This is a genomic window from Chitinophaga polysaccharea (genome assembly GCF_007829335.1).
Taxonomy (GTDB): domain Bacteria; phylum Bacteroidota; class Bacteroidia; order Chitinophagales; family Chitinophagaceae; genus Chitinophaga; species Chitinophaga polysaccharea_B.
Genome location: NZ_VIWO01000001.1, coordinates 230,687 through 288,357, shown reverse-complemented (window position 1 = coordinate 288,357; position 57,671 = coordinate 230,687). Strand labels below are relative to the sequence as shown.

Annotated in this window: 54 protein-coding genes and 2 tRNA genes (2 of these 56 running past the window's edge); 25 read left to right on the top strand and 31 right to left on the bottom strand. The window is 45.9% G+C overall.

Annotated features, from left to right (window positions below):
- From fcl to FHW36_RS01210, 3 genes are all read left to right on the top strand, one after another.
- Positions 1-792 carry the 3' portion of a GDP-L-fucose synthase gene (gene fcl, locus FHW36_RS01220; RefSeq protein WP_145661002.1) on the top strand. The gene continues 144 nt to the left of window position 1, outside the view, so only the last 792 of its 936 coding nucleotides appear in the window; the start codon falls outside the window, past its left edge; the stop codon is at positions 790-792.
- Positions 793-965: 173 nt separating this feature from the next.
- Entirely contained in the window at positions 966-2,552 is a 1,587-nt protein-coding gene (locus FHW36_RS01215; protein WP_145660999.1) for a hypothetical protein, read from the top strand.
- Between the two features lie 223 nt (positions 2,553-2,775).
- Positions 2,776-4,683: an ABC-F family ATP-binding cassette domain-containing protein gene (locus FHW36_RS01210; protein WP_145660996.1), complete on the top strand. Its 1,908-nt coding sequence runs from the start codon at positions 2,776-2,778 to the stop codon at positions 4,681-4,683.
- Positions 4,684-4,744: 61 nt separating this feature from the next.
- Here FHW36_RS01210 and FHW36_RS01205 read toward each other — a convergent pair whose 3' ends face one another.
- From FHW36_RS01205 to FHW36_RS01195, 3 genes are all read right to left on the bottom strand, one after another.
- Positions 4,745-6,148, bottom strand: a complete 1,404-nt coding sequence (locus FHW36_RS01205) for a hypothetical protein (RefSeq protein WP_145660993.1) — start codon at positions 6,146-6,148, stop codon at positions 4,745-4,747.
- A 101-nt stretch (positions 6,149-6,249) separates the two neighbouring features.
- Positions 6,250-6,324: transfer RNA gene (locus FHW36_RS01200), tRNA-Arg, on the bottom strand.
- Positions 6,325-6,371: 47 nt separating this feature from the next.
- A complete protein-coding gene (locus tag FHW36_RS01195; RefSeq protein ID WP_145660990.1) occupies positions 6,372-6,938 on the bottom strand; it encodes a MarC family protein in 567 nt (188 codons plus the stop codon).
- An 87-nt stretch (positions 6,939-7,025) separates the two neighbouring features.
- On the opposite strand from FHW36_RS01195, the gene FHW36_RS01190 reads away from it, so the two are divergent.
- The 4 genes from FHW36_RS01190 to FHW36_RS01175 all read left to right on the top strand — a co-directional run bounded on the left by FHW36_RS01190 (position 7,026) and on the right by FHW36_RS01175 (position 14,016).
- Positions 7,026-7,610: a helix-turn-helix domain-containing protein gene (locus tag FHW36_RS01190; RefSeq protein WP_145660987.1), complete on the top strand. Its 585-nt coding sequence runs from the start codon at positions 7,026-7,028 to the stop codon at positions 7,608-7,610.
- A gap of 103 nt (positions 7,611-7,713) precedes the next feature.
- Positions 7,714-10,923 (top strand): SusC/RagA family TonB-linked outer membrane protein, encoded by a 3,210-nt coding sequence (locus tag FHW36_RS01185; protein ID WP_145660984.1) that lies wholly within the window; start codon positions 7,714-7,716, stop codon positions 10,921-10,923.
- Between the two features lie 28 nt (positions 10,924-10,951).
- On the top strand, positions 10,952-12,538 hold the full coding sequence (locus FHW36_RS01180) for a SusD/RagB family nutrient-binding outer membrane lipoprotein (RefSeq protein WP_145660982.1): 1,587 nt from the start codon (positions 10,952-10,954) through the stop codon (positions 12,536-12,538).
- Between the two features lie 152 nt (positions 12,539-12,690).
- Positions 12,691-14,016, top strand: a complete 1,326-nt coding sequence (locus tag FHW36_RS01175; protein ID WP_145660979.1) for a DUF5690 family protein — start codon at positions 12,691-12,693, stop codon at positions 14,014-14,016.
- 79 nt (positions 14,017-14,095) lie between these two features.
- Here the strand turns inward: FHW36_RS01175 and FHW36_RS01170 are convergent, their stop codons facing one another.
- From FHW36_RS01170 to FHW36_RS01120, 11 genes are all read right to left on the bottom strand, one after another.
- The gene (locus FHW36_RS01170; RefSeq protein ID WP_145660976.1) at positions 14,096-14,311 is read right to left on the bottom strand and encodes a Sec-independent protein translocase subunit TatA/TatB; all 216 of its coding nucleotides are present in this window, start codon (positions 14,309-14,311) and stop codon (positions 14,096-14,098) included.
- A 124-nt stretch (positions 14,312-14,435) separates the two neighbouring features.
- Entirely contained in the window at positions 14,436-14,993 is a 558-nt protein-coding gene (cobC, locus tag FHW36_RS01165; RefSeq protein WP_186452266.1) for an alpha-ribazole phosphatase, read from the bottom strand.
- Positions 14,978-15,754 carry an adenosylcobinamide-GDP ribazoletransferase gene (locus FHW36_RS01160; RefSeq protein ID WP_145660969.1) on the bottom strand — a complete coding sequence of 259 codons (777 nt, stop codon included), beginning with the start codon at positions 15,752-15,754 and terminating at the stop codon, positions 14,978-14,980. The genes cobC and FHW36_RS01160 overlap by 16 nt, the downstream gene beginning before the upstream one ends.
- Positions 15,751-16,794, bottom strand: coding sequence for a nicotinate-nucleotide--dimethylbenzimidazole phosphoribosyltransferase (gene cobT / locus FHW36_RS01155; protein ID WP_145660966.1), 1,044 nt, complete (start codon positions 16,792-16,794; stop codon positions 15,751-15,753). The genes FHW36_RS01160 and cobT overlap by 4 nt, the downstream gene beginning before the upstream one ends.
- A gap of 145 nt (positions 16,795-16,939) precedes the next feature.
- Positions 16,940-18,268, bottom strand: coding sequence for a DUF5074 domain-containing protein (locus FHW36_RS01150; protein WP_145660956.1), 1,329 nt, complete (start codon positions 18,266-18,268; stop codon positions 16,940-16,942).
- Positions 18,269-18,436: 168 nt separating this feature from the next.
- Positions 18,437-19,030 carry a DUF6580 family putative transport protein gene (locus FHW36_RS01145; protein ID WP_145660948.1) on the bottom strand — a complete coding sequence of 198 codons (594 nt, stop codon included), beginning with the start codon at positions 19,028-19,030 and terminating at the stop codon, positions 18,437-18,439.
- A gap of 17 nt (positions 19,031-19,047) precedes the next feature.
- A complete protein-coding gene (locus FHW36_RS01140; protein WP_145660945.1) occupies positions 19,048-20,991 on the bottom strand; it encodes a TonB-dependent receptor plug domain-containing protein in 1,944 nt (647 codons plus the stop codon).
- A 142-nt stretch (positions 20,992-21,133) separates the two neighbouring features.
- A complete protein-coding gene (locus FHW36_RS01135) occupies positions 21,134-21,784 on the bottom strand; it encodes a tetratricopeptide repeat protein (protein ID WP_145660941.1) in 651 nt (216 codons plus the stop codon).
- Positions 21,785-21,850: 66 nt separating this feature from the next.
- The gene (locus FHW36_RS01130) at positions 21,851-22,723 is read right to left on the bottom strand and encodes an EamA family transporter (RefSeq protein WP_145660938.1); all 873 of its coding nucleotides are present in this window, start codon (positions 22,721-22,723) and stop codon (positions 21,851-21,853) included.
- A 70-nt stretch (positions 22,724-22,793) separates the two neighbouring features.
- Complete coding sequence (locus tag FHW36_RS01125) at positions 22,794-24,011, bottom strand: MFS transporter (protein WP_145660935.1); 1,218 nt, start codon at positions 24,009-24,011, stop codon at positions 22,794-22,796.
- 47 nt (positions 24,012-24,058) lie between these two features.
- Positions 24,059-24,733: a FadR/GntR family transcriptional regulator gene (locus FHW36_RS01120; RefSeq protein WP_145660933.1), complete on the bottom strand. Its 675-nt coding sequence runs from the start codon at positions 24,731-24,733 to the stop codon at positions 24,059-24,061.
- Positions 24,734-24,814: 81 nt separating this feature from the next.
- Here FHW36_RS01120 and FHW36_RS01115 point away from each other — a divergent pair, with 81 nt between their 5' ends.
- From FHW36_RS01115 to FHW36_RS01080, 8 genes are all read left to right on the top strand, one after another.
- Positions 24,815-25,522: a sterol desaturase family protein gene (locus FHW36_RS01115; protein WP_246121036.1), complete on the top strand. Its 708-nt coding sequence runs from the start codon at positions 24,815-24,817 to the stop codon at positions 25,520-25,522.
- A gap of 78 nt (positions 25,523-25,600) precedes the next feature.
- Positions 25,601-27,994 (top strand): S9 family peptidase, encoded by a 2,394-nt coding sequence (locus FHW36_RS01110; protein ID WP_145660931.1) that lies wholly within the window; start codon positions 25,601-25,603, stop codon positions 27,992-27,994.
- A gap of 135 nt (positions 27,995-28,129) precedes the next feature.
- Positions 28,130-29,011: a helix-turn-helix transcriptional regulator gene (locus tag FHW36_RS01105; RefSeq protein WP_246121035.1), complete on the top strand. Its 882-nt coding sequence runs from the start codon at positions 28,130-28,132 to the stop codon at positions 29,009-29,011.
- A gap of 15 nt (positions 29,012-29,026) precedes the next feature.
- Positions 29,027-29,488: a DUF983 domain-containing protein gene (locus tag FHW36_RS01100; protein ID WP_145660928.1), complete on the top strand. Its 462-nt coding sequence runs from the start codon at positions 29,027-29,029 to the stop codon at positions 29,486-29,488.
- An 84-nt stretch (positions 29,489-29,572) separates the two neighbouring features.
- Positions 29,573-30,922 carry a TolC family protein gene (locus FHW36_RS01095; RefSeq protein ID WP_145660925.1) on the top strand — a complete coding sequence of 450 codons (1,350 nt, stop codon included), beginning with the start codon at positions 29,573-29,575 and terminating at the stop codon, positions 30,920-30,922.
- 13 nt (positions 30,923-30,935) lie between these two features.
- On the top strand, positions 30,936-32,165 hold the full coding sequence (locus FHW36_RS01090; RefSeq protein ID WP_145660922.1) for an efflux RND transporter periplasmic adaptor subunit: 1,230 nt from the start codon (positions 30,936-30,938) through the stop codon (positions 32,163-32,165).
- Positions 32,162-32,914 (top strand): ABC transporter ATP-binding protein, encoded by a 753-nt coding sequence (locus FHW36_RS01085; RefSeq protein ID WP_145660919.1) that lies wholly within the window; start codon positions 32,162-32,164, stop codon positions 32,912-32,914. The genes FHW36_RS01090 and FHW36_RS01085 overlap by 4 nt, the downstream gene beginning before the upstream one ends.
- Positions 32,915-32,927: 13 nt before the next feature.
- A complete protein-coding gene (locus FHW36_RS01080; protein ID WP_145660916.1) occupies positions 32,928-34,148 on the top strand; it encodes an ABC transporter permease in 1,221 nt (406 codons plus the stop codon).
- Between the two features lie 5 nt (positions 34,149-34,153).
- Here the strand turns inward: FHW36_RS01080 and FHW36_RS01075 are convergent, their stop codons facing one another.
- Positions 34,154-34,480: a hypothetical protein gene (locus FHW36_RS01075; protein WP_145660913.1), complete on the bottom strand. Its 327-nt coding sequence runs from the start codon at positions 34,478-34,480 to the stop codon at positions 34,154-34,156.
- 175 nt (positions 34,481-34,655) lie between these two features.
- Entirely contained in the window at positions 34,656-34,961 is a 306-nt protein-coding gene (locus tag FHW36_RS01070; RefSeq protein ID WP_145660910.1) for a hypothetical protein, read from the bottom strand.
- 194 nt (positions 34,962-35,155) lie between these two features.
- Here FHW36_RS01070 and FHW36_RS01065 point away from each other — a divergent pair, with 194 nt between their 5' ends.
- Positions 35,156-35,752 (top strand): hypothetical protein, encoded by a 597-nt coding sequence (locus FHW36_RS01065; RefSeq protein WP_145660907.1) that lies wholly within the window; start codon positions 35,156-35,158, stop codon positions 35,750-35,752.
- Between the two features lie 59 nt (positions 35,753-35,811).
- On the opposite strand, the gene FHW36_RS01060 is transcribed toward FHW36_RS01065, so the two are convergent.
- The gene (locus tag FHW36_RS01060; protein ID WP_145660904.1) at positions 35,812-36,207 is read right to left on the bottom strand and encodes a nuclear transport factor 2 family protein; all 396 of its coding nucleotides are present in this window, start codon (positions 36,205-36,207) and stop codon (positions 35,812-35,814) included.
- 142 nt (positions 36,208-36,349) lie between these two features.
- Between FHW36_RS01060 and FHW36_RS01055 the strand changes: the two genes are divergently transcribed.
- Positions 36,350-37,345, top strand: coding sequence for an AraC family transcriptional regulator (locus tag FHW36_RS01055; protein ID WP_145660901.1), 996 nt, complete (start codon positions 36,350-36,352; stop codon positions 37,343-37,345).
- Here the strand turns inward: FHW36_RS01055 and FHW36_RS01050 are convergent.
- Positions 37,333-37,920: an SMI1/KNR4 family protein gene (locus FHW36_RS01050; RefSeq protein WP_145660897.1), complete on the bottom strand. Its 588-nt coding sequence runs from the start codon at positions 37,918-37,920 to the stop codon at positions 37,333-37,335. The genes FHW36_RS01055 and FHW36_RS01050 overlap by 13 nt on opposite strands.
- 144 nt (positions 37,921-38,064) lie before the next feature.
- Here FHW36_RS01050 and FHW36_RS01045 point away from each other — a divergent pair, with 144 nt between their 5' ends.
- The gene (locus FHW36_RS01045; RefSeq protein ID WP_142684896.1) at positions 38,065-38,346 is read left to right on the top strand and encodes a hypothetical protein; all 282 of its coding nucleotides are present in this window, start codon (positions 38,065-38,067) and stop codon (positions 38,344-38,346) included.
- A gap of 57 nt (positions 38,347-38,403) precedes the next feature.
- On the opposite strand, the gene FHW36_RS01040 is transcribed toward FHW36_RS01045, so the two are convergent.
- Positions 38,404-39,249: a helix-turn-helix domain-containing protein gene (locus FHW36_RS01040; protein ID WP_145660894.1), complete on the bottom strand. Its 846-nt coding sequence runs from the start codon at positions 39,247-39,249 to the stop codon at positions 38,404-38,406.
- 85 nt (positions 39,250-39,334) lie between these two features.
- Here FHW36_RS01040 and FHW36_RS01035 point away from each other — a divergent pair, with 85 nt between their 5' ends.
- A complete protein-coding gene (locus FHW36_RS01035; RefSeq protein WP_145660891.1) occupies positions 39,335-39,733 on the top strand; it encodes a DoxX family membrane protein in 399 nt (132 codons plus the stop codon).
- Positions 39,733-40,674, top strand: coding sequence for a polysaccharide deacetylase family protein (locus FHW36_RS01030; protein WP_145660888.1), 942 nt, complete (start codon positions 39,733-39,735; stop codon positions 40,672-40,674). Before FHW36_RS01035 ends, FHW36_RS01030 begins: the two co-directional genes overlap by 1 nt.
- Before the next feature lie 108 nt (positions 40,675-40,782).
- Here FHW36_RS01030 and FHW36_RS01025 read toward each other — a convergent pair whose 3' ends face one another.
- Entirely contained in the window at positions 40,783-41,859 is a 1,077-nt protein-coding gene (locus tag FHW36_RS01025; RefSeq protein WP_145660885.1) for a DegT/DnrJ/EryC1/StrS family aminotransferase, read from the bottom strand.
- A 191-nt stretch (positions 41,860-42,050) separates the two neighbouring features.
- Between FHW36_RS01025 and FHW36_RS01020 the strand changes: the two genes are divergently transcribed.
- Entirely contained in the window at positions 42,051-42,695 is a 645-nt protein-coding gene (locus FHW36_RS01020) for an acetyltransferase (protein WP_145660882.1), read from the top strand.
- Here the strand turns inward: FHW36_RS01020 and FHW36_RS01015 are convergent, their stop codons facing one another.
- On the bottom strand, positions 42,696-43,352 hold the full coding sequence (locus tag FHW36_RS01015) for an alpha/beta hydrolase family protein (protein ID WP_145660879.1): 657 nt from the start codon (positions 43,350-43,352) through the stop codon (positions 42,696-42,698).
- Positions 43,353-43,584: 232 nt separating this feature from the next.
- On the opposite strand from FHW36_RS01015, the gene FHW36_RS01010 reads away from it, so the two are divergent.
- A complete protein-coding gene (locus tag FHW36_RS01010; protein WP_145660876.1) occupies positions 43,585-44,328 on the top strand; it encodes a hypothetical protein in 744 nt (247 codons plus the stop codon).
- Between the two features lie 95 nt (positions 44,329-44,423).
- Here FHW36_RS01010 and FHW36_RS01005 read toward each other — a convergent pair.
- The 10 genes from FHW36_RS01005 to FHW36_RS00960 all read right to left on the bottom strand — a co-directional run bounded on the left by FHW36_RS01005 (position 44,424) and on the right by FHW36_RS00960 (position 54,862).
- A tRNA-Arg gene (locus tag FHW36_RS01005) sits at positions 44,424-44,495 on the bottom strand.
- A 57-nt stretch (positions 44,496-44,552) separates the two neighbouring features.
- Entirely contained in the window at positions 44,553-46,367 is a 1,815-nt protein-coding gene (locus FHW36_RS01000; protein WP_145660869.1) for an AMP-dependent synthetase/ligase, read from the bottom strand.
- 33 nt (positions 46,368-46,400) lie between these two features.
- Entirely contained in the window at positions 46,401-46,688 is a 288-nt protein-coding gene (locus tag FHW36_RS00995; protein WP_145660863.1) for a 2TM domain-containing protein, read from the bottom strand.
- 82 nt (positions 46,689-46,770) lie between these two features.
- Positions 46,771-47,436: a YceI family protein gene (locus FHW36_RS00990; protein WP_145660860.1), complete on the bottom strand. Its 666-nt coding sequence runs from the start codon at positions 47,434-47,436 to the stop codon at positions 46,771-46,773.
- A 63-nt stretch (positions 47,437-47,499) separates the two neighbouring features.
- Positions 47,500-49,155, bottom strand: coding sequence for a phenylacetic acid degradation protein PaaN (paaN, locus tag FHW36_RS00985; protein ID WP_145660857.1), 1,656 nt, complete (start codon positions 49,153-49,155; stop codon positions 47,500-47,502).
- 95 nt (positions 49,156-49,250) lie between these two features.
- Complete coding sequence (locus FHW36_RS00980; RefSeq protein ID WP_145660854.1) at positions 49,251-50,327, bottom strand: tetratricopeptide repeat protein; 1,077 nt, start codon at positions 50,325-50,327, stop codon at positions 49,251-49,253.
- Positions 50,328-50,526: 199 nt separating this feature from the next.
- Positions 50,527-51,771 carry a DUF1015 domain-containing protein gene (locus tag FHW36_RS00975; protein ID WP_145660851.1) on the bottom strand — a complete coding sequence of 415 codons (1,245 nt, stop codon included), beginning with the start codon at positions 51,769-51,771 and terminating at the stop codon, positions 50,527-50,529.
- A gap of 137 nt (positions 51,772-51,908) precedes the next feature.
- A complete protein-coding gene (gene serC, locus FHW36_RS00970; RefSeq protein WP_145660848.1) occupies positions 51,909-52,982 on the bottom strand; it encodes a 3-phosphoserine/phosphohydroxythreonine transaminase in 1,074 nt (357 codons plus the stop codon).
- 193 nt (positions 52,983-53,175) lie between these two features.
- Entirely contained in the window at positions 53,176-54,156 is a 981-nt protein-coding gene (locus FHW36_RS00965; RefSeq protein WP_246121034.1) for a zinc dependent phospholipase C family protein, read from the bottom strand.
- A 97-nt stretch (positions 54,157-54,253) separates the two neighbouring features.
- On the bottom strand, positions 54,254-54,862 hold the full coding sequence (locus tag FHW36_RS00960) for a DUF502 domain-containing protein (RefSeq protein WP_145660842.1): 609 nt from the start codon (positions 54,860-54,862) through the stop codon (positions 54,254-54,256).
- 156 nt (positions 54,863-55,018) lie between these two features.
- On the opposite strand from FHW36_RS00960, the gene FHW36_RS00955 reads away from it, so the two are divergent.
- The 3 genes in view from FHW36_RS00955 to FHW36_RS00945 are tightly spaced (at most 35 nt apart) and all read left to right on the top strand, a layout consistent with a single transcriptional unit that may run on beyond the window.
- Positions 55,019-55,630 (top strand): TetR/AcrR family transcriptional regulator, encoded by a 612-nt coding sequence (locus tag FHW36_RS00955; protein WP_145660839.1) that lies wholly within the window; start codon positions 55,019-55,021, stop codon positions 55,628-55,630.
- Positions 55,631-55,634: 4 nt separating this feature from the next.
- Positions 55,635-56,993 carry a TolC family protein gene (locus FHW36_RS00950; protein ID WP_145660834.1) on the top strand — a complete coding sequence of 453 codons (1,359 nt, stop codon included), beginning with the start codon at positions 55,635-55,637 and terminating at the stop codon, positions 56,991-56,993.
- 35 nt (positions 56,994-57,028) lie between these two features.
- Positions 57,029-57,671 carry the 5' portion of an efflux RND transporter periplasmic adaptor subunit gene (locus FHW36_RS00945; protein ID WP_145660831.1) on the top strand. It continues 479 nt past the right edge of the window, so the window shows 643 of its 1,122 coding nt (coding positions 1-643); its start codon is at positions 57,029-57,031; its stop codon lies off the right edge, out of view.

Here is a 57,671-nt window from a genome sequence, read left to right as displayed (position 1 = left end):
GCTGTTTTTTTTGAACAGACTAAGCCGGACTATATTTTCCTCGCAGCTGCAAAAGTGGGGGGAATCATGGCTAATAATACCTATCGGGGGCAATTTATCTATGAGAACCTGATGATCCAGAACAATGTTATTCATCAGGCACACATTAATAATGCAAAGAAGTTGATGTTTCTGGGATCCTCCTGTATTTATCCTAAATTGGCTCCTCAACCACTGAAAGAGGAGTATTTGCTTACCGGACCCCTGGAGCCTACGAATGAACCTTATGCTATTGCTAAGATTGCTGGTATAGAAATGTGTGACGCTTACCGTGCCCAGTATGGATGCAATTTTGTTTCTGTGATGCCCACAAACTTATACGGGCCCAATGATAACTATGACTTGAATAATTCCCACGTTTTGCCTGCGATGTTGCGGAAAATGCATGAAGCGAAGGTTAATAACCAGGCTGAAGTAACGCTATGGGGTACAGGTACGCCTAAACGCGAATTTCTTCATGCCGATGATATGGCAGATGCCTGCTTTTACCTAATGCAGCACTACAATGATAAGGGGCCTGTAAATATTGGTGTTGGCGAGGATATCAGTATTAAAGATTTAGCGCTGTTAATTAAGAAAATAGTTGGATTTGAAGGAGAACTTGTCTTTGATACCAGTAAGCCGGATGGCACGCCAAGAAAACTAATGGATGTAGAAAAACTGCATAGTTACGGTTGGAAAGAGACGATTGGTTTAGAAGAGGGAATTATAAAGGTTTACAAAAATGTCTTAAAAGATAAAATCTTTGGGTAATTTTACCCGAACAATGATCCCGTTTATTTCTATCTTATTCCCTGCTGTCACTGCGATTTAACGGAATTACTATATTTGCATCCTGGCAAGTGGATCATATTGTGTTTTGGAAAGACCTGTTTGGGATGTTTGTGAGACCTGATCCGTATTTTTTAGCAATCAAAAGAGAATTAATGAAGCATCTCATTTGGATGGTAGCAATGTTACTACTATGTAGTGCAGCAAATGCACAAGAAAAGTTACCCGTTATTGTGCCGTATCACAGCCAGAACATCCGGGAACTCTATATGGATAGCAGTAATCACCACACTGCGTTTAAGCCTGCTCTTCATGAAGATACGAGTGTTATGTATACCCATTCGGATACAACAAAGCGGAGCCTATTCCACCGGAAACTCTTCAATGAGCATTTACTGGAGTTTCGCAATAAAGATTATAATGTTTTTATTGATTTTCTCCCTGATTTCCAGATTGGGAAGTCAAGAAATGGTAGCAGAACTACCTGGATAAATACCCGCGGCGCCAGCATACAAGCTAATATTGGTACCAAATTCTATTTTGAATCCTACTTTTATGAGAACCAGGGAAAATTCCCTGAATACCTGGACCTGTATATAAGAAAAAACCAGGTTGTACCTGGGCAGGGTGGAATTAAGGATTATAGCAATGGAAAGGCTTTCGATTATAACTATGCCAGTGCTTTGTTATCCTATACTCCTAACAAGTACCTTAATGTAACTGCCGGATATGGTACTAATTTCATCGGCGATGGGTATCGTTCCCTGATTTTATCTGATATACAGTTTAGCTACCCTTACTTGAAATTAACTGGTAACCTGGGCAATGTGCAATACACTGCTATGTGGGCTCAATTTATGGATAAGCATAGCAGGGATTTTGCCACTGCCTATGAAGATTTGGGATACTATAAAAAATGGGGCGTATTTCATTTCCTTGACTGGAACGTCAACAAAAAGTTGACTATCGGCTTATTTGATGCCGTTATCTGGCCCGACGCCGATTCTTCTGGCCGTAAACGCGGTTTTGACTGGAGTTACATGAACCCGATTATATTTCTGCGGTCGGCAGAGTTTTCTGAAGGTTCGTCAGATAATGCCCTGGTGGGTATGAATGCGAAGTTTAAACTATTCCCGAAAACAACCATCTACGGGCAATTAGTACTGGATGAATTTAAGCTGAAAGAAGTTTTTGGAGGTAAAGGCTGGTGGGCCAATAAGCAAAGCTGGCAACTGGGATTCCGTTCATTTGACATCTTTAAAGTGAAAAACCTGGACCTCCAGGGAGAATATAACGCAGTAAGGCCATATACCTATAGTTACAAAAGCACCATGATTAACTATGAGCACTACAACCAGTCCCTCGCACACCCTCTGGGCGCCAATTTCCAGGAACTGTTGGGCATTGCTACTTATCGTTATAAGAGATGGTATGGCAGAGGGGAGGTGATGTATTCAAAATATGGTGATGATCCGGATTTGAAAACCAATTATGGACACGACATCTCCAAACCCTATACCACCCACCCCAATGAATATGGCAACTGGATAGGACAGGGTGTCAAAACTAATTTGTTATATGCACAGGGTACTATTGCATACGTGGTAAACCCCAAGTATAACCTCCGCCTGGAGGCCTCCCTGGCAGCAAGAAAGCTGAGTAACGATATAGACAAAAGTACAGACCTGATATTTAGTTTTGGCCTACGCAGCACTTTCCGTCAATTCTACTACGACTTTTAATAATTCTTTATGAAAATATGCAAGCCCTTCTGCATTGGCAGAAGGGCTTTTACTTTCTTAATACGCAAGGAGGGGAGGATAATAATGGACAAAGGCCGAAATAATGCCTGGTAATAAGAAATAGTCAGATAATGGGAAACCCTGCTTATCCTATATTGAATATACGAAAAAATCATAACTCTCTCCATCTCCCAGTGTTCCCGATAATTTATAACTTCGCACCATGCATTACGTTTCAGTAGAAGGACTTACCAAATCTTTTGGGACCAAACCATTATTTAAAGACATTTCTTTTCATATTGAAGAAGGGGATAAAATAGCGCTGGTGGCGCTCAACGGCACCGGAAAATCCACATTGCTGCGGATTTTATGTGGAAAGGATGCGCCCGACAGTGGCAAAGTCTGGATCCATAAAGATGTAACGGTGGTAATGCTGGAGCAGCAGTCCGGTTTTGATATGGCCAAATCCGTTATCGAAAACATCTTTAGCCACGATAACCCGGTACTGAATGCCATCAAAGAATACGAATTGCTTACAGAAGAAAGCCATGGCGAGCCTGATCTGGACAAATTGACGACTTCCATTGCTAAAATGGATGAGCTAAACGCCTGGCATTTCGACGCTAAAGTGAAGCAGATATTAGGTAAACTTAATATACACAACCTCGATCAGCCTGTTGGCTCCCTATCTGGGGGGCAACAAAAACGGGTAGCACTCGCTAAAGTCCTCATTGAAATTGGCTTTGAACACAAACATGTGTTGCTGATCATGGACGAGCCTACCAACCACTTGGATGTAAGCATGATTGAATGGCTGGAAAACTACCTGGACCAGGAACGGGTAACCCTATTGCTGGTAACGCACGACCGTTACTTCCTCGACAGCGTATGTAACGAAATTATGGAGTTGGACCAGGAACAATTGTTTATCTATAAAGGAGATTATGAGAATTACCTGGAGAAGAAAGCTGCCCGCGAAGAGAGCGAAAAAGCAAGCGTAGACAAGGCACGAAACCTCTACCGCAAAGAGTTGGAATGGATGCGGAAACAGCCCAAAGCCCGTACCACCAAATCCAAAGCCCGACAGGATAATTTTTACGAAGTAAAGGAAAAAGCCAGCCAACGGGTAGCCGATCAGCAACTGGAACTCAATGTTAAAATGACCCGCCTGGGTGGGAAAATCCTGGAGTTAAAGAAAGTATATAAGTCATATGGTGATCTGAAAATCCTCAAAGGAATGGATTATACTTTCAAAAGGGGCGAGCGGGTAGGTATTGTAGGTAAAAACGGCGTAGGGAAGTCTACTTTCCTGAATATGCTGCTGGGAACAGAACAGCCCGACTCCGGAAAAATCAATGTAGGCGAAACCATTGTATTTGGTAACTATTCACAGTCAGGTCTGGTGGTGAAAGAAGATATGCGGGTAATAGAGTTCGTAAAGAATATCGCAGAAAACTTTCCCCTGGCCGACGGCACCAAAGTAAGCGCGGCGCAATTCCTCGAATTATTCCTGTTTCCTGCAGAAAAGCAATATACCTATATCTCTAAGTTGAGCGGTGGTGAGAAAAGAAGGCTACACCTGCTGTCTATCTTATTCCGTAATCCCAACTTCCTGGTATTGGATGAACCTACCAATGATCTGGACTTGCCTACCCTAAGCATCCTGGAGAGCTTCCTGCAGGACTTCCAGGGATGTGTGATCATTGTGAGTCACGACCGTTATTTCATGGACAAACTGGTAGATCACCTGCTTGTTTTTGAGGGGGATGGTGAAATCCGTGATTTCCCGGGCAACTATACCCAGTACCGTGAGTGGCAGAAAGAAGAAGATAAAAAGAAAGTAACTACGCCCAAAAAGGAACCCGTGCCGGAGCCAACGGTAACGGCTACACTACCTCCTCCCGATAATAAAGGCCGTAAAATGTCTTTTAAAGAAAAACGGGAACTGGAATTACTGGAGAAGGAAATAGAACAGCTGGAAACAGAAAAGAAAACAATTGAAGCTGCATTATCCAGTGGAGAATTGAGCTTCGATAAAATGGAGCCTATGACTCACCGCATCGGGGAAATCATTCAATTGCTGGATGACAAAGGGATGCGTTGGCTGGAGCTAAGTGAAATGAGCGCATAAAATATTTGTTAATAACAATAAAGCCCAACCCCGGCCCGGCCGGGGTTGGGCTTTATTGTTATTAATGCTGCTTGCTTTCCTGCTGCTTTTTCCACTCTTCCAATGCCGCTATTTTTTTGTTTTGCTCAATCAGGTAAAGTGTTAGCTCTTCCACTTTTTCTAACAACTTTTTATTCATTTCCCCTACGTCAATACCTTCTTTTTCCACTTCTGCTGCGGATGGAATACCTTCGAGGTGCTGATGAGTAGTCACATATTTTTCGACAGCTGCCAATGACGGAAGGGAATAGTCTTTATGGAAGACATAATCGGCCCAGCCGGTTTGGGTTACTTTAACGCGTTGGGCCGTGATGGTGCCTTTCACGGAAAGTTCGGATTGAGGGGTTGCAGTGCCAATGCCTACACCAAGATTATTGATATAGATAGTAGTTTGATTTGAGCTGGTAGTCCCGCCGGAGAAGGCTAAGGGAATATATCGGGTAGCGCCGGGAGTCCTATCGTAGCCAATAAGCACTGCGGTCCCATTAGATATCCCTATCTCCGCAGCTGGACCAGTTCCATTGGCATTATACCATCCCTTAAAACGGCCTTGGCCTTCCCAGTCGGTGGCGCCAAAGCCGTCGATTCTTCCTATTTGATTATTGCCTGCATAAAATTTAAAACCATTGGCGACGTTTTTGACATTCACGCTAAACCACATATGTTGTGGTTCAATGCCAATAGCATAATCTCCTGAAGCACTGCCCAGTGCCGGATGCAATGTGACCCTGGTGCCAACACTCCTGGTAGTAAAAGTGGGAGCACCAAGCCCAACAGGATCGAAGGTGATATTATTGGAGGTCGCATTATTCAGCCTCAAACCATAACCCATTGTAACAAGTCCATTGGCATCTATGCGCATCCTTTCTGGCTGAGCGGTACCACCACCGCCTAATCCCGTATGGAAGCTCATTTCGCCGGGCGTAGTGCTATAGGAACCGCCTCGTAATCCTATTTCTGCTCCACGATAGCTGTTAACGCCATTGGCCCCGCCATAAATGCTTAAAGCGCCAGCTGAATTATTGGAATTAATGGCAGTAGCAGCCAACGAAGTGCCAATGCTCACAATGCCAGACGCTCTTGAAATGGAGAATGGGTTGTTTAAAAAAGTACCGTTATCGCTATAGTTCCAAATTCTGAAATCACTACCTGTGTTGCTTCCCGTTTCAAGGCCCTGCAATACAAAACTCCATCTTAAATTGGCGCCGGCAGGAGTTGACGTACCTCCAAAGAAATCATGATGTCTGGTCCCGCCGGTACTGGTGCCCTGGAAAGTTTGCATAAAGCCAGAAGTGAATTTTCCGCTGATCCATGCGTTCGCACTTTGCGGAGCCAGTAATTGATTTTTAATGTAAACGGTATCCTGTGCGGATAATGTAAATGGGATAACACCTGAGATTAACAGGTACAGCATCTTTTTTTTCATAGATAAAAGAATAGAGGTTTTATGGAAAATTTATTCAGTTAACAAAACACGACAGTAATATAAAAAAAATATCTGCAAATAATCTATTTGCAGATATTGGGTGGTAGCCTCGTCAAGAATCGAACTTGAATCTGGAGCTTCGGAAACTCTTATACTATCCATTGTACTACGAGGCCGGAAAGAACGCAAAACTACATTTTCTGCTGTACAATCCCAAATCAGGTTAAAGATTAATATTACTTTTAAAGATTTTAACCGCTATGGCCAGCAGGATTACCCCGAAAAATTTACGTAATACCATTAGTCCCGCCTTGCCCAGCATGCGTTCTATGTAATTCAGGCAGCGTAATACGATGTATACAATGACCAGGTTTAGGCAGATACCTGCCAGGATATTATACTGTCCGAAGTCGGCTTTTAGCGACATAATGGTAGTGAGGGTACCCGAACCGGCTATCAGTGGGAAGGCAATGGGTACTACGCTGCCCGCCTTGGCGTCGGGGTCTGTCTTGAAAAGTTCGAGGCCCAGGATCATTTCCAGTCCTATTACAAAAATAACGATAGAACCCGCTACGGCAAAAGAATGTACATCAACGCTCAGCAATTTCAGGAAGGGCTCGCCCACCAGCAGGAACAGTATCATCAGGAAACCCGAAGCCAGCGTAGCTTTACCGGCGTCTATATGCCCCAGCTTTTCCTTTAGGGATACCAATACCGGGATAGATCCTACGATGTCGATAACTGCGAATAACGTAAAGGTAATAGCCAAAATTTGGTCGATACTGAACATGTGTGCTATTTTGTGTAAATATAGTTAGAATGGCCTGGGTTTTATCCTAGCCGCATTCTGCTTATATTTGTTGAACACTGCTATTTTATGACGGAGGATATTATTATTCAGATCAGTAATAAGATCAAGGAAAAGAGAAAGAGCAAAGGAATCACCATCCAGGAGTTGGCCGATAGGGCAGCTGTGAGCAAAGGACTGATTTCCCAGATTGAAAATAACAGAACTGTGCCGTCCCTGCTCGTACTGATCAATATTATCCGGGCGCTGCGCCTGGATATGAACGAGTTCTTCAATGAAATAGACCAGCATACGCAAAGCGCCAAAGTAATTATCAAGCAAAAAGCCGCTTACCAGGAGTTTGAAAAGGAGCCGGCCAAAGGATTTGTATATAAACGGGTGCTGACTAAAAACGTAAAAAATTTTCCGGTAGACATCGTGCTGCTGGAATTAAAGAAGGGGGCCCATCGTACTCAAACCGTGAAAACAGACGCCTATGAATATAAATATATCATTAAAGGCACGGTAGAATATCTCATCGATAATGAAAAATATATCCTCGAAGAAGGCGATTCCCTCTTCTTCGATGGCCGCCTGGGACATAAACCCCGCAATATAGGCGACGATAATGCCCAGATCCTCGTGGTATATTTCTTCCTGGATTCAGAGAAATAGAATATACAAATACTTAACATTAAATTTAGTATAACTTAACAGTCTGGTCATATTGGACCCCAACCTTTGCATGTAAATAAAATTTTACCCAAACCTACTTTACATGCAATCAAATCTACGTCGTGCGCTCAAAAGGCAGCTACACGCCCTGCTATTGCTGCTGCTTATCAGCTCATCAGTCTTTGCACAACAAGCCATTACCGGAAAGGTTATTTCAGGCGACGACCGCCAGCCTGTTATCGGTGCTACGGTGAAAGTGTTAGGCGCCAACCGCGGAGCGGTAACAGATGCCAACGGTAACTTCGCCCTTTCTGCCCCGGGCAATGGGGTACTCGAAATCACTTTTATCGGCTTCCTCCCTCAGCAATTTCCGCTCAAAGGAGCCACCGACATTACTATTACCCTGCAACCCGACAAAAAAGCATTGGATGAAGTAGTAGTTACAGCCCTGGGTATACGAAAAGAAGTAAAACGGGTAGGTTATGCCGTTCAGGAAGTAAAAGGCGCCGACATGGTAAAAGCCCGTGAACCCAATCCTGTTAACGGATTAGTCGGAAAAGTAGCCGGTCTTACCGTAGGTGCTTCCGCTGAACTATTAGCCGCCCCACAGGTATTATTAAGAGGTAATAACATCGGACTCTATGTAGTAGATGGCGTACCTATTAACTCCGATACCTGGAACATTTCCCCCGATGATATTGAAAGCTATACGGTACTGAAAGGCGTTACTGCCTCCGCTTTGTATGGCTCCCGCGGCCTGAATGGCGCTATCATGATCACCACTAAAAAAGGAACCAAAGACAAACGCGGCCTGTCTATTGACTTTAACTCCAGCACCATGTTCGAAAAAGGATTCAATGCCATCCCCAAAGTACAGGATGAGTACGGCCCCGGCGACCATGGTAAATACGCATTTGTAGACGGTAAAGGAAACGGAACCAACGATGGCGACTACGATGTATGGGGACCAAAGTTTGAAGGGCAATTAATCCCCCAATACGATAGTCCCGTGGACCCTGCTACCGGTAAACGCACCGGTACGCCATGGATAGCACGCGGTAAAAACAACCTGCAGCGCTTCCTGCAAACAGGCATGCTTAGCACCAACAACATCGCCGTTTCTTCTCACACGGAGAAAGCCGATTTGCGCTTCTCCCTGTCACACTCCTACCAGAAAGGAATTGTGCCCAACACCTCTTTAAACATTACCAACTTCAATATCTCCGCGGGTTATAATTTCAGCTCCCGCCTGCGCCTCGATGCCTACATGAATTACAACCGCCAGTACACCAACAACTTCCCGGATGTGACGTATGGCCCCAACAGTATCATTTATAATACCCTGATCTGGGCCGGCGCCGACTGGAGCATGGATGATATGCGTAACTACTGGCAACCAGGTAAAGAAGGTATCCAGTCGATATACGCAGAATACCAGCGCTATCACAACCCATGGTTTATGACCTACGAATGGTTGCGCGGACATTACAAAACAGATGTTAACGGTTATGCCAAACTGAATTATAAGTTCAGTGATAAACTGGAGCTGCTGGCCCGCACACAGGTGACCACCTACGACCTGATGAGAAATGAAAAGGTGCCTTTTTCTGCGCACCCTTATGGCATGGAAGAAGGTAAAGGTAACTACCGGGAAGACAAACGCTCGTTGTTTGAAAACAACACCGACTTACTGTTGTCTTATACCAATGTATTCCCCCGTAAAATAGGTATTCATGCGTCTGTTGGCGCCAACGCCCGTTCATACCGGTATAATTCCAGCTTTGTAACCACTAACTACCTGAATGCCCCCGGATGGTATGGCTTTGCCAATAGCCGTGATCCGCTGTTTGCTACCAACTATTCGGCCCAGATGCTGGTATTGAGCGCGTATGGTTATGTAGATATTGACCTGGGTAAGTATGCAACCATCTCGCTCACCGATCGTTTCGACAAAAACTCCAGTTTGCCTCCCCACAATAACGTATATTCCTATCCTTCAGTAGCTATCAGTACCGTAGTATCTGATTATGTACAACTGCCAGAGATAGTATCCTTCCTGAAACTGAGAGGATCTTACGCCAATGTAAAAGGTGGATTTACCCAGGCTACTATAGGCGCTACGCCGCTGGCCAGCTATCCGCTGGGATATGGTGCGGAGTATCAGTCTTCCTATGATGGTCCGATTTTCAACACTAAATTTTACAACGTTCTCCCGGTATACCAGAATCAGGCAGGCGCTTATGTTTCCCAAACAATTGCTAATCCTGACCTGAACCCATTTGCTACCAAGGTTTTTGAAACCGGATTAGATATCCGCTTCCTCAAAAACCGTATAGGCATAGACGCTACTTACTTTACCAGCAAGAACGGTCCACAGATCTATGACGTGATTATCCCAAGTTCTACCGGGTTTGCGAAAAACCGTATCAATGGTGTGAACACCCGCAAGGTAGGATATGAGTTTACCCTGAATGGTAGCCCACTCAGGAATCCCAATGGCCTGAACTGGAATATCACCGCCAACTGGTCTACTTTCCAGGAAAAGTATATCAGTATTTATGATGGTGAAACTAAGCTGGATGCTTATACCGGCGTGGGCGACAGGGTGGATAAAATCTACGGTAGCAAGTTTGTAAGAAACCAGAGCGGACAAATTATCAATGGAGATGATGGACGTCCGGTAGTGAATTCTACTCCGCAATTCCTGGGATATGCCAATCCAGATTGGGTTTGGGGTGTGAACAACAGTTTCAGTTACAAAGGTGTAAGTCTGAGCTTCCAGTTCGATGGACGCGTAGGTGGTAGCATGATTGATTATATTCAACAGCAAACTTTCCGCGGTGGCCGTAATATTCTTACCACACAAGGGGCCATGGGAGATGCTCGTTACCAGGATTATAAAGGCGTGAAATCATACCTGGGCGATGGCGTGGTAGTGAGCAATGGTATACCTATCCAGTATGATAACAACGGAAATGTAACCAACTACGACAAGTTGCAGTATGCTCCGAATACTACCAAAGCATTCCTGCAGGATTATATCAGCGTGTACTATAAAACCAATGAAGCCAACCTGATCAGCAAAACTTTTGCTAAACTGAGAGAAGTAACGATCGGTTATGCTTTACCTGCCAATATGCTGAAAGGAACGTTTATCCGGGGAGCAAATATCTCCTTCGTAGGTAGAAATCTCCTGTACTTTGCTAAGAACAAGGATGTGGATATCGACCAGTATCCTGGTACACAGGGTATATCTACCCTGCAATCGCCTACGACTAAACGTTATGGCTTCAACGTAAATCTTACATTCTGATCACGCTCATTTATTAAACAAGCTTTGTATGAAATCATTTAAAATATTAGCCTTCGTTGCGATCACTGGTGCTGTGATGAGCGGTTGTAATAAGCAATTTGAAGACTATGCTATCAATACGAATAAACCTTCTCAAACTCCGCCCAGCCTGGTGTTAGGTGGCGTATTGTCGGATATGAACTCCGATAAACCCTGGAGTAACGTAATGCGCTGGAACCAATTTGATTGCTGCAACTATAACTATTATGGCGATCAACGCTATGACTGGGGTGGCGCTGATTTTAACAGCTATTATTCCATGAGTAACGTGCAGCAGATGGAAAGTGAAGCGTTGCGTTTAGGCGGCCAGGCTGTAAATCCGTATACCGCGCTGGGTAAGTTCTTCCGTGCCTGGTTCTTTTACCGCTTAACTAACCTGGTGGGTGATCTGCCAATGAAAGCTGCCTTACAGGGTAAAACAAACCTGACCCCGGTATATGATAACCAGAAAGCAGTTTTTGTACAGATCCTGCAATGGCTGGAAGATGCCAATACGCAATTGGCACAACAGATTGCTAACCCTGATAAAAGCGCTACGGCAGAAGGACAATTGCTGAAAGGCGATTTCTATTATGGAAATGATATGAGCAGATGGCAACGCGCAGTAAACACCTTGCGTTTGCGGGTATTGATTGCCCTGAGCCGAAAAACAGCAGATACAGACCTGAAGGTAGCCCAGCAGTTTAAGGATATCGTTAGTAATCCTACTAAATATCCTGTAATAGAGTCAATGGACCAGAATCTGCAGTTCATTTATAACAATATCAACAAGTATCCATCTAACCCGGATAACCTGGGTTTTGATGCTACCCGTTATAATATGTCGGCCACCTACCTCAATACCCTGGTGAGTTTGAGTGACCCACGTGCGTATATCACTGCCGAGCCGGCTACCAAGCAGCTGAATAAGCTGGGTAAATTACCAACAGATATTACCGCCTATGTGGGTGCTGATCCGGGTATCAGCCAATCGAGCATGTCCTCCAACATGTCTAATGTGGATACGGCAGAATATTCTGTGCGCAGCCGTAGCCGGTATTACAGCAACTACGCCGCGGAGCCGGGTGTACTCCTGGGTTTCCCGGAATTGTGTTTTAACATGGCAGAGGCGATTAATCGTGGATGGATTAGTGGTAATGCCGAAACATGGTATAAAAAAGGTATCAAGGCTTCCCTGGGTTTCTATGGTATTCCTGCCGAAGCACCGGGCGCTGTAGTAAAAACGTATGGTGGTAAGCGTTATGAAATTCCGTTTGATTTCGAAAATGTGTACTATAAGCAGGCTGCTGTGATGTACAAGGGAGATAATGCCCAGGGGCTCACACAGATCCTGACGCAGAAGTACCTGGCGTTCTTCGAAAATTCCGGATGGGAAGCTTATAATAACTGGAGAAGAACCGGGGTACCCGCCTTTACAGTAGGTACGGGTACTGGCAATAGCGGTGTCATTCCCAAGCGCTTTAAATATCCTGATGCAGAACGTTCCTCTAATACAATTAACTGGACCGCCGCGCTGCAAAGCCAGTTTGGCGGTACTACCGATGATATCAACGGCAGTATGTGGCTGCTGAAATAACAAAATGGTTGTTTCAAATAGAAGAATGGCTATGGATATTCCATAGCCTTCTTCATGTAATTGATGTTTAATAATACTTAACATTAAGTTCAGTGTTTGTTAACATTCCGTTTACATTGGACCTGCACCTTTGTCCCAAACCATTTGTTACGATGCTGAATATTACCTGGTTGCGGAAGCGGTTGCAAAATGCCCATCATCTTACGTTTTCATTATATGCTGCCCTGGTGGCTTTTGGCACCTACTCCTGTATGTATGCCTTCAGGAAACCCTTTACATCCGGGATTTTCGAGGGGGCCACTTTCCTGGGGATCGACTATAAGATATGGCTGGTGATCACGCAAACAATTGGTTATGCCTGCAGCAAGTTTTATGGTATCCGTTTCATTGCAGAAATGAAAGGTAACAGGCGTGCGCAGAGCATTTTATTACTAATTGCTATCTCCTGGCTGGCATTACTAGGCTTCGCCCTGGTGCCTGCTCCTTATAACATTGTATTTTTATTCATCAATGGGTTTCCCCTGGGAATGATCTGGGGTCTGGTATTCAGTTACCTGGAAGGGCGGCGCAGCACGGAGTTTATGGGGGCTGTATTGTCTATCAGCTTTATTTTTTCTTCTGGTTTTGTGAAGTCGGTGGGGAAGATGACCGTGGTAGACTGGCATGTAACGGAATATTGGATGCCTTTTGTGACCGGATTGATATTCGTCGTGCCGATCGTAATTTTCGTGGTGTTGTTGGAACAAATTCCACCGCCATCCGCAGAAGACGAACGCCTCAGAACCAGGCGGGCGCCTATGAATAAACAGGAGCGTAAAAGCTTTCTGCAGGCCTTTTTACCCGGATTGGTATTGCTGATTGCGTCTTATGTGTTATTGACAGTATTAAGAGATATGCGTGATAATTTTGCTGCTGACATATGGAAGGACCTGGGTTATGGCTCCGAGGCCGGAATATTTACCCAAACAGAAATTCCCATTTCTATTGCTATTATCCTGATTATGAGCTTGCTGGTATTTGTCAGAAATAATTTCCATGCTTTTATGCTGAATCATATTATTGTAATCAGTGGCTTTCTTATTGCGTTGGTTAGTACCCTGATGTTCCGCCAGCATCGCCTGGATCCGGTTTGGTGGATGACCCTGACCGGGCTGGGACTTTATATGGGATATATTCCCTTCAACTGTATTTTCTTCGAGCGGCTGATAGCAGTGTTCAGGTATGTAAGCAACGTGGGGTTTATTATTTATGTAGCCGATTCTTTTGGTTACCTGGGAAGCGTAACCGTGATGTTATTTAAAAATTTCAGTGGCGTATCCCTGTCCTGGAGCCAGTTTTTCATAGATGCGGTGATTAGTGTATCCGTTACCGGTATTGTAATGATGATAGTAGCCGCCTGGTATTTTAAAAAAAGATATGAATCAGTGAACAATAGAAGCACTCCGGGATTTAGTGAAGAAGTACGGATGGCGGCCTAAAAAAGGAGAAATTAAAAAAGGCAAATCGCTCATACGATATGAACGGTTTGCCTTTTATGTCTTTATAACAGGAATCTAATTAGCTTTTTGCATCAGCATCAGCGCTGCTTCCTTTCTTTGTTGGCTCATCTTTGGCATCTTTAAATTCACGTATGCCGCTACCCAAACCACGCATCAGCTCAGGTATCTTCTTACCACCAAACAATAACAGTACTACTAATGCTATCAGCAGCAATTCTTTGATACCTATTTCCTGCAAAAACAAAAGCGGGATATTCAGAAAAGATGTTGTCATTATAACAGTTTTAAATTGTGTTCTTAAGGTATATGCAAACATAAAGTTAGCACGAAATACCAGTTTTTTTGTTTTTTAGGGAGATATTTAAAAATTTTAACATAATTGATTTGTTGGCAATTACTTATAAATTAGAAAATATCACTTTTATCTCTTCATTTTTTACCTGTAAGTAAGAAATATGGCCATAATCCACCAAAATATCGAACGCATCCACGAGGGCAGTATCGGTCACATGCGCCAGTATACAGCGGATCACCCCGCCATGGGTCACCAAAACAGCGTCTTTTCCTTTGGCCATTATTTCTTCCAATAGCTGTATACTACGAACATATAATTCTTCATAACTTTCTCCTCCCGGAATATGCTCAAAGACTACATTATCCGCCCATTTGCGCAAAGCAGTGCGGCTGATATTATCCCAGGGCAGCATTTCCCAGTCACCAAAATTCATCTCTTTCAGCCGGTCGTCTTTCGTATAGGTATCGCCAAATAAGGTGGCTGCCAGCTTTTCGCAACGCTGCAATGGGCTGGTATATACTTCCAGAGGTTTAGCAGGGAGTAAAGGCTTTATCCTGGCCACTTCTGTATCAAAACTTGCAGCTACATCCACATCAGATGCACCATAGCAAACACCACTTTCAATTGCCGGCGTGGTATGCCGGACTAAATATATTTCCATGTGAGAATACAAAAGCATAAATAAATGACCACTTCCGATACCTGTTGTACTGCTCCGAGGCAGTCGCCTGTATAGCCGCCAATCCATTTTTTCATGAGCCGTACTAGGTACCAGCGCGCCAGTAACAAGGCCGGTATCGTGAGTAGCAAGGTATAATTCTGCAGGTATAAGATGATGGCCGCAAAAGGTACACATCCCCATATACCTGCTGTGAGGAGCCCTGTTAAGCTAATCCCCTTGGCAATGGGTTTGGCCTTACTATCCTCATTTTCACGAACATATTGGTGGGTATATATCACCGTTACTGCCATAAATCGGCTCAATGGCTGTGCCGCTAATATAGTCAGCATCACGCCGAATATCGGTAGTTCCCGCAAACACAGGAATTTGAGAGCCATCAGCAACAGGAGCCCCAGCATACCATAGGTGCCAATGCGACTGTCTTTCATGATGTCGAGTATCTTTTCTTTGGTCCAGCCACCGCCAAAGCCATCGCACATATCGGCAAAGCCGTCTTCATGAAAGGCGCCGGTAGCCCAGATACCCGTAATGAGTGCCAGCAGGATGCTGACCATAGGAGGAGCAATATTAGATAATACATATAGTACGCCTATCATACAGCCCGCCACTATCCAGCCTACAAGCGGCAGATAGCGGGTAGCCTGATTGAGCATATCCGGGTGATAAGGTGTATTAACGGGAACGGGTAAACGAGTATAAAACATAATAGCGGTAAGCAAGAGCTGCCACTGTTTTTTCATATCGTACGATTTGATACCTGTGCACTATTAAAGCTGGCCATGTCCCGGAGAAATGCCACGGCACTCTGAATAAGCGGTATGGCCAATGCAGCGCCGGTACCTTCTCCTAAACGCATATCCATTTGCAACAGGGGAGCTACCTCCAGGTGTTTTAACATAGCTTTATGTCCATTTTCCTCCGAGCAATGTGCAAACACACAGTAGTCTTTCACGGCAGGTTGCATGTTGACCGCTGCCAGCAGGGCGGCGGTAACAATAAAGCCATCTATCACCACCATCATTTGCAGGGCAGCTGCCTGTTGGATAGCGCCGCAAATCATGGCAATTTCAAATCCGCCAAAGGTAGCCAGCGCCTGTTCCGGCGATGCCGGCCTGGCATGTTTGGCCATTACCTGTTGTAATATAGCCCGTTTTTGCGCCAGCTGTTGCGCATTACTGCCGGTGCCTGTGCCGGTACATTCTGCCACCGGTATGCCCGTAAAATGACTCATCAAAAGCGCGGCGGCGGAGGTATTGCCAATACCCATTTCTCCAAAACCGATGGTATTGCATCCCTGTTGATGTAATAGGGTCACTTCTTCTGCGCCGGCCTGCATAGCCAGTTTGCACTGGTCTAACGACATAGCGGGCATATGTAGGAAATTCTGGGTACCCATGCCCATTTTACGGTCTTTCAACAGGGGATGAGCGGCAAAAACATGGTTTACGCCCGCATCTACCACCCTGAGTTGCAACTGATACTGCCGGCAAAATACATTGATCGCAGCACCACCCTGTAAAAAGTTGTAGACCATCTGCGCGGTAACGGCCTGTGGAAACGGATTTACCTGCCCATCGGCTGCAATGCCGTGATCGCCGGCAAACACAATAATGGAGGGCTGTTGAATAACGGGAGTGAGTGTGTTTTGTATAAGCCCGGCCTGTAAAGCAATTCCTTCCAGTTTACCCAGCGATCCGGGGGGCTTGGTCTTCTGGTCTATCTTATCCTGTAATGCGGCTTTCAATTCCTGTGATACAGGTGTTATCCGGATATTGCTCATACGACGAATTTATAATGTTGCTTGTTTGATAATAACGGGTATGCCCGATACCATCAATACTACGTTGTCGGCTATACGGGCGATGTATTGGTTTGTCCTGTATTAAACAAAGCTCCCGGTATCGATAATACCGGGAGCTACATACTTAGTTAAATACAGGGATAGCCGGGAAGAAGTAGCCGGTATAAGACACCGTCTTCTTTAAAGCGCCGCTGCCCGCATCGTAGATATACAACGCGTTATTGGCATAGTTCTGGCCATAGCCGGATTTAACATCGGTCACTACCACGGTATTATTACCTGGATTATATCTTACTGCGGCGCCATACAGCTCGCGGCCGGCAGGAATAGTAATAAATGGTGCCTGCAGCGAGTTAGGATTGCCCGTTGCATATTTGTAGATTTCTCTGCCACCAGCGCCCCACATGTTGGTTTTACCGATAAACAGTGCATTTTCTGTGGTGGAAGCACTTAGCATACCTGCATTCCAGGCGCCCCAGGAACCATATACATCAAATGGAACGCTAACGGTATCCACTGCCAGGGTTTGCGGGTTAATACCAAAGAGCGATTTGCCTTTAGCTGCCCAGATCCTGCCATCGGGAGTTTGTGCAAAACCAACATCTGCTGCTCCCAGATTCTTCGCTACGCTGAAATCACTGCTGTTTAAAACTACGATACCATCGGTTTGCGACATTACCAACACATAAGCGCCGGATTTGATGATACCACCTATTTGCCCGGTTACGCTGCTTAATTTGCTATCTAATGCGAGCGACTGCAGGTTAACAGGATAAACACCATCGGAAGTGCCTACCAGGCCCTGACCAGGTGTAATGCCACAGAAAGAGTTCCCGGTAGCTGGTAACTGATCTATACGGCCCGTTTCTTTCATAGTAGACGCATCTGCTACTACAAAGGCGCCCGATTTGGAAACCAGGTACAACCTATTATTGAACATTGCACCAAAATCGGTAGTAGTACCCAGGGTTTTGCCGGGGTTGTTGCGCTGAAATACATATTGGTAAACAGAATCTTCCCCGTTACGGTAAAAGTTGACATCACCGGGTTCATGTCCAAACCAGCCTTCATTTACCAGGAAAAAACCATTATCGAATTTACCCATTACCTTAATCTGGTAGTAATAGGCAGAGATAGCATTACCAGCAATAATTTTATAGGAGATCGTATAATCACCTCTTTCAGTGGGCTTAAACGTATACAAGGAGTCTGAGCTCACCTGTACGCCGTTTACCAGCCATTGAAAAGTGGGATTTTTTACATCTGCCAATTGGGGACTTAATAACCGGGTATCGCCTACATAAATGGTGTCTTTACCGTTTTTTAAACCGGGACTTACAATCTGTGGTACCACTACATCGGCATCATTGGTTTTGCTACAGGATGCCAGACCTGCTATGGCGAATGCTGCTACAGTAAGAGAAAGTTGAAATTTGCGTGTAATGCTGCGCATGTTGAGTATTTATTTACGTCTTGTTTTCGTACTAATGTTACCATGAATAGTGCCGGAACAGAATGCTGATGCAGGAGAGGTGCCCCCTATAATAATTTAGAGATTTAGAGCCCGGCAAATGTACGCATTTGCCCGATCTCTAAATCTCTAAAAACAAATGTATCACGATTACTGAGCGAAACGCATGCGGCGTTTTACCAGTTCAAAGCTGCCAAAGAAGATAGTGCAGTAGATAAGGTTACCTACCAGTGCATATTTCATGTAAGGAATAGCCTGGATATAGCAACTGCTGATACCTGCCAAGTCTTTGGTGTAAGGCTGTCCGGTCAGCAAATTGGTAGAACCGCTGATCCATACGCCGAAATTAGACACCAGGAAGTGAATAAAGGCAGCACCTACAGCACTGATTAATATATTACCTACACTCGCTTTTTTAATGACCAGCTGACCCAATAATACGATCAGTATAAAGCTGGCATAGTTCCAGATCCAGCCCTTGTAGAGTAAGCCTTCTGCATATTGTCTGTGGAAGAACTGCATCAGTACAATATCACTGATAAATAAGGCTAGTAAAGGAAAAGCATAAGATTTCCACTTTTGTGAAAATGAAGCACCGCCAAATAAGGCCATTGCGCCAACGGGAGAAAACATGGCTATTGGTGACATGGCGGTATCAGCTCCCAACACGATGCGAAGGATACCTGCTGCCAGTATGAAGAGCAGCAATACACTAAATCGCGGATTAAGATTCTTTAATGACATTATGCTGGTTTTAATGTTTACAAATTAAAGGAAATACCGGTATTAAAGTTAAACCGGCGCGAATTATAACCGGAAATATCAAAATATTTATAATCTGTAATATTCCTAAACCCGGCGAAAATCTTAAGCAAGTTACCAAATTTATATTCACCATATAAATCCAGGGTATAATAATCCCCTAAAGGTTTGGTTTGCTCAAAGCGCTGACCTGCATATTTACCCGTTACCGATACAAACAGGGCATTGTTAACCTGGTAGCCTAAGCTGGCATTCACCAGGTGCTTGGGGACCCGGTACAGGTTATAGTAGGAGGTATCTTTGTTATTTTGCTGCACGGTTACCTTGCCGTCTACATATGTATAGTTGGCAGTAAGTACCAATCCCTTTGTGATAGTCCAGTTGCCTTCAAATTCTACTCCGTAGGCCTTTTGTTTGTTGGCATTCTGGTATTGGCTGAAATAGGTAACCGGGTCAAAGTAAAATATAACCAGGTCACGGGTGTTCCGACTGAAACCAGTGGCCCGGAAGCCTACCCGGCTATGGGCCAGGTCAGCCTGGTAACCTGCTTCATAGCTGATTGTATTTTCAGGTTTCAGTGCTTTGTTGCCATAACCTGCCGCATACAGCTGATATAAGGTGGGAACGTTGTACGCAGAAGATATATTAACAAATACTTTATGGTGTTGCCCGATCAGGTAAGACGGGTTAAAGGTAAAAGTGCCGTTGTTGCCATAAAGACTGTGGTGGTTAAGACGTCCGCCCAATTCCAGGTTAAAGCCGCTCAGGTTATGGAACAGGAGGGCTGCATACACACTGGTTTGATTGGTACGAGAGCTATCGGGCGACAACTCGGTATCCTGGAATACAGGGCTGTAAGTACTCAGCAGGTGATCGAACTGGCGGGTATCTGAAAAGGTAAATGCGGCGCCGCCCACCAGTTTGATCTGACGGGTAAGGTCCCAGTTTACATAGGATTCTACCTGGGCAGTTTTGGCTACAAATATGGAGCTGTCAAATTTTGCATAGGCAGCTGGGGACACGGAATTGGAATCATTCAGGATATCGCGGCGGGTATGCTGATAGCTGGCGAGTACATGCCAGGATCCATTTTTAAACTTATACTCGCTGCTAATGCCCTGCAGTAAGTATTTGGAAGTACCGGTATAATCTTTATCATCAACAAAGCCTCCTTCATCCAGGTCGTGCCGGTTGTTGGTCCAGTTGGTGATATACTGAAACTGCCAGCGCTTTCCGGCGGTCATGCCCAGCTTGGCAAACAGGGTATTTTGCTGGAAGCCGTCATTATCAAACCCTGCGTGATGGGTGGAATCGTAGGCATCAGAAAAGCCCCTGGCCTTTTCATGTTTATAACTTACCAGGTAAGAGAAGCGTTCGATATTGCCATGCACATTTACACTCCCCTGGAAATCGCGGTAGCTACCATAGCTAACATTAGCGCCTACCCCCAGTTTTTTATCGCCGGTTTTGCGGGTAATAATATTGATAACGCCCGCCACAGCATTGGAACCATAGAGGGTAGACTGGCTACCACGGAGTATTTCAATTCTTTCTACCTGGTCGGGTGTAATGAAATTAAGATCGAAGGTATTGTTGATCTGGGAGGCATCGTTTACCGGTAACCCGTCTACCAGGATCAGGGTATTGCCATTGGAAGCGCCCCGCATATATACATTAGGGGTAGTGCCCCGGTTATTTTCTGCCCCGTTGATAACCAGTCCGGGTTGTTGATTGAGGATGCTGGCAATGGTTTTACCACTGTTTTGCTCCAGGTAGTCGTGGGAAAGGATGGTGACTACCTTGCCGGTTTCCCCGGCTTTTTGCGGCCCTTTAGATGCTGTAACGGTAACTTCATTAAGTTGGCTGGTGCGACTGCTGTCTTGTGCCGCAGCTGCCGTACAACCTAATATTAAAAAGATAAAAGGGTAGCGTTTTAATTGCATCTCGAACTAGATTTTTGGTTAGTTAGTAGCTATTTTTTTATTAGAGGCGTGAAACGATTGAAGCGGAGAGTAAGCGAATTTCTGACGTTCGCTTTTCTTCTCCGCTTCAATTCATGTAGGTTGTTGCTTGTAGGCTGTCAACTCACCCGGGCATCCGGGAAATATATTTGTCCATTTCTTTAATCTGGTTCACGATCTGCGCTGTAGTAGGCTTCTGGGCTTTGGCTCTGCGGAAATATTCCTTGGCAGATTTAAAGTCCCGGCGGGTCATGGCAATAGATGCCAGTGTTAAGAGAGCCGCAGCAGTATTTTCTTTATCAGGCAGTCCCTTACGCATAGCGATTTTCAGGTTCTGATCGGCTGTTTTCAAATCATTCTTCTGGTAAGCAATGGTACCCAGCTGAAAATACTGCATACCTTCATACTCCTTCATAGGACTGCCAGAATTGATACTCTGACGGATAGTAGATTCAGCCTTATCAAGGTCATTGGAATACATCGCCATATTACTTTGCATGAAATAATATACAGAGCGGATGGGTTTGTATAGCAGTTTTGGAAACTTTACCTGGTTCATCAGGGCGGTAGCTCTTTCGATATCTCCTGCTTCAACCGCTTCCTGTACTAATCTCATGGGACCGAACATCACGTGTGTCACCAGGCATATCAGCGCCAGCACCAGCACAATGGTGGCTTCCCACCAGCCGATAGTCAACCCCAGGGCAATACCACCGGCTAATAATACGATTCCGATCGGAAGGCGATATAGAATAAAAAAATTAAATGCTTTCATGAAAAAACAGTTCGTAAATCACTATTGAGGGTGCAAAGATAAATAAAAAAAACACCTCATGGGTTTTCATTTCCGGCGTTTCAAATTTGCCATTACAATAGCACTTAATATGATCACTACGCCCAGTATTTGCAGCCCCGACACCGATTCATGCAGGAAAATGGTGGCAGCCAGCATTGCTACCGGCAATTCGGCTGCACTGAGAATAGCGCCCAGTGATACCCCTGTCTGGGGCATGCCTTTGGAAAACAGGAAGGGCGGCAGCACCGTACCAAAAGCCGCCAGGGGAAGGCCCCATACCCATAAGCCCGAGCCTATGAAGCGCCCGTTGACCAGGTAAACCGGCGGGAATAGCAAGGTAATAACGACAAACGCCCCGGTAACAATCCAGGCGCTCTTCAACACCGGCCCCAGTGAGGCAGCTACTCTTCCGCTTACCACAATAAACACGGTATAACAGAGCGCGGCCAGCATGCCAAAGCCAATACCTTTCCAGTTGAGCGGCGTTTCGTTATTGTTGAAAATGCCACCAGCCAATAAAGTGCCGCCCAGGATACAACCCACCGCCAGCCATTGCACCCCGGTTGGACGCTTTTTGTAAATAATCCACTCCGCCAGCATGCTCATCCAGGTAAACTGCATCAATAGTATAATAGCTACACTGGCAGGAATATATTGTACGCTCTGGTAATAAGTAACGCTCACTAAACCGGTAGAACTGCCCAATATAAAGCAAGTGCGGGCATCTTTGTTGGTAAGACCATAGGTAGCACGACCGGAAAATAAATGGATAATCCATAAAGCAATCATCCCAAAACCTGCCTGTACACTGCACAATTCTCCTAACGTATATCCCTGGTGGTAGCCCGACTTTACAATTGTTGATAATATTCCAAAACTACAGGCGCCCAACAACACCAGCAGAATGCCTTTCCACATAATAGCTTTTTTAGGGTGCGAATGTAGGGGAATTTGTTTTACCCGGTTTTGCGCCGGGTAAAACAAACAGTTACTTCTTTTTCTCGAGGTTAGGCAGCAGCCCGGTGAGGAGTCCTATTAACGGAAGGTAAGCACATACCTGGTAAACATAGGCGATATTGGTAGCATCGGCAAGACGACCCAGCAGCGCAGATCCCACGCCGGCCATGCCAAAAGCAAGGCCGAAAAACAATCCTGCAATCATGCCCACCTTGCCAGGCACCAGCTCCTGGGCATAAACCAGGATGGCAGAAAAGGCGGAGGAGAGAATAACGCCAATGAATACACTGAGTACGGCGGTCCACATCAGGGAGGCATGCGGCAATAACAGCGAAAACGGCGCCACACCAAGGATAGAGATCCAGATCACATATTTACGGCCAATACGATCACCTACCGGTCCACCGATGAAAGTACCGGCAGCCACGGCAAACAGGAAGATAAACAGGTATACCTGTGCACTCTGTACGGAGATATGGAAACGATCTATCAGGTAAAAAGTATAGTAGCTGGTCATACTGGCCATGTAGAAATATTTTGAAAAGATCAATACCAGCAGGATCCCCAGCGAGAAGATGACCCGTGTATTGGACAAGCGGGGCTGGTCCAGTTGCAGGACCGCTTTTTTAGGTTTAATACGGTGGGTGTTACCTAGGTACCACTTACTGATGTTGAGCATCACTACAATGGCCAGCAGGGCGGCCAGCGAAAACCAGATAACATGAAACTGTCCGAAGGGAACAATGATCATAGCGGCCAGCAAAGGTCCCAATGAGCTGCCGGCATTGCCGCCTACCTGGAACAACGACTGCGCCATACCATGCTTGCCGCCAGATGCCATATGCGCCAGCCTCGATGCTTCCGGGTGAAATACAGCAGAGCCAACACCCACCAGGCCCACGGATACCAATACCATGGGAAAGTTATGCGCCAGGGATAAACTGATAAGCCCTATCAGGGTAAAACCCATCCCGATGGCCAGTGAATAAGGCTGTGGCTTTTTATCGGTGTACAGGCCCACCAGCGGTTGCAGCAAAGAGGCCGACATCTGGAAAGTAAGGGTAATGAGCCCCACCTGTGTGAAGTTTAATTTGAGAGAATCCTTGAGTACCGGGTATATCGCAGGAATGAGCGACTGCATGGTGTCGTTCAGGAAGTGGGTAAAACTCAGGGCCAATAGGATAGAAAATACAGTTTGCTGCGCTACCTGCTGGGCGGCCTTCGACTGTTCTTGTAACGTTGTTTCCATTTTTCTTCTTTTAAGATCAGATCATCTGATGTTTATGGGTAAAAAAATTACTTGGGCTGGTCACTTATTTTTGTCGCCCAAACCAGCGCCTTCTTGGGATCCTTGTCCACAATACTTTGCAGCAAGGCGTCATGATAATGCTGCGTATTGATAAAGCTATCGGTATTCTGATAGCGCAGCAGGAAAGATTTTTTCAGATGTTCCGCCACTATTTTATAGAGGTCACGCATAATTTCATTCTTGCCTGCTTCCGCAATGGCCATATGAAAATTAATATCCGCCTGTATACAAGGTTCCAGCTGATTTGCCGATGCATATTCAAACCGCTTCTTCAAAAAGCTTTTCATCTTTTCCACATCCTTGTTATTACGGTGCATAGCCGCTTTCTCCGCAATCTTTACCTCCAGTAAAAAACGTACTTCTACCAGGTCGTCAAAATCAGCCCGCTGCAACCGCTGCGATAGCGGCTCCCCGGTACCTGACAACGATAATACAAAGGTGCCAAGGCCCTGTTGTACCCGCACCAATCCCCTGTGGGACAGTATCTTTACCGCTTCCCGGATACTGGAACGCCCTACCGAAAACTGTGTCATCAACTCCGGCTCTGTAGGTAGTTGTTGTCCTACCTGGTACTTGCCCGAAGCAATCAATTCCTGCAGCCTGTCTGCCACCTCCTCAGCTAAGCTGAGTCGTTTTAAGGGAGAAGTATGTATATTCGTCATATCATCTGATGACCGTAAAGGTAATATCCTTTTCCAATATTTTTTTGTTTTCAATATTTTTTTCTGAAGATTGTTGACCGAATGATGGACTTATTTCTTCAAAACATACAATCCTGGCCTCTTTGGGTGCTGTGCATTTTTTTCCTGGTGGAAAATGCTGCCATCATGCTGGGGGTACTGGCGCTGGGAAACCGCCTGCAACATAAGCCGGCGGCGGTAATGTTTTCCTATAGTCTTCATCAATGGCGCATGGCCTGGACTACCACGTTGTTGAATACACTGGTTACTTATACCGGGTATTGGATGTGGACAAAGCGGTATATCAGTCTTTCTACCGATCTTTCTGTACAGGTGTTGATAGACGCGCTGTTTCTCTTCCTGGCAATGGATTTCCTGATGTATGTGTTCCATTACGGGATCCACAAAACATGGTTATATAAAGTGCTGCATCGCTTGCATCATGAAGCCGTCGATCCTGAGCCGATCGATCTTTTTGTACTTCATCCGCTGGAAACGCTGAGCTTTGGCGCGTTGTGGCTGTTTTTATTATTACTGTTTGACGTGAATATTTATGGCGTGATCATCTACCTGGTTATCAATGTTATATTTGGTATGGCCGGACACCTCGGTATGGAGCCGGTGCCTGAAAATATACGTCAGTGGCGGGTATTGAAGTACCTGGGTACTTCTACTTTTCATCATACCCATCACCGGGATGAGCAATGCAACTTCGGTTTTTATACCAATATCTGGGATCGCCTCTTTCACACATTCCGCGAAAACCGTTGATAACACTCATCAATTGTATTTTGTGCTGTCTCTCATAAAGTTTATTTTGCCTGATTGCGAACTAATATCAACTGCTTTATGAGAAAATTAATCTTATCATTATCCTTATTCCTCACTTTTCGTGCCTATGCCCAGGATGCACTGAAATACCAAACTCCTCCTGCGAGTATTATGGAATTGGCCATGGCCACGCCTTCACCATTAACAGATTTTAATAGTAAAGGGGAGATCATGCTGGTAATGGACCGCACCAGTTACCCAACCATCGAAGAATTGTCACAGCCGGAATACCGCCTGGCAGGGATGCGTATCAACCCGGCCAATTTTGGTCCCAGCCGCGCCAGCTATGTAACAGGCATCCGTATCAAATCTATCCGCGATAACCGCGAATACGCAGTGACGGGACTGCCTGCCAAGGCGCGCATCAGCCATATCACCTGGTCGCCCTCGCAGAAAAGTATTGCTTTCACCATTACAGATAATCGCCAAATTACGTTGTGGAAGGCCAACATAGCCTCTGGAGCCGCTACCCGGCTCAGTGCCCGGGCACTTAATGATATTGCCGGTCCTGTATTTAGCTGGATAGATGATAACCGCATACTGGCATTGGCAGTACCTGCGGCCATCGGCAATGCACCGGTAAAACCAGTAGCGCCGGAAGGCCCCACCGTACAGCAAACCAGTGGAAAGGCCGCACCAGCAGCTACTTACCAGGATATGCTGAAAAATCCATACGACGAACAGCTGTTCGATTATTATTTTCAGTCCGAACCACTCATTATCAGCAGTACCGGCGAACAAACGATCGGCAAACCTGCTATTTATGTGAATGCCGCACCGTCGCCGGATAACCAGTACCTGCTGGTGGAAACGCTGCATCGCCCTTATTCCTACCTGGTAGGTGCTTCCCGCTTTCCGACAGAAGTAGCCATCTGGAAATTAAATGGAGAAGAAGTGAAAAAACTGGCCATCAACCCGCTGGATGAAGTAAGACCCAAAGGGTTTGATGCTACCAGCAACTATCCCCGTCAGTTCTCCTGGCGCAATGATGCACCGGCTACGATTACATGGGTACAGGCACTGGATGGTGGCGATCCAAAAAAAGAGGTGCCCTTCCGCGATGTGGTAAATATGCTGGCAGCGCCTTTCACAGCTGCACCAACGGAGCTGGTAAAAACCGTGAATCGCTTTGCCGGTATCAGCTGGGCAGATAACCAGCTGGCACTCGTAACAGATGCCAACAGTACCCAACAGCATACCCGCGTAAGCCGTATTGATCCCTCTCATCCCGAAAAAGCGCCGATGACCATCATCGATCGCTCTGAAAACGACCGTTATAACGATCCCGGTGATGCGGTAATGGTAAGGAACCAGTTCAATAAATCTGTACTGTATGTATCTCCTTCCCATGAATTGCTGATGACCGCCCCCGGCGCCTCTCCGGAAGGAGACCGCCCGTTCCTGGCCACCTTCAATCTCGATAACAGCAAACAACGTATCCTCTGGCGTTCTACCGCACCTTACTATGAGCAGGTAGCAAAAGTTACAGACCCGGCTAAGCTTGTGGTAGTAACCGCCCGGGAGTCAGTTACTTCTCCTGTAAACTATTACCTGCAGGACCTGAAAAAGAAAACAGCCGTGGCATTAACAGACTTTCCTCATCCCCAGCCACAGCTGAAGGGCGTACAAAAACAGTTACTGAAATACAAGCGTAAAGATGGGGTAGACCTCACTGCCATGCTGTACCTGCCGGAAGGCTACGATCCTGCAAAAGATGGCCGGTTACCGGTATTCATGTGGGCTTATCCACGGGAATATAAATCTGCCAGCGATGCCGCACAGGTGCGTGGCTCTGCGTACAGATTTACCCGTGTTACCTCCGGCTCCGCTATTTTCTGGGTTACCCGTGGTTTTGCCGTAATGGATGCTACGGAAATGCCGATTGTGGGCGAAGGCGATAAGGAACCCAACGACACGTTTATAGAGCAATTGGTGATGAATGCAGAAGCGGCCGTCAATAAAATTACCGAAATGGGTATAGGCGATAAAAACCGTATCGCCGTAGGCGGGCACTCTTATGGCGCTTTTATGACGTCTAACCTGCTGGCACATACGAATTTATTTAAGGCCGGTATTGCCCGCAGCGGCGCCTATAACCGTACACTTACGCCTTTCGGCTTCCAGAATGAACAACGTACTTATTGGCAAACGCCGGACGTATATTATAAAATGTCGCCGTTTTCTTATGCTGATAAGATTAAAACACCGCTCCTGATGATTCATGGAGAGGCCGATAACAACTCCGGTACTTTCCCGATTCAGAGCGAGAGATTGTATAATGCCATAAAAGGTAACGGTGGCACCGCCCGTCTGGTGTTTCTGCCCCAGGAGAGCCATGGCTATGCTGCCAAAGAAAGTGTGTTGCACATGCTGTGGGAAATGGATGAATGGCTGATGAAATATGTAAAATAGTAACTATGAGGCAGGGTTTGCGGGAAGGACGCCCGCAAACCCTGCCTCCTCCAAAAAAATGTCAATAAGTAAAAAGTACCATTAAAGCCCCTAATACCACAACCCGCTTTCTTCCTTCCTTAGTACCTTTGCAACATGATGTCGAAGGCACATATTCCCACATACGATATTTGTTCTCTGTCAATGGGAGTGCAAGTCACCGAAGACTTACTGGTTGCCCGTTTCCCGGATTACCTGGAGGCACATCAACATATTCATTTCCCACACCGGCACTCTTTTTACCATCTGGCACTTTTTACTGCTGGTGAAGGAACACATACCATCGACTTTGAAACATTTCCTGTAAAACCAGGACAGTTTTACTTCATGGTGCCCGGCCAGGTACATAGCTGGTTTTTTTCCGGGAAGATAAATGGATATGTCATGAACGTATCCGCCGGTTTCTTCAATGCTTTTTTGCAGGACCCGGCATATGTGGAACGGTTCCCGTTTTTCAGTGGGGTAAGCGCCGAAGGGGTAGTACAGCTACCCAAAGCTGCTATTCCGGTGGCCACAGAACTCCTGGAAGCAATGCTGCAGGAAATGAAGCACCCCCAGGGATATAGCCAGGACATGCTCCGCCTGCTGGTACTGGAGCTATTTATCCAGGTAACCCGCAATACCGGGCAGGCGCCATCCGGACAGGAACCGCCGCACAATTACGTATTGCTGCGCAATTTCCGCAAACTGGTAGACCAGCATTACATGCAGTTGCGGTTACCGAAAGACTACGCAGCCCTGTTGTACGTAACACCGAACTACCTGAATGCCTTTTGCCGGCATATGCTGGGGAAATCGGCCGGGGAAATTATCCGCGACCGGGTATTGCTGGAGGCTAAAAGATTACTGATCAATGCAGATATGAGCATTGCCACCATTGCCTGGCAGCTCAACTTTGCCGACAACTCTTACTTCACCAAATTTTTTAAAAAATATGCAGGAGTAACACCGGAAGAATTCCGAAAGAACATCTCCTGATAAAATCTTCAAAATATGTGTGCAGATAAAAACCATGAAAAGCCCAACTTGCTGAAAAGCCTGTTGGGGAATAAGTGTGCCCGTTGCAGACGTGGATCTATTTATACCACCAAAAATCCCTACGATCTGAAAAACTGCTTGAAAATGCCGGATAGGTGTCCCGTATGCGGTCAACAAGTAGAAGTTGAAGTAGGCTTTTACTACGGTACCGGCTATGTGAGTTACGCCCTGTCTATCGCCGTATGCGTAGCCAGCCTCATTGCGTGGTGGTTGTTTATCGGCTTTTCCATCTATGATAACCGCATTTTCTGGTGGCTGGGTGTAAACGCGGTGTTGTTGCTGATCCTGCAGCCGATGCTTATGCGCTGGTCCCGCACCATATGGATGGCTTTCTTTGTGTATTACGACAATGACTGGCATAAAGGCCCACCGGAAGGTACTGGTCGTGCTAATGCCACCTTTAAAGGAGCGATGTAAATTTTTTGGGGAATATTGATAACAAAATGCGGATTCAGGGGTTATTACTTCTGGGTCCGTATTTTTTTATCAATATCGTTATGCATGAGTAAACAATTGGTGATTGTTTTACATGGCCTGATATTTCTTCTCTTCCTGCCGTTCTTGCTGAAGGCGCAGGACACCGCCACAGCAGGGTTGCCTGCCCAATGGACCCTGCAGCAATGCTTCGACTACGCCATGAAAAACAACATCCAGTTAAACAGCTTGCGTCTGAGCCGTTTAAGTGCTGAACAGGATTTGCTTTTGTCACGGGCAGCCAAACTACCGAACCTCAATGGAACGGCCACACAAAATATCAATGGCGGAAAATCTGTGGGCGCCGGCGGGGGTACAGGCACTTATGAAATTACACCGTCCGGCACCTACGGCGTTAATTCCAACGTAACCCTTTACCAGGGAGGGTACCTCAACTACGATATCAAACAAAAATCGTTGCAAACACAGGTAGCAGGCCTGAATGTGGCCACCCAGATGAATGACATCACCGTGCTGATTACCCAGGCTTACCTTAATATCCTGCTGGCGGGAGAAAATATCGTTTATGTAAAAGATGTGGTGGCTACCTCTGAAGCCCAGGTAAAACAAGGGCAACAACAATACGATGTAGGCACTATTGCATTGATAGGACTGGTACAACTACAGGCACAATTATCCAACGACCGGTACCTGCTTACTACCGCACAAAACCAGTACAGGCAAAATAAACTGGTACTCAAGCAACTGCTGCAATTGCCCAGTAGTTACGATTTTGAAATAGTCAGTCCCGATACCCTCATGAGCAGCACTCACCTATACGCTTTACAGGAAGTACAGGATTCCGCGTTGGCTAACCGGCCGGAAGTGAAGAGCAGTGAATTAGGGGTAGCGGTATCATCATTTAACCTGGCTAAAGCTAAAACAGGCTACCTGCCTACGCTTACGGCTGGTGGTGGCCTGGGATCTTCTTACAACGGCGGATCGGGCAACTCCAGCTATTTTAAACAGTTGGACAATAACTTTTACCAGCAGATAGGGCTCACATTGTCCCTGCCTATCTTCACCCGTCGCGTGGTGAAAACCAACGTAGAAAAAGCAAAGCTAGAAGTGGATCAATCGAAGCTTACATTAAAGGATACACGAACAAATCTTTCCCAAACAATAGAACAGGCGTATATCAACGTGTTGAATGCGCAAGCCCAGTATGATGCTGCAGTAGAACAACTTAAATATTCACAGGAAGGATACCGTATCGCTACAGAGCAGTTGAAAGTAGGAGCTGCCAATATCGTTGTGTTTCTGCAACAAAAAAATTTATACATACAGGCATTGCAGTCGTATATACAGGCTAAATACAATGCGGCATTGAATATCAGGATCTATGATTTTTACAGGGGTACACCGGTAAAACTATAAACGCAATTGAGGTATGAGAAAATATAAAAGAATCATCATCACCTTAGCAATTATATTATTGTTAGTGGCTATCTGGTATTTCTTTATCAGGAAAAAACCAGTGCCCATATCCTTTGATACCACCCACCCTGCTTATGGACATATTGCTACCAGCGTTACTGCTACCGGCAGGATACAGCCGGTAGATACTGTGGCCGTAGGTACACAGGTTTCCGGTACCCTCAAATATCTGTACGTCGACTTTAACAGCCAGGTAAAGAAGGGACAGCTATTGGGGGAGCTGGATAAGGACTTATTCCAGGCGCAGGTAGATCAGCTGAGAGCGAACCTGCAGGTATCCCAGGCAAATTATAGTTATCAACAGAATAATTTCCAGCGCCAGGAGCTGTTGTATAAAACCGGCGCTATCAGTAAAGCAGACTACGATGTAGCCAGGAATACCCTGGAGCAGGGGAAGGCCAATGTGGCCAGTGTAACGGCACAATTGCAGTCGGCTTTAAAAAACTTCTCCTTTACAGAAATTCATTCCCCGATAAATGGGGTGATCTTAAACAGGAATGTAAGCGTAGGACAAACGGTAGCAGCGAGCTTTAATACACCTACTTTATTTGTAATTGCTAAGGATATTACCAAAATGCAGGTAGAAGCCAGCGTAGACGAGGCCGATATTGGTAATGTGGCAGATTCGCAGCGGGTAAGTTTTACCGTAGATGCTTACCTGGAAGATGTATTTGCCGGCCAGGTGCAGGAAATCAGGCTGCAACCTTCCGTATCTTCCAATGTGGTGACTTATAACACGATCATCAATGCACCCAACGACAATATGAAGCTAAAACCTGGTATGACAGCCAATGTTACGATTTATACAGCAGAAAAAGACTCCGCGTTGTTGTTGCCGGTAAAGGCGCTGAAATTTAAACCAGATAGCGTACAGTTAAAGGATTACATTATTCAAAGCGCGGTATATAAGAGCCCTGCCCAGCGAAAAGATACTACTGGCAAAACCTTCAAAAGCACTGCCCGCATAGGGTCTTCTAACTACATATGGTTGTTGCGTGGTGATACATTGGTGCAAAAGCATATCAGAACAGGATTGAATGATAATACACACATTGAAGTGTTGTCGGGATTAAAGGAAAGCGATATTGTTGTTCTCGGTGTTAATGCTGGCGGTGTAGTAGCAGCGAAGGGAGGTACCAGCAGTCCTTTTTTACCAAAAATGGGGGGAGGGCGTAGACGATGAGCGGCAGCAAGATATTGGAATTACAGCAGATCAGGCGTGAGTTTGTGATGGGCACGGAGATAGTCCGTGCTTTGAAGGGCGTGTCTTTTGATGTGTTTTCGGGGGAGTTTGTAACGATTATGGGAAGCAGTGGATCGGGGAAAACCACCCTGTTGAATATCCTGGGCTGCCTGGATAAACCCACTGGCGGCGATTACCTGCTGGACGGGGTTAATGTAAGCCAGTTATCGCGCAACGAGCTGGCGCGGTTACGGAATCATAAAATAGGCTTCGTATTCCAGGCCTATAACCTGTTGCCCCGTACATCAGCCCTGGAAAATGTGGAACTGCCCTTGTTCTATAACCCGGAGCTTACTACCCGGGAACGCCGTGAGCGGGCCATGGGCGCCCTTGCTTCTGTAAAGCTGGTAGACCGGGAAGATCATACTCCCAGCCAGCTTTCCGGTGGGCAGCAACAAAGGGTAGCCATAGCGAGGGCCCTGGTGAATCAGCCGGTGATGATACTGGCCGATGAAGCCACCGGTAACCTCGATACCCGTACCTCCTACGAGATCATGGCATTGATGCAGGAATTAAATCAACAGGAGGGGAAAACGATCATATTTGTGACACATGAGCCGGATATAGCGGCATTTAGCAGCAGGACCGTGACACTGAGGGACGGTAAGGTAGTGAAGGATAGTAAGAATGAAAATGTGCGCTCGGCAAAAGAAGCGCTGGCAGCATTGCCTCCTGCGGATGACTATTAATTAATTGGTACACATGAGTACAATCAATCTCATTCTTATAGCATTAAGGGCCTTGCAGCGGAACAAGCTTCGCGCATTCCTGACCATGCTGGGCATCATTATAGGGGTGGCCGCGGTAATTGCCATGGTGGCCATAGGAGAGGGGTCTAAAGAAAGCATACAATCACAGCTTAGCAGCATGGGGTCCAATATGATTACTGTATTACCAGCCAGTAATGTGGCGGGTGGCGTAAGGATAGGAGGCTCCAGTTACCAGTCGCTAACCCTGCCGGATGTGCTGGCCATACAGCGGGGAGCCGAACATGTGAGCGCGGTATCGCCGGTATCTTCTACCAAAGGACAAGCGATTTTTGGCGCATTGAACTGGCCTACTACGCTGCAGGGGGTGGCGCCTTCTTACTTTGATATCCGTAAGTTAACGATCAACGATGGCATCGCCTTTTCTGATGCTGATGTAGCTACGGCGGCCAAGGTATGTGTGCTGGGACAGACAGTGATTTCTAACCTGTTTCCCAGTGGGGAAAGCCCCGTGGGGAAGGTTATACGCCTGAATTCCATTCCACTGCAGGTAATTGGCACCCTGGCGCCCAAAGGGCAAAGTTCTTTCGGGCAAGACCAGGATGACATTATCCTTACGCCCTATACTACTGTGCAAAAGCGTATCCTGGCTACTATTTATTTTCAGAGCATTTATGCATCGGCGGTGAGTGAAACGACATCGGCCCAGGCCACCGACGAAATAATAGATATCCTGCGGGGAACACACCGTTTGCGGCCTGCGGATGAAAATGATTTCCAGGTAAGAACGATGGAGGAACTGATCAAAACACTGAGTTCGACCAGCAGTCTGCTAACCATCCTTCTCACCGCTATTGCCGGCATATCGCTGGTAATAGGCGGTATTGGCATCATGAACATTATGTATGTATCGGTAACAGAGCGTACCCGGGAGATAGGACTGCGTATGTCGATAGGCGCCCGGGAGCTGGATATCCTGTTGCAGTTCCTGGTAGAAGCCATTATCATTAGCGTTACCGGTGGATTAATAGGTGTGGTATTGGGGATTACTTCTGCCAAAGTGATTTCCCTCACGCTGGGTTGGCCTACGGTAGTATCGCAGTCGTCTATTGTGCTGTCGTTTATAGTATGCGCCTTTACAGGGGTATTCTTTGGATATTACCCGGCGCAGGCCGCGTCGCGGTTAGATCCCATTGAAGCGTTGCGGTATGAATAACCGTATCAGGCGTTACAATCGCACAGCGTGGCAATCCCTGTAGCGATCCATTGTTGAAAAGCGCTTCCTTTTTCAAACGGTTCCAGGTTAAGGGCGGCGCCGGTAATATCTTGCAGTGAAACGCCATCGGCATGCATTTCTACCATTTGCCGGGTAGTAATTTCCTGCAGGCGGGTAGCCTTCCCGATTATCTTCCTGAACTCAAATACAACGCTATCAGATGTGTCATTGGCATGGATCACTGTGACAATAAATTCATAGTTGCCAAATGATTGCAGCCGGGCAATGGCGTGTGCATTGATCCTGTAACAGCTGCCTGGTTTTAATTGCATAAAAAGGGATTTACGGCACTATGAATTTACGGAACAATTGGCAGCTGGCGAATATAAAACTGCCATATGTTAAATGCTTTCGGCGCTTGTAACGGCAATGGGCAAACGCCAGGCTGTTGGGAGATAAAAAAGCCGGACGGTTTCCCTGGTCCGGCTCGTATTATAGGTTTAGTAATTAGTCTTTTTTCTTGTTATGTATCTGCGATTTTTTCAGATATACCTTTTTGCCTTTGTCGTCTACGATGTATTTCCTGTCTTTTTTATCGATGTATACCGTTTCACCATTGGGTCCTTCCTTGCCTTTGTAAATTTTGTCTGTAACTGCTGAGGTTCCTTTTACAGCGATAGAAGCGGTTTTGTTCCCTACTTTCTCAGCCGTTTTTTTGATGCCCTGGGCGGCTGCGGGATGGCTGGTGAAGGAAAGAGCGGCTGCTGCAATGGCTGCAAACAGGTAGGCGGTAATATGCTTTGGAGTTTTCATGTTATGAGTACTATTAATGTTAAAAAAATGTTTCCTTGATAGATATATTTTCAACAATAATGCCATATTGTTTGTTCATTGAAATACATCCTTTTATGGGTGAGTAGCTGATTTGTTGAAATAGTATACTGGGGATTTTCCCCGTATCTGATCGCTTTATTCTTCGTATATTCATTTGCGATATTGTTATGCCCGTGAAATCATCGAAAAAAGGTCTGTATCTATCTGTTCCTACACCTTGCGAGGAGAATTGGAATGACATGCCCCTGTCTTCAGTAGGACGTTGCTGTGGCAGCTGTCAGAAAACCGTAGTCGATTTCTCCTTATTATCAGATGCTGAAATTTTTGCTGTTATTACTAACAGTAAAGGAACTGTTTGTGGCCATTTTGAACCATCTCAGCTGGAAAGAGCGATAATGCCGGGCGTGTCTGCCCGTCATTATTTCGTGCCCGCTATGCTCCTGAGCGCCGGGCTTACCCTTGGTATTGTCACTACAGGGCATGCCGAATCCAGAGAGCTGGAAAGGGTAGAAGTGGGGATTGCGCCCATTGCCGAAGACTCTGCCTCACCCGATGCGAAAATAAAGCAGTTGCCAGAGGTAGTCGTCACATCATATGTTACCAGGAAAACATATAGGGTTACCGGTACTGTTTGTGTAACGGAAAGCACGGCCAGGCAGGAGAACGAGCCGATGTATTATTCCGGAAGAACTATATCGCCGCGTGGCGATGAGCAGCAGATGCCTGCCCAGGAGGAAAAAAGGAAAAAACGCTTCCTGTTTTTCAAATAAAAACACCTTCCAGGCTGCCCGTAGCCCGGAAGGTGTTACCCATGCTGTTTTCTGATAGTTTAATTACCCCAGAAGAAATCTTCCTGCTGGATATCAGCCGCAAATATTTTAGCCGCTACAATCTGGCCGTCTTTTACCGTATATACGTCCACGTTATCGGTATGTAATGTGGCGCCCGGCCGGCTGGCTTTCCAGGTAAGCACCACAGAAGCCTGATCGCCATTAACGGCAATTGTTTTTACATCGGCCAGCGACATGGTATTTTCTGATACGCTAAACATACCGCCTACCATTTCAAATACGGCGCCGCTGGATTGCTTAGTACCGGAAAAACGGTTGCTGCCTGGCTGCTCCCAGCTGATATCAGGATGTAGTAACGCACCTAATTTTTCAAAATTCAACTGCTGTACTGCCTGCACAAATTCGGTAACTACCTGTAATGTTTGCTTTTCCATTTTTATAGTTTTTAGTTGTTGATAAATTGATAATGCAAAACTACTTTCCGGAGCAGGCGTATCACTTACCTTTATACGACAATTGCTTACCATTTAACGACAACCTGATTTTTGTAAGTAGTTAGAAGAATACCTTTACAGCATGAAACAGCTAGTATTAAGTATGATTGCTTATGCCGTACAGCGGGACGCAGACATGGTGCAGCTATGCAAACTGTCGGGCATTGATGTAGCCGCTCTGAAAAAGCAGCACGCAGCGCCAGTATCTGCGCAGCAGCTGCAGGACTTATGGCTGAATGCCAGCCGGCTTACCAACGATCCCTTGTTTGGGCTGCACTTTGGAGAATCCCTGCAGCCTGCGGCATTGGGTATAGTAGGACAAATCATCCAGAGCAGCGCCACGGTGGGGGAAGCCATCACGCATGCAGCAGCCCTTACGCACCTCGTAACGGACCTCGTGCGTATGGAGATAAGCCGTAGTAGTAAAGCATTTGCGGTAAAGCTGATACCTGCGCAGGATCATGGCGCCACGCCGCCTTTTGCTTTCCGGCAGTTGATTGACTTGCTGATGGTGATGGTTATCCATGAACTGGATGGGCTATTGCTGGAAAAAATTACTCCCGAAGCAGTGCGCCTGGCCTACACAGTACCTGACCCCGCTGAATATGAACGGGTATTCAGGTGTAAGCCCATAAAACGCAACGGGGAATACGCGCTGGTGTTTGATATCAAGTATTGGGAGGAACCGCTTTTAACGGCTAATTATGAGCTGCAGGAGCTCTTGCTGAGGAAAGTAAGCAGTATGCCACAACCGGTGCCTGATTCCCAAAATCTGCAAACAAGGATTTATAATTACCTGATAGCTAACTCTTACCTGGGTGTTTCTTCGCTGGACGATATTGCGGCCAACTTCAATGTAAGTCCGCGTAGCCTGCAGCGTAAGCTGAAAGAGGAAGGGGTAAAATACCAGGATATTGCGGATGCGGTAAGGCGTTCACTGGCAGTTTATTATATTTCTTCTGGTAATTATCCGCTGAAAGATATTTCCTGGATGCTTGGTTATAATGAGTTGAGCGCGTTTACAAGGGCTTTTAAGCGGTGGACGGGCAGTACGCCGGTTAATTATCAGTCGTTGTAGTTCAGGAAGGTGTCTTTATGTACAATTCCCCATTTTTTAACGAAAATATACTCTCCTTTTTCCAGTGCGGTGAGATAGTCCCCCAGCCAGGCCTCAAAGGAAGGCGCTAAAATGGCGCGGTGGCTGTCGTCGTGCCAGAGGGTGATGATCTGGCCATGTTTACCGCCGGGCGCCGGGTCCAGGTCAATGCAGAGGTGATTGCCGAAGCCGTCGCTGGTAAAGGGGATCCAAAGAGGATTCCACCAGTCGTTTTTTATACCGGTATCCGGCGTAGATTGAATAGGCTCGTCACGCCAGGTGAAAGTGCCGGCATCCAGCTGATCTTTCCAATGATACCATTGTGCGGTAATGTCTTCTATACTGAGCAACTGATCGGCATCTACCAATCCAGCCCTGGCCTTCTGCTGGCCATCATGAATAGCATAAAAGGTTTTGAAAGCGGGTGGTAATGCCGTTCCAATAAGTTTTTCAAGCGACTCCACCGACTCAAAAGAAGCGCCGGAACGAAGGAGATTGAGCAGTCTGGGGGCATGCTGAGTCATCCAGTTCTCCCATCTGATCCAATATTGCTGCATACGGTATGGGTTTTAACGACTATAAAGATGTGAAATTTTATCAATAATTTTATTCATTCTCACTGTATGTTTTTTATTAGGTAATTATCAATAATTTTGTATTTCTTGTAAAGCGTACAACATCATTAAAAAAATAACTCCTTTATGGCACAGTTACCTAAATTTCTGATTGCAGATGATCCTGTAACAGATCCGGAAAATGAATATATTTTTCATACCGAAAAACCCCGCTTCTTCGCCAAACGTGTAGAAGAAGACGAAGAAACTGCCTACATTGATATCATTCACGAAATCGACAATGTAGAAGAGTTCTACAAAAACGCGCCGGAAAAGAAACAGGAACTGCTGGAGCAGCTGGAAGACTGGTACTACTCCTACATGGAGTGGCTGGAAGATGATGGCGAAGAAGAAGAGGACGAAGAATAGTAACAATGAACGGTAAAAAGCGACACCATCCAAGGAGGTGTCGCTTTTTATATGCACTTAATTCGCCTGTGCAGCCAGCTCTTTCCTAAAGGCAGAGGGGTTGATCCCCTTATATTTTTTAAACATCCTGTTGAGGTGACTCTCGTCTGTAAAGCCCAGCTCATCTGCAATTTCACCTACCCGCATACTGCTGTACTGCAGCCTTGTTTCCACCAGCTTTAGCTTATACTGCATAATATATTGTTGTAAAGTATCGCCATTATTGCGTTTGAAATATTCGCTTAGATAGGTGGGCGAGATATTGAAATGTGCCGCAATCTGGTCGGCCCTTAGCTTTTCCGGCGCATAAATGTGTTCATGTATGTAATGCAGGATATTGAGCGACGCCTCATTCCGGGCCGGATGTTTAGGCTGTTCGGGCATTTGCAGCAATATATTCCGGGCTATCACCATAATGATAGTATTCACAATTTGCTGCGCCATTTCCCGGTGATAGGCCTGTTGATTCACTAATTCACGTATCAGCGCCTCAATCAGTGCTTTTACCAGCGGTTTATCATTTCTGTTCTTCAGTATACAACCTGGCAGGTGGTTGTGATTCTGGAAAATAAACTCCAGCTGCTGGATCCAATCTTTATGCTGATTTTGCAGGTAGATGTTGTTGAAGCGGATAAAGAAGAATTTAGTGCTTTCCTGCACTTCAAAAGAGTGGCAGTCCTGTGGGAATACCAGGAACAGTTTTCCCGGGCTGTAAGGTAGCTGGTTTTTGTTGACGCATTGTATACCACTGCCTTCTACGATATATACCAGTTCGAAAAAATTATGTTTGTGAGGATCTATCGGACACTCCGTGCACTCCCGGTATTCTATTTCGAAAGGTTGATATAAGTTCTCTTGTAGCATACTTGCAAAAGTACAGAATGATCCTAAAAATGTACAAATTATTTCCCGGGGAGCTAGCTGATCTTTGTGGTATAAACGCACACTAATGGAAAATAACGCTATCGTATTCTTTTTGCTCCGCCTGGCGGTTGCCGCCAGTATGTTCGGACACGGTTTGGTAAGGTTACCTAAATTAAATGGCTTCAGCGCCTGGATGGTAAAAAGTTTTGAGAAATCCATGTTGCCTGAGATAATGGTGGTACCCTTCAGTTATACATTGCCCATCGCTGAATTTGTGATAGGCTTGCTGCTCATCCTGGGCCTGTTTACCCGCGTTTCACTGATTGGTGGAGGCCTGGTAATGGTGCTGCTGATATTTGGCACCGCTATGATAGAAAACTGGGAGGCCCTGCCTTCTCAGCTTATTCACGCCGCGTTCTTCGGCATATTGCTGGCTTTCATCCAGTACAACACCATCGCAGTTGATCATCTCATTAAAAAATAATGGCTACAAGAAAAGAGTTCCTGAAAACAGCCGGCCTGGTTGGATTGGCCGGCATGGTAAATCCAGTTAGTATGGTGGCTGCAACGACAGCGCCCCAGCGCCAGCAACGCTCCGGCTGGGCCGACGGCTCCCGCCTGGTAATATCCGTATCCATGCAGTTTGAAGCAGGCGGACAGCCAGAACATCCGGAAAGCCCGTTTCCGCAGAATATGCTGAAAGGCTATAAGGACTGGCCCGCTAATACCTGGTACGAATACGGTTACAAAGAAGGTATTCCCCGTATGCTGGACAACTGGGACAAGCACGGTATTAAAGTGACTTCTCACATGGTGGGCAGCGCGGTGGAAAAGAATCCGGCGCTTGCCAGAGAAATTGTGCAGCGTGGACATGAGGCCGCGGCACATGGCCGCGATTGGTCATCGCAGTATATGTTGTCTTATGAAGAAGAAAAACGATTTATTAAGGACGGAGTAGAGGCAGTGAAGAAAGCCACCGGTGCTACGCCCGTGGGCTACAATGCCAACTGGTTGCGGCGCGGCGATAATACGCTCACCATTCTGCAGGAGTTGGGATTTTTGTATCACATAGATGATCTCAGTCGTGATGAACCATTTATAACGAAAGTGAATAACATCGATTTTGCCGTAGTGCCCTATACGTTGCGCTGTAATGATATTCAACTGATCACCGGGCAATGGTTTTCGACCGACCAGTTTTTGCAGCAGGTAAAAATGGAATTTGATCAGTTGTATGAAGAAGCTGCTCATCGCCGCCGCATGATGTCTATCAGTTTTCATGATCGTATAGGTGGATCGCCACAGATGGTAAAGGCCACCAGTGAGTTGTTTACCTATATGCAACAACATGCCGGCGTAAGTTTTAAACGGAAAGATGAAATTGCTAAAATGGCCCTGGCAGATAAACATACCATCAGAGAATAGCGGCGCCCGCGTAACCAGGTAGGTCAGTATAGGCCACCTGGTTATTTGTTAATGGTGGCTACGGCGTTATAAAAGAAGATCAAAGTGCCAGCCACTTTGATCTTCTTTTTATATGTTTTTCAGAACCACTTTCAGGATCAGGTCCTGGTCTTCCTTTCGCAGGGTGTGATACAGTGGTAAGCATAATACTCTTTGTGCAATCGACTCGGAGTTTGGACAACTATTGTTATCTACATAATTAATCGTGTTAAGCGATGGAAAGAAATATCTTCTTGGCTGTATGTACTGCAAATTGAGCGCTGCCATCACTTTCAGCAATACGGCTTCACTTTCAAATACCACCGGGAAATAGGCGCAGTTGAAATCGCATCCTTTGGTGATGGTTAACAATTGCACTTTATTTGATTCCTGCAAGGCCGCCTGGTATCGATGCCATTGGGCTTTACGTGTTTTGAAGATTTCATTCATATGCTCCAGGCAGCATAGCCCCATAGCGGCATGGAATTCAGAATTTTTAGCGTTAATGCCGATACCGTCAAAAGTAACAGGAGAGGTATGGCCAAAGTTGCGTAGCAACGCCATGCGGTCAATCAGTTCAGGTTGCGTAGTAAATACCGCACCTCCTTCCACCGTATGAAAGATTTTGGTGGCGTGAAAACTGCAGGTACTGATATCGCCGTATTCAAAAACAGAACTGCCATTGTAAAGACTTCCAAAGCAGTGAGCGGCATCATAAATAACTTTCAGCTGATGTTTTTTTGCGATGGCTTGTATCTGGTCTATGTTGCAGGCATTACCAAAAACATGGGTGGCCAGGATAGCCGTTGTTTTTTCGGTAATAGCAGCTTCTATCTTGTCTGGATCAATATTGAAAGTAAGCGGATCGATATCTACAAACACCGGTTTACAATTCTCCCAAACAATAGTGCTGGTAGTAGCCACATAGGAGAAAGGCGTTGTAATCACTTCCCCACTTAAATCGAGCGCTTTAATGGCTATTTGAATGGCAATGGTGCCGTTGGAAAGGAACAGCAGGTTAGATGCATGCAGGTACCTTTTAAGGCTGCTCTCCAGCTCATTTACCAAAGGCCCGTGGTTAGTGAGCCACTGCCGGTCCCATATATCGTTGAGATACTTATTGTATTCTTCTCTCGGCGGAAGAAAGGGTTTAGTTACTGGTATCATCTGGCTTATATTACAAATCCTCCGAATTTATAATTATCGGGAGGAGTGAAGGTACAAAGATTGTATATAAAATACGGGTAGTGGAAGATATTTATATATAAATTATTGATTTAATGGATGTAGTTACTGTTCTGCAATTTTCATACATTTAAATCCTAAATATCTTCAGTTATCTTACCAACAGGAAAAGTATGACGGGCAACAACAAGAAAATATGCATTGTGGGTGCAGGCGGATTTGGCAGGGAAGTACTTTGTTATATCATGGATACCATGGATAAAAAACAGGCGATTGCCGATAGGGCCTGTTTCATGGTAGACGATGAATACTATATCGAAACAACCGTAATGGGCGTAACCGTCATCCCGTTTTCTGCTTTTGATGCTTCACTGTATGATGTGGTGATCGCCATCGCTGATCCCGCGGTAAGAAAAGGAATCGTGGACAAACTACCAGTTGATACTACATATGCCACCATCATACATCCTGCTGCCTATATTTCCCAGCAGGTAGAAATTGGAGAAGGCAGCATCATCACTCCTGGCGCCATCGTTAGCCTGAATGCGAAAATTGGGAAACACGCGCAGCTGAATCATCATACCACCCTGGGCCACGACTGTGTAGTGGGCGATTTTTTTACCACCGCGCCCGGCGTAAATATCAGCGGCAACTGCCATGTTGGGAATGGAGTGTATGTGGGTACCAATGCCGCCGTACGACAAAAAGTCAAGATTACAGATAATGTAACCATCGGTATGGGAGGCATCGTGGTAAAAGATATTTTGGAAGAAGGCGTATATACAGGGGTACCAGTGCGGAAGTTGGTGAAACGGTAGTTACTTCAGCACTTTCTCTACCCATTGCTTAGTCTCACTTACCAACAACGACATCACATCTTTCTTCCCTGCCTTAAAAGAATGGTCAGCTCCTTCCAGCTTCACCAGCGTAGCTTTCCGCAAAGACTGGCATACCGTTTCAATCAGTTCCCAGGTAGCCAGTGTATCCTTGCTGCCCTGTAAAAAAAGCATTGGTATTTTGAGTGCTTTCAGATGCTCAGCACGTTCAGTACCAGGCTTGCCAGATGGATGAAGCGGAAAGCCATAGAAAACAATACCCTTAGCAACGCTTTCCGGATGCATGGCAAGATACTGGGAGCTCATTCTTCCCCCGAAAGATTTACCGGCAGCAAACAGGGGTAGCTTGGGATGTAATTCCTGTGCCTTTGTAATCGCCGCCGCTATTGTTTCATGAGCTACCGCCGGAGCATCAGGCCGGCCTTTTTTATTTTCAGCAAAGGGGAAATTAAACCGTAAAGTAGCAATGCCTGCCTGGGCAAGCGCATCGGCCAATGTTTCCATAAATGAATGGTCCATTCCTGCTCCTGCTCCATGTGCCAAAGTGAAAATGCAGGTGGGTTTATCTGGTGCGATGTATTTGGCTGAAACCGCACCTATGGAAGGAGAGACGATTAGTGTGAAGGATTGTATTTTCATGATGAGTGCAAAATTAAATCATGTTCACGATATACTTTCCATGTTCAGTTATGTGAGTGTTAAACGACTTAAACTTTGTAGAAAAAGCCTATTATTGTACCCGAAAGGTAACTAATGTAACCCGTATATAATCTATAGCATTTAACCTGTTACATCATTGTTGGCACCCTCGACTTATAGTGCTGATCTAAATTATTAACCAATACAGGAGTTTTACGTCCTTGGATGTTTTATGATAACATCAGCCGCTTCGGCGCAATCTATTTTCATAAAGGGCATTGGTGCCGCCAGCATTGGTTCAACAACGCTGCAAGTGACGCTGGCAGTAAAGGAGGACATACCTGTAAAGAAGGGATTATTTAAACGCGCATCAATTTTTTCTTTTTTCTTTTTCTTCTCATTATTATTGTTGATCTCTTGTAATGATTATATAAAACCCACACCTGAAAGATATAAGTACATCAACCAGCATTTTTCCGTCAAGGACTATACGGAAGATAGCATTGCTGTAATGAACACATTAAATAAAGCCTTGGAACAGAATATAGGTCCATTTAGCGCAAAAAAGGCGTATAATACCAAGGCTACATCTATTTACTTAGATACTATGTTATATGGTCCCGATAAGGAAGGCATTGTTGTTTTTATTATCACGGAAACGGATAGAGAGAAAGTCGAACACTATGGTAACGACACGTTGAAGTATCTCTATGGCGCCAACTATTTATTTGGTTTGAAAGATAAGGTATCTAAACAGACACGGTTATTTGATTATGGCGCAGTACGTTTTGTTAACTTTCATAGTTATAAAACAGCCAAAGAGGTGCTCTTTGAATATTGTTTTGGCAGACGAGCTACTGATAAACCATGGAACGATCATGAACCAATGTATAATATGGATGATGTAAGATTTTGGAGTGGAGATCAGTTTAATGCAATCAGATTTGATACATCTTTCATCCATTTGGAGGAATAATGATTATTTGGGGACGCATTATTATTTCATGATCACCTTGTAAAGAAAACGCCCAATCTCAGCATTACTGAAACTGGGCGTTTAAATATTCTTCGTAGCCTCAACAGGGATCGAACCTGTATCTAAAGTTTAGGAAACTTCTATTCTATCCATTGAACTATGAGGCCATTGTGTTATCCCGATTCCGGGATCGGGTGGCAAAAGTAAGGGTTTTAAATGAAAATTTAAAGACTTTCTATATCTACTTTTCCATTGGCAGGAGCGTAAATACTGTCAATTTCTGCTTTGTACTTCTCCAGGATTACTTTTCGTTTGGCCTTCAGGGTGGGGGTTAGTTCGCCGCCATCCACGGTCCATTCTTTGGGAAGCAGTACAAATTTCTTTATCTGCTCAATGTGGTTGAAGAATTGATTGTACTTCTCTACGGCCTGTTTGAAAAGATCCTGTACATCCGGGTGTTTCAACAGCTCTTCGTTGGAATTCGCCGTAATGCCGCGTTTTTGGGCCCAGTTCTTCAAATTGGAGAACGAAGGAACGATCAGGGCAGCGGTAAATTTACGGTCTTCACCTACTACCATGATTTGTTCTATGTAGGGCGACTCCTTAAACTTATTTTCAATGGGCTGAGGCGCTACGAACTTGCCACCGGAGGTTTTGAACAGTTCTTTTTTGCGATCGGTGATCTTCAGGAACTTATTATCAATGAGTACGCCTATGTCGCCGGTGTGGAACCAGCCGTCTTTGATGGCATCGGCGGTAAGATCGGGGCGTTTGTAGTAGCCAATGGTGATATTAGGCCCTTTACATAGGATTTCCCCATCTTCCGCCAGTTTTACTTCTATGCCGCTGATAATGGGGCCTACGGTGCCAAACATACGGTCTTCCACGGTAATGCGGTTAACGCTGATGACCGGCGACGTTTCGGTAAGGCCATATCCTTCCATAATGGGGATACCGCCGGCAGTAAAGATTTTGAGTAACCGCACCTGGCAGGCGGCTGCGCCGCTCACAATAGCCTGGATATTGCCTCCCAAAGCAGCTCTCCATTTACTGAAAATCAGTTTGTTAGCTAGTTTGAGCTGCAGGTTGTACCAGGCGCCCTGGTCTTTATTGATTTCGTATCGTTTGCCTAAGTCTACTGCCCAGAAAAACAGCACCCGCTTAATACCTTTAAGTTCCAGGCCGGTGGCCATAATCCGCTCATATACTTTTTCCAGTAGCCGTGGTACGGTAGTAAAAATGGTCGGTTTTACTTCCTTCAGGTTGTCCCCAATGGTATCCATACTTTCAGCGTAGTAAATAGGTACGCCGGTGGTGAGATACAGGTAGGTCACCATCCTTTCGAAGATATGGTTCAGGGGAAGGAAGCTCAGGGCTTTGGCGTCTTTGTTTACCGGCAGATAGGGCTTACAGGCCAGCACATTGCTCATGATGTTGTGATGGCTCAGCATCACACCTTTGGGCGTGCCGGTGGTGCCGGAGGTATAAATGATGGTGACCAGTTCTTCGGACGAAATATTTTTCTTTTCTTCCTCTATCTGTGCAAAATCCGCTTCATCGGCCATGTCCAGTATTTCTGTCCAGTGGCGGGCGCCTTCTACTTTGTTGAAGGTGAAAATTTCCCGGATGGTGGGAAACTGATCACGCAGTGCGGTTACTTTGTCGAGCAGGTCTTTGTCACTCACAAAGAGAATACGTGCTTCTGCGTCATTGAGTACATAAGCCAGTTCGTGTTCACTGATAGTAGGATAGATGGGGGTGAGCACCGCGCCCAGCTGTTGTACAGCGAGGTCGGTGAGCAGCCATTCCGGCCGGTTAGGTGAAATAATGGCTATTTTATCTTTTTCTTCATTATGTTTAATACCTGCTCTGATGCCTAATTTGAGCAGGCCTGAACTAAACCGGAGAGTAATGTCCGCTACTTCCTTTGTGCTGTATTTTCTCCATTCTCCGTTTTCTTTACCGGCCAACATATCTGCTTTGGGATAGTTGGTGAGTTGGTAAGCAATTACGTCAAATAGTCGCTGCGGTTGATCCATATAGCTGTCGAATTTCGTTTTAGTTCAATGATATCAGGGTCGCGTATGTTGTTGTTCTTTCAGCTTTTCATATTCTTTCAGCGCGTCGCCATAAGGGTCTTTATGGTAGGCATTGAAATATTGAAAAGCGAGTGCGCTGCCCCATCCCAGCGACGTCCATACTGGCCAGGGGGTACCATGCAATTTATTACTGTCTGTCAGAAACCAAACGGCCCATAATCCCAGGTTAATAACAAGGTAGATAATGAGATGAGATTTAAACCTGGCCCTGGCTTTCGCTATGCGCCATAGTCGTTCATCTCGTTCTTGGGAAGTTTCCATCGCGGTCAGTTTTAGGTAGTAGTGGTGATACTAAATTTAAAATATTTTATTGGCTTCGCGCAGAAAAAAACGAAAAGCGAACTTAACGGGTGGCACTAATATCGAAGGAAATATTTACCTGTGAGTTGATCAGTTTGTCCTGCAGCGATTTGTCGGCCCGGTAACTGATTCCCCACTGGGTGCGGTCTATATTGAAGTTAGCCACTGCCCTGATTCGGTGCTTACTAAAGCTGATGATGGCCGGGAAGGAAATATTTTTGGTGGCATCCTTCAATGTCAGGTTGCCATTGATAGTGTGAGTGGCATTTTTTAACGTAGGTAGATCGCCTACTGCTGGTTGAAAAGGCGTTACACGGGTAATTTCAAAAGTGGCACGGGGATATTTTTTAACATCAAAAAACATTTGCCCTTTCAGTTCATTTTCCAGTTTGTGTTGCATGGCGGTATCCGGGGCCAGGTCAACATCTTGCAGGGAATTCATATTGATGATAAACTGTCCACCGGTAATAGTGGAGTCTTGTGCATAGAGTGCACCACCTGCCAGTTTCAGGATACCATGGTGTTTGCCGGTAGGTTTGGTACCTACCCACTCCACCCGGCTGGCGGCCGTGTCGGGCAGATAAGCATTACCTGTTCCGGGTTGCACGGTCTGTGCTTCGGTAATCGTAGCTTTGTCAGCTTTGGGCGCCTGCTCACATGCTATGGTATAGCAGGTGGCAACGAAAATGACAGATAGCAGTTTTCTCATAAATACATATAGGCTTTAAACAACAAGCGCCCCTTGATGCCGGGACGCTTGCCAATATTTTTGTTATTCAGCCAGTTCCCGGTTGCCTACCCACACAAATCGCTTCACAATAAATTCCTGGTTGGTAAAACTGGCGTTCCCCGCCGGATTACCACCGGTAACATGGAAGTCGGAAAATGCAGCATGCTGATTCACCCAAATGAACCCGGTAAGGTTAAAGGATACAGGGGTGAATACGCTGTTCATTTCTTCTTCTATTTTGTCTTTGGTCTGCTTGTCGGTAGAATAGGCGGCACAGGTGATAGCGCCATATTTAACGGCCATTTGTTTGGCCAGTTGAACGCTATGGTCGGTATCCCTGGTTTTAATGATCAGGATAACGGGGCCGAACAGCTCTTTTTCATAAATAGCTGTATCGGCGCTGCTTACTTCCAATATGGTAGGGGAGCATATCCTCGCCTTGTTAAATTCTTCGTTGGTTACCGGACCGCCTTCCAGTATTACTTTACCGCCCAGGTGCCGGGCCTCCTTGGCCCTGGTCAGGGTTTGGTCGTTTTGTATGGCGCCCAGGGTGCCTGCTCCCATTTTTGGATGATTCACCAGGCCTACTACCGCGTCTTTGAGCTGTTGTACTACTTCGTTGAAAGGTACGTGCCCGTTGGCAGTATTGATCCCGTTTTCAGGAATAAAGAAGTTCTGTGGCGCTGTACACATCTGCCCGGAATACAGGCTAACGGAAAAAGCCAGGTTCTCAATCACGGGCCCCAGTTCTTTTACGCTATCCAATATAACGGAATTAACGCCCGCTTTCTCCGTAAATACCGTCTTTCCTGGAAGGGATTCTATATAATTGCCAAAGGCGCTACCGCCGGTGTAGTCAATGAGTTTTACATCGGGGTGTTCGCATAGCTCCTTGGTAATCAGGTGATCTGAGCTATCGGCTGCCAGTTGGCAGATATGAGGATCATAGCCATTGTCCCGCAATGCCTGTTGTATGGCGCTAACGGCGATAGCTATAGGAAGAACAGCTTTCGGATGCGGTTTTATAATGACCGGGTTGCCGGCAATCAGGTCGGCATATACACCAGGCAGGGTATTCCATACCGGGAAGGTAGAACAGCCAATCACTACGCCGATACCTTTGGGAATAGGCTTAAACGTTTTATACAGCCGGATGCTGATTTTGCCCATTGGCTTTTCCCATTCCAGGTGAGGAGGGTAGCGTTGTAACTCGTGGTAACCGGTGGCAATGGCTTCGAGGGCACGATCGTTGGCATGTGGACCAGAGGCCTGGAAACTCATCATAAAGCTTTGCCCGGTGGTATGCATGGTGGCATTGGCGATATCGAAGAAATAATCTTTGATACGTTCCAATGTCTCGGTCAGGGCGCCTGCTCTTTCTGCTACCGGCAGCTTGCCCCAGCTTTTTCCTGCCTCGGCGGCTTTGCTAAGTAAATCGCTGACCGCAAAAATGGGATAGCTCACGCCTAAAACTTCCTGGGTGTAAGGAGATACCTCTTCTCCGCTCCAGCCTGTTTCTCCGGTTTGCAATAACTGTTTGAAGGGTTTGCCCAGCAGTTGCTGGTAACTTTGAACACCCTTTGCATGGGCTTCTTCACCGTAAGCTTTGGGATGCTCCGGGTATTGCGAGTAAAAAGTTCTTTCGTGGTTCGCCTTTACCGCGTTGTTGATGGTGTTTTGGTGTTTGGTAACGAGCATATTCAGATTTTGAGATTTACAATTTACGGATTTAGTCATTCAGTTGCTACAGCAACTAAACGACTATACGGGTAAATCCAAAAAATATCCAAATACTAGTACCCCGAATTAATCAGCGTAAACTTCCCATCGTTGTAATACTCATCCGGTCTTGGCTTTAATGGGTAGCTGCGTTGAAATTGCAGGAAGGCATCGTAATCCTGTTTGTGTAATCCTACCCAGGCTTTATAGTTGGCCTGGTTGGAAGCAGGACCAAATAACCATTGGTTATAAGATTCAAACATACCTTCCTGCAACAGGTTACGCTGAAAGTCGAAGAGCGCATACGGATACTTCATACCATAAAAATTAAACCAGTCCAGCAGAAAACGGGTACGTACCATTATCAAAGCATCGGGATCTATTCCACCCGTTACTACGCTGATCTGTTTGCCCATGCAGGCTTTATAGGCCTCTGCGAAGTCGCTGCCGCCACCTCTTTTTCCTTTTTTATCGTCGGTCAGCGCGCTTTCAAACAGCGATGGATCATTGAATAATTTTTTATAGGATTCCAGTACGATGTTCCTGATTTCTGCGGTACGGGTAGTGAAACTTTCCATATTCATGAAGGTTTCGCCGTACAGTATGCACCAAAGCGGATTGTTACTGTAGCTGTATGTTTTGGTGGCATTGTAGTAGTTGCCCGGAAATCCCGGATCCTGCTCAATACCTTTAATCCAGCTCTTCAATGCGGCATCATACATTTTGAAGTTCATCTGCATATTGCCGTTGTCATTGTACAACTCTCCGCTGTTAGGGAATTTACGGATGCCACGTTCGTAGATGCGCTGTGCCGCTTTCCATTCTTCCCGTCCTATAAAAATATTACCAGCTATCTGGAATGTCTGTACGTCTGCTTCTTTGCTGTTCAGCAAAGGTTCTATCACACTCTTGGCCTTTACAAGGTCTCCTTTCAGGTAAAAGGTAAAGCCCAGTTGCTTTTTATATTCAAAATTGTCCGGCTCCAGTTGTAAGGCCTGGTTCAATACCAGAATAGCATTGGAATAATCTCCGGTACGTATAAAGCCGGTGGCCGTATTGTACAATTCTTTGGCATCCTGCGCCACTGCTACCTGCGAAAATAAAACTCCTGCAACTATAAATGCTTTCAATAAAGAAGACCGCTTATTCATTCCTTGTCTGTCGTTTGTTGTAAAAGTAAGGAAAATGGGGTAATGTGCCGCCAATCAATCGATCCGCAGGTAGACAAAGAAAATGCCAGTTTTATATTACCCTAAATGATAATCTGAATAAATGGGGGAATATGGGCAAAATTAAAGCGTCCCCCACTTAGAGGGGGACTAATGATATTAAAACAACATTAAAACGACATTAAATAGTATGAGTGATGAGCCCATCGCGGAGCTTCGGCTCAAACCAGGTGCTTTTGGGCGGCATTACGTTGCCACTGTCGGCAATATCAAATAATTGCTGAATGGTAACCGGGTACAGGGCAAATGCTACTTTCATTTCTCCGCTGTCTACACGTTTTACCAGTTCCCCGAGTCCGCGGATACCTCCTACAAAGTCGATGCGCTTATCAGTGCGCTGGTCTTTGATGCCCAGTAGTTTGTCGAGCACATTATTGGAAAGGATGGTAACATCCAGGATGCCAATTGGGTCGGTGGTATAGGTGCCTTCTTTGGCTACGAGGCGGTACCATTTGCCTTCCAGGTACATACTGAATTCATGCAGCATGGTGGGCTGTTGTGGCAAATGACCGATTTCTTCCACCGTGAAATCGTAGTCGAGCCGGGACAACAACGCCTCTTTGCTCAAACCATTGAGGTCTTTTACCACCCGGTTGTAGTCCAGGATAGCCAGCTGGCTGGCCGGGAATATGGTGGTGAGGAAGTAGTTGATCGGATTTTCTATAGAAGTGATTTTACCGGCGGCTTCAAATTCCTTTTGTACCAGACTGGCGGAGGCGGCGCGGTGATGCCCGTCGGCAATATAGGTACAAGGTACTTTCTCTGCAAAGAGGGTCGTGATGTCCTGAACGATTGAAGGCGTATTTACCACCCAAACGGTGTGCTGGATGCCATCATCGGCAGTGAAATCGTATGCCGGTTTGTTATGCTCCTGCCAGCGGTCTACCAGGGCATTTAATTCCGGTACATCGTTGTAAGCCAGGAATACGTTCCCGGTTTGTGCCTTGGTGGTTTTAATATGATTGATCCGGTCCAGTTCTTTGTCGGGCCGGGTGAATTCATGTTTTTTAATGATGCCGTTGTTATAGTCGGCTATTGATGAAACGCATACCAGGCCGGTTTGCGCGCGGCCGTTCATTACCAGCTTATAGATATAATAGGCGGGTTGTGCTTCTGCGAAAAGTACGCCTTCCTGTACGAGGCGGTGGAGGTTTTCCGCAGCTTTGTCATATACCTGCTGACTATGGGTATCAATATTTTCGGGTAAATCTATTTCAGATTTAGAAACATGATAATATGAATACGGGTTACCGGCTGCAGCGGTTTTTGCCTCTTCAGAACTGAGCACGTCATAGGGCCTTGCTGCTACCTGGGCGGCCAATGCTTCTTTGGGTCTTAATCCATTAAATGGTCTGATAATAGCCATGATATAGATATATTATTTTTGAGGGTAAATGTTATAATAAAAATAATGATTTATCCCTAACGAATTACGGAGTTGCAGGGAGTTATCTATAAAATAACTATCCGCAACTCCGTAAACAGAGATATCTTAATTTTTTATCAGGCCTTTTTCAGGGAGAAATATTTCATGGCTTCTACCATCACTTCTACACTTTCATAAGGCAGGGCATTGTACATCGATACACGGAAGCCGCCGGAGAGACGGTGTCCTTTGATACCAACAATGTCTTCTTTCTTACAGAATTTCAGGAATTCTTCCTCCATTTCCGGTTTATCCATGATGAAGCAGGCGTTCATCTTGCTACGATCTTCCTTTACCACGGTGCCACGAAACAGTGGATTATGGTCTATTTCATCATACAGCAAGGCTGCTTTTTTATCATTGATTTTTTCAATGGCAGGAATACCGCCCTGTTCCTTCAGCCAGCGCAGTGTAAGCATGCTGATGTATACAGCAAAAACGGGAGGGGTGTTGAGCATGGAACCATTTTCAATATGATTGCGGTAATCCATGATACCGGGTATCTTACGGGAACTCACTTTGCCCAGGATGCTCTTGCGTACGGCTACCATCGTAGCGCCGGCGGCGCCCATGTTTTTCTGTACACCGGCATAAATCAGCGAGTACTTGTTAAAGTCCATGCTGCGGCTCATGATGTCGCTACTCATATCAGCTACCAGGGGTACGTCGGTCACCGGGGTCATATGCCATTGGGTACCATAAATGGTATTGTTGGTAGTGATGTGCAGGTAGCTGGCCTGCGGCGGAATGGTGAACTGTTTGGGGATGTGATTATAGTTGCTTTCTTTGGAGCTGGCTACTACGTCAACGTAACCAAACACTTTGGCTTCTTTGATGGCCTTGTTGGACCATACGCCGGTATCTACATATGCCGCTGTTTCACTGCTTTCCAGCAGATTCATTGGCACCTGCATAAACTGCGTGGTAGCTCCCCCATGTAAGAAGAGTACCTCAAAGTCGTCATCAAGCTGCATCAATTCCCTCACCAGGTTGCGCGCCTCGTCCATCACCGCTATAAACGGTTCCGTTCTGTGACCAATTTCCAGTATCGACATGCCTGACCCTTCAAAGTCAATCAGCGCTTTACTGGCTTTGTACAATACCTCGTTGGGTAATACAGAAGGACCTGCGTTAAAATTATGCACCTTCATGTTGCGATTCAGATTAAATTCATTTTTTGATCTTTCCACTTTGTTTTGGTTTTTCTAAGGAAACGGAAAAAAAACGGCACGGGTGTTTTAAAACCTGTAAGGCGCGTGGTGTAGGATAGGCTAAAAGATGGTATGGGCAAAGATAAAATTTCTTTTCTAATTATTTAGAATTACTATAAATATTTTAACGCGCTTACTCTTCTCTGACGGTTAGATTCCCTTTCCCCCACTGCTGTTGCAATTGTTCAAATGCCTGTAACTCCGATGGGGTAAGGGTTGTATGGCTCAGTGCCTGCAGGGACGGCTGTCCAGCATTGACCCAGGCGGTATACCAGGCAGCGGCTACCGCGCCAATAGCCTGCCGCATGCGGCGCTCTACCATGTCGCCCATAGACCGCGCATATGCTTTCGTATAGTCGTCGGCGTAAGTACGTACCAGCACGCTATTCCTGTTTTCATAAGCAAACCGGCGGCCTGCCGGAAACGCCTGGCTCAGCTGCTTCTCGCATCTTAGCACCGTATCCGCCGCCATGCCACTTACCCGGATCACGTCCCAGATATACTTCCGCGGCTCCGCGATATACGTGGCTTTCCCGGCCCAGTAACTGAATTCCTCGTCGGCCAGTAACTCAGGAATGCGCGACTCCCACAAACCATGGATGCCGGTTTGCCCAGTTAACTGCCCGTTGTGATTGGAGCAGGCATGCAGCGGCACATGCGCATCTGCCATGTAATGGCCCAATTCGGCCGATAAGCGCAGGATCCGCTGCTGGTCCCTGTCGCGGAACGCACCCGTAAGCAAAGCCAGCATCTTTTCAAGATGCCAGGGCAAAATACCATTCCGGTGCAGTGTATCGGCCGTATACCGCGCTACCGCATCAGCCCAGTTCCTGGGGATATTATTATACGGCGGTGCGTCAAACAAATCGATGTCGATGAAATGCCGTGGCGCCTCCGCCGCTACCGCATACCGGCGCTTATCAGGGTCAGTGGCATGCGTGGTAAGGTACTCCAGCTGCGGCTTATACAATACCATCATCTCCGGCGGCAGGCAAAATACCGCCAGCCGGTTGATACGCTGATGCGCAAAAAAGCCCCATGCACCCGCTTCGGTACATGATAATATTATTACACTAAAGATTACGGTAATACGTAAACAGGATTGGGTTAACATATAGCTATATTTTTGGGTACACGAATATAGCCAATTTAACAGTCTAAATATCCAACGGGTCGCGCTATTTGACACCACCCGTTGAATAACGGGATAATTAAATATTTGTGACACCTCCGCTTACGGCAAACTTCATTGCTTCGCCTGCAGAGATGTTGGTCAACGGTTTTACCCTTTCTTTAGGGACCATAAACACTTTACCGGTAATGGCATACGCATGCGGTACATATACTGCCATATAGCCTTCCAGGCCCAGGTGGCTGACATCGCTCTGGGTAATGAACCCCATTTCCCACACATCTATCCCATAAATCTGCACCAATACCGGGTGATCAAATTTTTTCTTCTCCCCCACAAATGCATCAAAAACGTCCTTGATGGAGGTATAAATGTATTTTATGAACGGAGTGCGCTCCAGTAAATGATCAAACAAATCAAAGATCCGCCCGATAATAAACGAAGAGCTGAGATAACCCACCACGACGATCAACAGTAATACCAGCGCAAATCCCACCCCCTTGTACTTCAGGAAGCTGAAGGAAGCATCCTCCGGGATGATCTCCTTGGGTATTATATTGTCGATGGTAACGAAAGCCCAGTATAAGGTTAACGCCGTAATCCCTATCGGTGCCAGGATGAGTAATCCCTGGAAGAAGTAACGCAACAGTCTCGATGCAAATACTTTAAATCTAAGCTTTGGCGACATGGTTCAAGATTAGACTGCAAATTAGATAATAAAGCGCAAAGCTACCACCGCTTAAATGAATGTTACCACATGTAAAAAATAATTACTGGAAACTTTGGAGGTTTGGAAAGTTTCCATAGTTTTGTGCAACATAACAAAGGTTATCCTGAAACAAGTATGGAAGTACAGGAACGCATCATGGACACGGCTTTTGGCCTGTTTCGTCAATTTGGTACCCGCTCTATCACCATGGACGATATCGCCGAAAGGATGGGCATCTCCAAAAAAACACTGTATGCTCATTTTACCGATAAAGATGATATGGTGACCCAAACCATTGACCGGTTCATCGCACAGGTGAGGGAAGAATGCTTTACAGACAGGGAACAATCTAAAGATGCAATACAGGAACTGTTCCTGGTAATGGATATGCTGGATCGCCGGATACGTAACATGAACCCGGTTATTATCCTCGATCTGCAGAAGTTTCATTCAAAAGCTTATCAACTGTTCCTGGACTACCAGAATAATACACTTACCACCATGATCCGCGAAAACCTGGAAAGAGGTATCCGCGAAAAGGTGTACCGCCCGGACCTGGACATTAAAATATTAACACAGTACCGGATCCATGCCTGCATGATTTGTTTTCAACCCGAAGTCTTCCCCGCAGGCTATGATATGATGAAAGTGCAGAAAGTATTGTTGGAAAATTTTTTATACGGGGTGGCTTCTCTGGAAGGATACCAGCTTATTGAAAAATATAAACAACTATCGCAAAATAAATAATACTATGCTATCAATCAAAAGGCTCACCAGTATGGCTTTTGTCGGATGGCTGCTGTTTACGGGTACTGCCGCCATTGCCCAGCAGCAGGTAAACCCGGAGCCCATCAGCCTGTCTGCCCAACAAGCGGTAGACTATGCGCTGGCTAACCAAAGCTCCGTCAAAACCGCTAAACTGGACGAACTGATTCAGTTGGCCAAAAACAAGGAAGTGGCCGGCCTCGCGCTGCCCTCCGTTACAGGAACCGGCTCTTACCAGTACAACCCAATCGTTCAGAAGCAGCTGTTCAATACCCGGAACTTTGGTTCTCCCATCGATTCCTTTGTTGCCGTATCATTCCAGCTTAAAAACAATTTGCTGGGTGAGCTCAGGGTAACCCAAACACTCTTCGATCCCAGTGTACTCGTAGCCTTGCAGGCCCGTAAAACACTGGAGATACTGGTGGCGCAGAACGTCACCAAAGCGGAAATAGATGTAAAATCTACCGTATACAAAGCCTATTATAATGTACTTTCTGCCAATAAAGCATTGGCTATTCTGTCTGAAAATATTGCGTCCCTGGAAAAAATCCTTGGAGAAACCAAAGAGATCTATAAAAATGGAATGGCGGAAAAACTGGACGTAGACAGGCTGGTAGTACAATATACCAACCTGCAAACGGAACAAACCAAACTCCGCAACCTGGTTGAACTTGGCACCGCCTCTCTGAAATACCAGATGGGTATGCCACTGAAACAACCTATAACGTTAACGGATACACTCTCTACAGAGAAAATTGTGGCCGATGTCCTGGACATGGATAAGTTCGACTACTCCCAACGTATAGAATATCAGTTGCTCCAGACCCAGAAGAAAGCGAATGAATATGATCTGAAAAGATATAAGATGAAAGGATGGCCGTCCCTGCAACTGTTTGGGGCCACAGGTTCCCTTCGCGGCAGCGATAAATTCGATTACTTCCAGAGCCAGGCATGGTATGGCTATATTAATACCGGACTAAACCTGTCGATCCCCATCTTCACCGGGTTACAGCGCAAACGACAGGTAGACCAGGCATGGCTGGCAGTGAAAAAAAGCGAAGTAGCTATTGAAAATACCAAACTGGGAATCGACCTCGAAAGAGAACAATCTTCCTCTACTTTCCGCAACAACGTACTGACGCTGGAAGCACAGGAAAAAAATATGCAACTGGCGCAGGATGTATACCACACCACACAGGTGAAATACCGGGAGGGGGTAGGTTCCAGCCTGGAGATGACTACCGCTGAAAATGATCTGCTCACTGCGCAGAATAACTATTTCACCGCGTTGTTCAACGCCATCGTTGCAAAAATAGACCTGCTGAAATCATACGGCAAACTATAGCTTAATCATTACAATCACTATTCACTACAACTCATATGACAACAAGATATTCTTTCCTGGTTCCCTTCCTCGCTCTGGTACTGGCTGCCTGTGGTGGTGGCGAGAATAAAGCAGCAAAACTGCAACAGTTGAAGCAGGAGAAAGTGAAGTATAATGAAGATATCGACAAGAAGATTGCCGCACTTGAAAAAGAAGTAGGCGTGAAAGATACCGTACTCAAAATGAAAGATGTAACGGTATCAGAAGTAAAAGATACCTTATTCGAACATTATATCGATGTACAGGGTAGTGTAGACGCCCGTGAAAACGTAAACGTGTCCGCCCGTGTACCCGGCGTGATTACCAGCATTCTCGTAAGAGAAGGCCAACAGGTAGCCAAAGGACAAATACTGGCACAGGTAGACGACCAGGTGCTGAGAGCCAATATGGCCGAACTTCGCACCCAGATGGACCTGGCTAACACCCTCTTCGAAAAGCAAAAGAACCTCTGGGCACAGAAAATAGGTTCTGAAGTACAATACCTGAATGCTAAAAACCAAAAGGAAAGCCTGGAAAGGAAAATGGCCACCCTCCAGGATCAACTGGCGCAAACCCGCATCATTGCTCCTATCACCGGTACTGTAGACGCGGTGATCGCTAAAGTAGGAGATAATGCGGCCCCGGGCACACCTGCCTTCC

Excerpts from the sequence above, each read along its gene's own strand:
- FHW36_RS01015 (WP_145660879.1), bottom strand. The coding sequence starts at position 43,352 with ATGAAAATACAATCCTTCACACTAATCGTCTCTCCTTCCATAGGTGCG.
- FHW36_RS01150 (WP_145660956.1), bottom strand. The coding sequence starts at position 18,268 with ATGCGCAGCATTACACGCAAATTTCAACTTTCTCTTACTGTAGCAGCA.
- FHW36_RS01160 (WP_145660969.1), bottom strand. The coding sequence starts at position 15,754 with ATGAAAAAACAGTGGCAGCTCTTGCTTACCGCTATTATGTTTTATACT.
- FHW36_RS01095 (WP_145660925.1), top strand. The coding sequence starts at position 29,573 with ATGAGTAAACAATTGGTGATTGTTTTACATGGCCTGATATTTCTTCTC.
- FHW36_RS00950 (WP_145660834.1), top strand. The coding sequence starts at position 55,635 with ATGCTATCAATCAAAAGGCTCACCAGTATGGCTTTTGTCGGATGGCTG.
- FHW36_RS01025 (WP_145660885.1), bottom strand. The coding sequence starts at position 41,859 with ATGATACCAGTAACTAAACCCTTTCTTCCGCCGAGAGAAGAATACAAT.
- FHW36_RS01140 (WP_145660945.1), bottom strand. The coding sequence starts at position 20,991 with ATGCAATTAAAACGCTACCCTTTTATCTTTTTAATATTAGGTTGTACG.
- FHW36_RS01210 (WP_145660996.1), top strand. The coding sequence starts at position 2,776 with ATGCATTACGTTTCAGTAGAAGGACTTACCAAATCTTTTGGGACCAAA.
- FHW36_RS01115 (WP_246121036.1), top strand. The coding sequence starts at position 24,815 with ATGATGGACTTATTTCTTCAAAACATACAATCCTGGCCTCTTTGGGTG.
- FHW36_RS01000 (WP_145660869.1), bottom strand. The coding sequence starts at position 46,367 with ATGGATCAACCGCAGCGACTATTTGACGTAATTGCTTACCAACTCACC.
- FHW36_RS01125 (WP_145660935.1), bottom strand. The coding sequence starts at position 24,011 with ATGGAAACAACGTTACAAGAACAGTCGAAGGCCGCCCAGCAGGTAGCG.
- paaN (WP_145660857.1), bottom strand. The coding sequence starts at position 49,155 with ATGCTCGTTACCAAACACCAAAACACCATCAACAACGCGGTAAAGGCG.
- FHW36_RS01010 (WP_145660876.1), top strand. The coding sequence starts at position 43,585 with ATGATAACATCAGCCGCTTCGGCGCAATCTATTTTCATAAAGGGCATT.
- FHW36_RS01110 (WP_145660931.1), top strand. The coding sequence starts at position 25,601 with ATGAGAAAATTAATCTTATCATTATCCTTATTCCTCACTTTTCGTGCC.
- FHW36_RS01080 (WP_145660916.1), top strand. The coding sequence starts at position 32,928 with ATGAGTACAATCAATCTCATTCTTATAGCATTAAGGGCCTTGCAGCGG.
- FHW36_RS01190 (WP_145660987.1), top strand. The coding sequence starts at position 7,026 with ATGACGGAGGATATTATTATTCAGATCAGTAATAAGATCAAGGAAAAG.
- serC (WP_145660848.1), bottom strand. The coding sequence starts at position 52,982 with ATGAAGGTGCATAATTTTAACGCAGGTCCTTCTGTATTACCCAACGAG.
- FHW36_RS01070 (WP_145660910.1), bottom strand. The coding sequence starts at position 34,961 with ATGAAAACTCCAAAGCATATTACCGCCTACCTGTTTGCAGCCATTGCA.
- FHW36_RS01135 (WP_145660941.1), bottom strand. The coding sequence starts at position 21,784 with ATGAAAGCATTTAATTTTTTTATTCTATATCGCCTTCCGATCGGAATC.
- FHW36_RS01105 (WP_246121035.1), top strand. The coding sequence starts at position 28,130 with ATGATGTCGAAGGCACATATTCCCACATACGATATTTGTTCTCTGTCA.
- FHW36_RS01030 (WP_145660888.1), top strand. The coding sequence starts at position 39,733 with ATGGCTACAAGAAAAGAGTTCCTGAAAACAGCCGGCCTGGTTGGATTG.
- FHW36_RS01035 (WP_145660891.1), top strand. The coding sequence starts at position 39,335 with ATGGAAAATAACGCTATCGTATTCTTTTTGCTCCGCCTGGCGGTTGCC.
- FHW36_RS01055 (WP_145660901.1), top strand. The coding sequence starts at position 36,350 with ATGAAACAGCTAGTATTAAGTATGATTGCTTATGCCGTACAGCGGGAC.
- FHW36_RS00965 (WP_246121034.1), bottom strand. The coding sequence starts at position 54,156 with ATGTTAACCCAATCCTGTTTACGTATTACCGTAATCTTTAGTGTAATA.
- FHW36_RS01175 (WP_145660979.1), top strand. The coding sequence starts at position 12,691 with ATGCTGAATATTACCTGGTTGCGGAAGCGGTTGCAAAATGCCCATCAT.
- FHW36_RS00955 (WP_145660839.1), top strand. The coding sequence starts at position 55,019 with ATGGAAGTACAGGAACGCATCATGGACACGGCTTTTGGCCTGTTTCGT.
- FHW36_RS01185 (WP_145660984.1), top strand. The coding sequence starts at position 7,714 with ATGCAATCAAATCTACGTCGTGCGCTCAAAAGGCAGCTACACGCCCTG.
- FHW36_RS01145 (WP_145660948.1), bottom strand. The coding sequence starts at position 19,030 with ATGTCATTAAAGAATCTTAATCCGCGATTTAGTGTATTGCTGCTCTTC.
- FHW36_RS01045 (WP_142684896.1), top strand. The coding sequence starts at position 38,065 with ATGGCACAGTTACCTAAATTTCTGATTGCAGATGATCCTGTAACAGAT.
- FHW36_RS00995 (WP_145660863.1), bottom strand. The coding sequence starts at position 46,688 with ATGGAAACTTCCCAAGAACGAGATGAACGACTATGGCGCATAGCGAAA.
- FHW36_RS01170 (WP_145660976.1), bottom strand. The coding sequence starts at position 14,311 with ATGACAACATCTTTTCTGAATATCCCGCTTTTGTTTTTGCAGGAAATA.
- FHW36_RS01215 (WP_145660999.1), top strand. The coding sequence starts at position 966 with ATGAAGCATCTCATTTGGATGGTAGCAATGTTACTACTATGTAGTGCA.
- FHW36_RS01060 (WP_145660904.1), bottom strand. The coding sequence starts at position 36,207 with ATGGAAAAGCAAACATTACAGGTAGTTACCGAATTTGTGCAGGCAGTA.
- FHW36_RS01130 (WP_145660938.1), bottom strand. The coding sequence starts at position 22,723 with ATGTGGAAAGGCATTCTGCTGGTGTTGTTGGGCGCCTGTAGTTTTGGA.
- FHW36_RS01205 (WP_145660993.1), bottom strand. The coding sequence starts at position 6,148 with ATGAAAAAAAAGATGCTGTACCTGTTAATCTCAGGTGTTATCCCATTT.
- cobT (WP_145660966.1), bottom strand. The coding sequence starts at position 16,794 with ATGAGCAATATCCGGATAACACCTGTATCACAGGAATTGAAAGCCGCA.
- FHW36_RS01075 (WP_145660913.1), bottom strand. The coding sequence starts at position 34,480 with ATGCAATTAAAACCAGGCAGCTGTTACAGGATCAATGCACACGCCATT.
- FHW36_RS00990 (WP_145660860.1), bottom strand. The coding sequence starts at position 47,436 with ATGAGAAAACTGCTATCTGTCATTTTCGTTGCCACCTGCTATACCATA.
- FHW36_RS01120 (WP_145660933.1), bottom strand. The coding sequence starts at position 24,733 with ATGACGAATATACATACTTCTCCCTTAAAACGACTCAGCTTAGCTGAG.
- FHW36_RS01040 (WP_145660894.1), bottom strand. The coding sequence starts at position 39,249 with ATGCTACAAGAGAACTTATATCAACCTTTCGAAATAGAATACCGGGAG.
- FHW36_RS00975 (WP_145660851.1), bottom strand. The coding sequence starts at position 51,771 with ATGGCTATTATCAGACCATTTAATGGATTAAGACCCAAAGAAGCATTG.
- cobC (WP_186452266.1), bottom strand. The coding sequence starts at position 14,993 with ATGGAAATATATTTAGTCCGGCATACCACGCCGGCAATTGAAAGTGGT.
- FHW36_RS01085 (WP_145660919.1), top strand. The coding sequence starts at position 32,162 with ATGAGCGGCAGCAAGATATTGGAATTACAGCAGATCAGGCGTGAGTTT.
- FHW36_RS00980 (WP_145660854.1), bottom strand. The coding sequence starts at position 50,327 with ATGAATAAGCGGTCTTCTTTATTGAAAGCATTTATAGTTGCAGGAGTT.
- FHW36_RS01195 (WP_145660990.1), bottom strand. The coding sequence starts at position 6,938 with ATGTTCAGTATCGACCAAATTTTGGCTATTACCTTTACGTTATTCGCA.
- FHW36_RS00960 (WP_145660842.1), bottom strand. The coding sequence starts at position 54,862 with ATGTCGCCAAAGCTTAGATTTAAAGTATTTGCATCGAGACTGTTGCGT.
- FHW36_RS01020 (WP_145660882.1), top strand. The coding sequence starts at position 42,051 with ATGACGGGCAACAACAAGAAAATATGCATTGTGGGTGCAGGCGGATTT.
- FHW36_RS01090 (WP_145660922.1), top strand. The coding sequence starts at position 30,936 with ATGAGAAAATATAAAAGAATCATCATCACCTTAGCAATTATATTATTG.
- FHW36_RS01050 (WP_145660897.1), bottom strand. The coding sequence starts at position 37,920 with ATGCAGCAATATTGGATCAGATGGGAGAACTGGATGACTCAGCATGCC.
- FHW36_RS01180 (WP_145660982.1), top strand. The coding sequence starts at position 10,952 with ATGAAATCATTTAAAATATTAGCCTTCGTTGCGATCACTGGTGCTGTG.
- FHW36_RS01100 (WP_145660928.1), top strand. The coding sequence starts at position 29,027 with ATGTGTGCAGATAAAAACCATGAAAAGCCCAACTTGCTGAAAAGCCTG.